This window comes from Variovorax brevis (assembly GCF_030317105.1).
GTDB lineage: Bacteria > Pseudomonadota > Gammaproteobacteria > Burkholderiales > Burkholderiaceae_C > Variovorax > Variovorax brevis.
This window is the reverse complement of record NZ_JASZYG010000021.1, coordinates 1-57,671: the sequence shown is the minus strand read 5'-3', so window position 1 is coordinate 57,671 and position 57,671 is coordinate 1. Positions and strand designations below refer to the sequence as shown.

Here is a 57,671-nt window from a genome sequence, read left to right as displayed (position 1 = left end):
CCCTTCGATGCGCAGGGTGCCGGCATCGACGGTGGTGCTGCCGGTGTAGCTGTTGTTGCCGCTCAACGTGAGCGTGCCTGCGCCCACCTTGACGAGCGAGCCACCGATGGCGCTCACGTCATCGACGTAGGGGCGGTTGAGCAGGTCACGATAGCCCGCGCCCTTGTCCGAGATCACACCGCTGATCGTGCCGTCCTGCCCCAAGGCCCCCACGGTCAGCGATTTCGAGCCGAGAACCACATTGCCTCCGCCGTCGAGCGCTCCGACCGACATGCCGGTGGCGGCGTTGCTGACGAACACCGTCCCGGTGTTGTGGATGGTGGTGCCGGCCATGTCGGCCGTGTCGCCCAGCATGACGAAGCCGCTGTGGTTGTTGACCGTGGCGCTGCCGCCGGAACTCGCGCCGATGAAGCCGACACGCCCGCCGTTGTTGTCGATCACCGCGTTGGCAGCCGTGCTGGTGCCGTCGAAGTAGATGTACGCGCCCGCGCCGCCATTGGTGATGTGCGCCGTGCCCGCACTCGCGCCACCACTGAACTGCGTGCCCGAATTGGTTCCCAGCGTATTGGAGGATTCGTGCGTGGTGATCGTCAGTCCGCCGGCATGGGCCGCACTGCCGTTGAAAAGCAACTCGCTGTTGAAGTACAAGTCGACCGGCCCGGTGCCCAGATTGTTCGCCCCCTCCACGGCCACGTTGGTGCGTCCCTCGTTGACGCCCTGGACGCCGATGCGCGTGCCACCCGTGGACGTGTTGTTGCCGGCCAGGGTCAGCCGCCGCAGCTCGGTGCCGTCGAACAGGCCGCTGTTGAACAGTGTCAGGGGACCGCCGCCGGTGATCGCGCCCGACAGCGTGTTCGATTGCTTGGCATTGACATCGATCGCGCCACCGCCGGCGCCCAGGGTAATGGCCCGCGCACTGGCGAAGTTGTCGGCGCCCAGGCGCAGGGTGCCCCCATTCGCCAGGCTGAGGTTGCCGGAAGACGCGCCGAGTTGCGAATCGGTCGCGACCTGCAGCACGCCGCCCTCGATGGCGGTGTCGCCCGAATACGTGTTGGCCCCCACGAATTGAACGGTGCCGCCTCCGCTCTTGACCAGCCCCGCCGTGCCCGCGATCACGGGCTGAATGACCAGCGTCGTGCCCGCCGCCACGTCGATCACGGGCGTGGAAGGTCCGGCCAGCGTGAGGGTTTCGCCGACCGGGTTGGCCAGCGTGAGAACGCTCGTGCGGTTGCCGCCCTGGTAACTCAAGCCCGCCGCCGTCTGGTCCCCCTCCATCGTGACCGTGTAGTTGTCGATGGCCGACGTTCCAGCCGAAAAGACCGCTGCCGATCCGGGGAGCCAGGTGGAGGTCGCCGCATCGCCTGCGGGCGCCGTGGTCCAGTTGCTGTTGCCGGCGTTCCAGGTTCCGTTGGGCGCCGTGCCGGTGCCTGCCGTCGCGCCCGTGGTGTCCCAATATTGAACCGTCTGCGCGCTCGCCGGCAGTGCCGTGAAAGCGACCAGCGCCAGCGTCAATCCCGCAGCACCCGTGCTGCGCTTGCCGCGAGCACGCGTGATTTCGGAAACGGCGACCCAAGCTCCCAGGACTGGGTTGTAGATGCTGCGATAGGACTTGTTCACGTTGGCTTTCCCTTGCGGATGCACGTCTGGCGCGCGCTGTTTTGGGCTTTGAACCCGGATGGAAGAGTAGTTAAGTATTCACTATCACACAAATTGAAACGCTTGAAACCTCGCGTTTCTGCTATCTCACATCTGTGGCCTTGACAACGGAGGATTCCGTCACGGGTGTGCGAAACGTCTGACGCATAGTGCGAATGGCATCCACTTCAGCCGGAATGGGTCACGAAAGGGACCGGCCCCGAGCGGCGTCTTTGACAGAATCCGTCGCATGGGAACCCTCTACCTCGTGCGACATGGACAGGCATCTTTCGGTGCGGCCGACTACGACAACCTGAGCGAACTCGGCCATCGCCAAAGCGTGCGGCTGGGGGAGTACTGGCGCGAGCGCGGCATGCAGTTCGATGCCGTCATCACCGGCACGCTCAAGCGCCACCGTCAAACATGGGAAGGCATCGCCAGGGGCCTGGGCCTCACGCGCGACGACGTGTTGCCGTGGCCGGGCCTGAACGAATACGACAGCGAGGCGGTCATCGCTGCCATCCACCCCGAAAAGCTGGAGCGGCCAGACACACCGGAGATGTACCGGCACCACTTTCGCCTGCTGCGCGACGGGCTGGGCGCCTGGATGCAAGGCAAGGCTGCGCCTGCCGGGATGCCCAGCTACCTGGAATTCCTGTCAGGGGTGACCACGGCGCTGGACCACGTGCGCGCCAATCACCACGGCGCCAAGGTGCTGGTGGTGTCCAGTGGCGGGCCGATCAGCACGGCCGTGGGCCACGTGCTGGGCACCAGCGCCGAAACGACGATCGAGCTGAACCTGCGGATCCGAAATTCGTCGGTCACCGAGTTCGCTTTCACGCCCAAGCGCCACATGCTCGTGACCTACAACACCTTGCCGCACCTCGACGGGCCGGCCTACGAAGACTGGGTGACCTACTCCTGAGCAGGCGCCGGTGGCACAGGCACGGTGCCTGCGGCCAGCCAGGCAAGGTAGTCGGTGGATCCTGCCGTGATCGGCAACTGGATGATTTCCGGCGTCTCGTAGCTGTGGCGCGCGCGAATGAAGGCCTCCAACGCCGCGAAGCGGGACGAACGCGTCTTGGCCATCAGTACCCATTCAGGCTCGCGGCGCATTTCCCCTTGCCAGCTGTAGAAGCTGCGGACGTGGTGCACCTGCACGCACGCCGCCAGGCGCGCCTCGACAATGGCCGTCGCCAGGTTTTCAGCTTCGTCCTCGGTGCCGGCCGCGGTCATCACGATGCACGGCGTATCGCCGCCGCCGGCCGTCATGGCGCAGGTCTCAACGCTTGCGGGCCACGAGGCTCCACACGAAGAGCAGCACGATGGCACCGACCACCGAGGCAATGAAACCCGCCCCCTGCCCTGCCGCGTACCAGCCCATCGCCTGGCCGAGATAGGTGGCGGCCAACGCACCGACAATGCCCACGATGGTCGTCATGATGAGGCCCATCGAATCGTCCCCCGGCTTGAGCGCACGGGCGACAAGGCCAGCGACGAAGCCGATCAGGATGGTCCAGAGAATGCTCATGTCTTCTTCCCCGCGTGTGAGGTCATGAGGCCGGACGCGCAGCGACCGGGCTGCGGCCATGATAGCGGCGGAGCTTCCCCGCGTCCTACACCGTTGGGCGGTCCGCCGCGCTATACCTGCACAAGCTGAATCACAGGGACGAACGATGCTTGAACACCTTCCCGGCGCGGTGGGCCATGCCTTGCACGAGGTGCGGGCCGGACTGGACCACATCGCCTTCAACACCACCGGGCTGCGCGAGGGCATGGCCTCCATCGTGGTGAGCACGCTGGCCTTTGCCGACCACGCGCCCATCCCCGAGCGCTACACCGCCGATGGCGAAGGCGTGTCGCCGCCCCTTTCATGGGCGAGCCTGCCGCCCGCCACGGAATCGGTCTTGCTGCTGGTGGAAGACGCCGACTCGCCCACGCCGCACCCGCTGGTCCACGCCATCGTGGTCGGGTTGCGGCCGGACGTCAGCGATCTGGCCATTGGCGACATCGACGACGCGGAAGAATCCACGCGCGGCTTTATCGTGGGACGCAATTCGTCGCTGCGCGCCGGTTGGCTGCCGCCCGATCCGCCGCCCGGTCATGGCGTTCATCGCTATGCGTTCCAGGTGTTTGCGCTCAACGCGGCGCCAGGCTTCGACGGCCCGCCCGGCCGCGAGGAAGTGCTGGACATCCTGCGCTCGCACGCCATCGCGAGCGGCCTGCTGATCGGGACCTACGAGCGACCCGACGGATCCATCAAGCAGGGCGCGGAACCAGCGTCGACAGCGGAAGCCGCGACACTTCGCCCAGCATGATCGCCAGTTGCCGCGCCGCCGCGTTGACGAGCGCCTGCCCCTGCTCCGGCGTCGCCGCTGCCGCGTTGCCCACCGCGCCCTCGGCGTTGTAGTCCTGGATGGCCCAGCCCATCTTGGCACTGCGTCCGTTGCCGATCACTGCATAGTCGGCAGCACGCTGGCGCGACGTGGACCCGAAGTCGCGGGCGGCATTCATGTTCACCAATTGCGGCGACAGGGCCAGCATCATGGAGGTCTCGGACTCACCGGCGTGGACATCGAAGCGGTCGAGCGCCATGCCGTCCAGCGGCAGGTTGAACCAGCTCACGCTGTAGACGAGCAGGTCGTGCGCCTCGCGCAGTTCTCGCGCCACGATGTCCATCGCGCCGACGTGGCCGCCGTGCGCGTTGAACAGCACCAGCTTGCGGACGCCGGCGCGCGCGACGCTGGCGCCGATTTCCTTCCACAGGCGGATCAGCGTTTCCGCGGACAGGGTGATCGTGCCGGGAAAGCGCGCGTGCTCCGGGCTGAGGCCGATCTGCTGCGTCGGCAAGAACAGCACCGGCAGGTCCGCGGGCAACAGCGGCAGCGCCGCCTGCACGATGCCGTCCGCCAGCAGCGTGTCCACGCCCAGCGGCAGGTGCGGCCCGTGCTGCTCGGTGGCGCCCAGCGGCAAGACAGCGACGGTCGTCGCAGGATCCAGTGCGGCGAAGTCGCGCGTGCCAAGTTCGGCCCAGAAGCGGCGGGAGGGAGCAGTCATGGCCGGATCTTAGTACCCTGAGTGACTTGCTTCGCCTTGCGGCTCAGCACGATCGCAATGCCGCCGAGGATGGCCACGGAAGCGAGCGCGAGGCGCGGCGTGATCGCTTCGGCCATGAACACCACGCCGCCCAGCGCCGCGATCAGCGGAACCGACAGTTGCACGGTGGCGGCGCGCAGCGCGCTGAGGCCCGGCAGCGCCGCATACCAGATGACATAGCCAATGCCCGAGGTGATGGCCCCGGACGCGATGGCAAGCGCGAGGCCCGACGCATCGGCGTGCGCCTGCGACGCCAGCACCACGCTCACGATCAGGGCGAGCGGCGCGGCGCGCGCAAAGTTGCCGGCCGTGGCGGCGAGCGGATCGGCGACTCCGCGTCCCCGCAGCGAATAGATGCCCCAGGCCACCCCCGCAATGGCCATCAGCGCGGCGCCGAGCGGTGCAGGTGCGGCAACGCCCGGCGACATCAGCCAGGCCAAGCCGCCGACGGCCAGCAAGAAGCCGACCCAACCCCACAACCCGAAGGACTCGCCCGAGCGCAAGCCCGCGCCGAGCATGGTGATTTGCACCGCGCCGAACAGGATCAGCGCGCCGGTGCCAGCCGACAGGCTCAGGTAGGCAAAGGAAAAGAAGGCGACGTAGGCAAACAGCATGAGCGCCGCGAGCCAGTCCACGCGCTTCCGTGCGGCCGGTTGGCGCGCACCGATGCGCACGAACAGCCCCAGCGTGAGCGCCCCGGCCACCAGCCGGACGCTGGCAAAACTCGCGGGATCGATGCCGCCATGCTGCAGCGCGAGCCTGCACAGGATCGAGTTGGCGGCAAAGGCGAGCATCGCCACCGTGGTCAGGGCGATGGTTCGGAGCGCGGGCATTCCCGCGTTATAGGCGCAGTGGGCTTGCGCGCGCTACTGCGCTACTGCGTGCGCGACACGCGCCAGACGGTGTTGCCGACGTCGTCCGCGACCAACAGCGCGCCCGACTTGTCCAGTGTCACGCCGACCGGCCTGCCTTGCGCCTTGCCGTCCGCCGAGAGGAAGCCCGTGAGGAAGTCCACGGGCGGGCCCGACGGACGACCACCGATGAAGGGCACGAACACCACCTTGTAGCCCGACAGGGGACGCCGGTTCCACGAACCGTGCTGGCCCACGAAGGCCCCCGTGGCGAACTCCGGCGGCATGCCGCGCGGATTCGAGAAGGTCATGCCCAGCGGCGCGACGTGCGAGCCGAGCGCGTAGTCCGGCGCAATGGCCTTGGCCACGAGTTCAGGTCGCTGCGGCTGCACGCGCACATCGACGTGGCCGCCGTAGTAGCTCCACGGCCATCCGTAGAAGGCGCCGTCTTTCACCGAGGTCAGGTAGTCCGGCACGAGATCGCTGCCGATTTCGTCGCGCTCGTTCACCACTGTCCACAGCGCCTGCGTGTCGGGCTCCCACCCGAGGCCGTTGGGGTTGCGCAAGCCGCTGGCAAACAGGCGCTTGGCGCCGGTTTGGGGATCGACTTCCCAGATGGCGGCGCGGCCCTCTTCGGCCGCCATTCCGTTTTCGCCGATGTTGCTGTTGGAGCCCACGGTGACGTAGAGCTTGCTGCCGTCCGCACTCGCGATCACGTTCTTGGTCCAGTGGTGATTGATGCCCGCTGGCAGATCCGTCAGCTTGGTCGGCGCCGCACTCGCTGTCGTCTGGCCGGTGGTGTAAGGCAGCTTGAGCAGCGCGTCCGCATTGGCGATGAAAAGGTTGTTGCCCACCAGCGCCATGCCATAGGGCGAACTGAGGTTGGCAAGAAAAACGCTGCGCGTCTCGGCCACGCCATCGCCGTCCGCGTCGCGCAGCAAGGTGATGCGATTGGCGCTGGGCACCTCGGCGCCGGCGCGCTTCATGAGGACGCCCATGGCGACGCCGCGGGCGCGGGCCACGACGCCGGTGCCGCCATCGTGGGAGCCCTCCGGCTTGGGCGGCTTGTTGCTCTCGGCGACGAGCACATCGCCGTTCGGCAGCGTCAGGAGCCAGCGCGGATGGTCCAGATTTCGCGCCAACGCGACGACCTTGAAGCCGGGGGCTGGCGTGGGGACGGCGGTGTCTGTCCAGCCGGTCGCGGCGGCGACCTTGACGGTGGGGATCAATGTCTTGTTGGGTGGCGGGAGTTCGGGTGTGGGGCCGATGCCCGCCTCGGGCGGCAGCTTGGCTGTGTCGCCGCAACCCGCCAGGCACGCTGCCAAGAGCGCGGCCGGAATGAGGGGCCATGCCCTCGCTGTAGACCTTGAAAACTGCTTCATCGCAAACGACTCCTTTGGCCGCGCAAGGCACGGCGATCCAAACCCATGAGATTTGCAAGCCTCGCCCGCCTGATGCGCCGGCGATGTCGGTTTGAGGCGCTTTCCTGCGTCGGCGCACCCGGAAAAGGCGGCGCCGCTACCATCGACGCATGACCGAAGATCTCTTCCGCTCCGATGCCTACCTGCGCGAATGCGAGGCCAGGGTGTTGCGCATCGGCGAAGGCGGCATCGTGCTCGAGCGCACGGTTTTCTATCCGCTCGGGGGCGGGCAGGCGGGCGACAGCGGCGAACTCGTGGCGGCCAGCGGCGTCAGGCTGCTCATCGTGGACACGCGAAAGGCCAAGGACGCGGACGGCAACCCGACCGACGACATCCTTCACGTTCCCGCGTCCGGGCAGGACGAGGCGCTCGCCACGCTCCGTGCGGGCGACACGGTGACGGCGCGCATCGACTGGGAGCGCCGCCACAAGCTGATGCGCTTTCATACAGCGACGCACCTGCTGTGCCACCTGGTGCCGCAACCCGTCAACGGCTGCTCGATCACGCCGGACTATGCGCGCCTGGACTTCCACATGACCGATCCGCTGGACAAGGAAGCGCTCACCGCGGGCCTTGCGCAACTGGTGGCGCAGGCACATCCGTTGGCGGTCGGCGCCATTTCGGATGCAGATCTGGACGCCAACCCTGCCCTTGTGAAAAGCATGAGCGTTCAGCCGCCGCGTGGCACGGGCACCGTGCGCACGATCCGCATCGGCGGCAGCGCCCACATCGACTTCCAGCCCTGCGGCGGGACCCACGTGGCGAACACGCGGGAAATCGGCCCCGTCGTCGTCACCAAAATTGAAAAGAAAAGCGCCACCACCCGCCGCGTCGTGCTGGGCTGGGCGGCTTGAAGCCGGATGCCGCCGGAACTTCGCCAGCGTGCTGATGCTCGGACCCTCCGCATGACCCTTTTTCGCGCGCTGCTCGCCCCGTTTGCCCTGGTGGCCGCCATGTCGGCTGGCGTGCCGGCGGCTGCCCAGTTCGCGCCCGCATCCGCGCAGGCCGTCGTCACGACGCCGCACGTCAAGGCTGAACTGCTGGCCTACGCACCCGAGGGCGTGACGGCCGGCGCGCCCGTCTGGGTGGGTCTGCAGCTGACGCACCAGCCCGAGTGGCACACCTACTGGAAGAACGCCGGCGACTCGGGCTTGCCCACGGAACTGTCGTGGACCTTGCCGAAGGGCCTGTCGGCTGGCGACATCGCCTGGCCGGCGCCCAGGAAGATTCCCATCGGCTCGCTGGCCAACTACGGCTACGAGAACACCGTCTTGCTGCCAGTGCCTTTGCAGGTCGCCAACGACTTCAAGCCGGGGCTTTTTTCTTCGGGTGCCGAGCAGGCCGAGATCAGGCTCAAGGCCTCGTGGCTCGTGTGCCGCAAGGAATGCATTCCGGAAGAAGGCCAGTTTGCGCTGAAGCTGCCGGTGCAGGGCGCCACGGCGAGCCGCCGCGCCGAGTTCGAGGCGGCCTTTGCCGCGCAGCCGGCGCCGCTGGCGGACGGATCGGGCCACATCGAGGTCGCGGGCGACAAGCTGCTGGTGAAGGTCGATGGCCTGCCTGCCAACGCGCACGGCCGCACGCTGGCGTTCTTCCCTGAAACCAACGACGTCATTCACAACGGCGCCGTGTCAGGCAAGGACTGGACGCAGTCCTGGGAAGGCAACACGTGGACGGCCACGGTGCCACTGGCGCAGCAACGCAGCGCCAGTCCCCCAGTGATGCCGGTGGTGCTGGCACTGACGGATGCCCGGCCGGGTGACACGCCGGTCGCGTGGCGTGCCGAAGCGCCGGTCAGCGGCACCTGGCCGGCGGCGACTGCGCCGGCGCCGACGACCGAAATCTCACCTGCGCTGCGGGCCGCATTGGCGGCGAATGCCAACGCCAACGTCAGCCCGGCGCCCGTCAAGGCCAGCGGCACCCTCATCGCCGCGCTGCTCGGCGCACTCCTTGGCGGCCTCCTGCTCAACCTGATGCCCTGCGTCTTCCCGGTGCTGGCGATCAAGGTGCTCGGCTTTGCGCGCCATGCACAGGACCGGCGCGGCCATCGGCGGGCAGCGGTGGCCTATACCGTGGGCGTGATCGTCTCCTTTCTTGCCCTGGGAGGCGCGATGCTGGCGATGCGCGCCGCCGGCTCGCAACTGGGCTGGGGCTTTCAGCTGCAATCACCCGCCGTCGTCGCTGCACTCGCGGCGCTGTTCACGTTGATCGGGCTCAACCTGGCTGGCGTGTTCGAGTTCGGCCGGATGGCGCCGCAGTCGCTGGCGGGCGTCAAGGTGCGGCATCCGCTGGCGAATGACTTTCTGTCAGGGGTTCTCGCGGTGGTGATCGCCTCGCCGTGCACTGCGCCGTTCATGGGCGCCTCGCTCGGCTTTGCCATCGGGCTGCCCGCGGCGGAAGCGCTCTTGCTGTTCGCCACATTGGGATTGGGCCTGGCCTTGCCCTACCTCCTGGCTGGCTTTGTTCCGGCGATCGCCGTGTTGCTCCCGCGGCCGGGCGCGTGGATGAAGACGCTGCAACGCCTGCTGGCCTTTCCGATGTTTGCCACGGTGGCGTGGCTGGTGTGGGTGCTGGGGCAGCAAAGCGGCATCGATGGCGCGGGTGCCTTGCTCGCCTTGCTGGTGTGCCTGGCGGCAGTCGTCTGGTCGCTGACCTTGCGCGGGCGATCGCGCATCTTCATTTCCGCGCTGCTGCTCGCCTGCACCGCGCTGCTGGCGGGCACCATGGGCCGCAACATCGTGAATGTGGCGCAGGCCGTGCCGGCGTCGAACGCCGCCGACCGGTGGCAGCCGTGGTCGACGCAGCGCGTGTCGGAACTCGCGGCGGATGGGCGCCCCGTGTTCATCGACTTCACCGCTGCGTGGTGCGTGACCTGCCAGTACAACAAGAAGACGACCTTGGCCGACGCCGAGGTGCTCGCCCAATTCGACGCCAGGAACGTCGCCCTGCTGCGTGCCGACTGGACGCGGCGCGACCCCGCCATCACTGCGGCGCTGGCCGCGCTGGGGCGCAATGGCGTGCCGGTGTATGTGCTTCAGTCGCCCGGAAAAACCCCGGTGGTACTCACCGAGATCCTGGGCAAGGATGAGGTTCGCGCGGCGCTGGAGGCGCTCTGAAATACCGCTTGACCATGCGTGGCGACGGGTTGTAACCCTGACCTTAAAAATCAGCGCTAAGCTGTCGCCGTTGTTGAGTATTTTTTCGGGAGTTGAGACACACATGTCGACCATTTCTAACTCCGCCGCACGTTCTGCCCGCGCTGCTCGCGAGGCCCGCGCCGCCCTCACCCGTGCATCGCGCCGCGCCATCATGGCCGCCGCCGTGGCGCTCGGTTCGGCGCTGCTGATGGGAACCGGGGGCGCACACGCCGCGCCAGCCGTCGGGCAGAAGGCGCCCGACTTCGTCGCACAAGACACCAAGGGCGCGCAGCACAAGCTGTCGGACTTCGAAGGCAAGTACGTGGTGCTGGAGTGGACCAACCCAGGCTGCCCCTTTGTGCAGAAGCACTACAACAGCGGCAACATGCCCGCCACACAGAAGTCCGCGACGGCCAAGGGCGTGGTGTGGCTTTCCATCAATTCCACCGAGCGCGCCGCCTCCGACTACCTGCCGCCCGCCGACCTGGACAAGTGGATGAAGCAGCGCGCCGCCGCGCCCACCGCGACGCTGATGGACCCCGATGGCGCCATTGGCCAAGCCTATGGCGCACGCACCACGCCGCACATGTTCATCATCGATCCCAAGGGCGTGCTGGTGTACGCCGGCGGCATCGACAGCATTGCGTCGTCCCGGCAGGAAGACATCAAGACGGCGACCAACTACGTCAACCAGGCGCTCAGCGAGGCCTTTGGCGGAAAGCCGATCTCCGCCGCGACCACCCGCGCCTACGGCTGCTCGGTGAAGTACAAGTCGGTCTAGGACGACGCGCACGGGGCCGCACGCCCGGCCTGCACGCCGGCGACAAGCGCACCACAATGTGTGCATGAGCACTGAACTTCTGGAACCCGACATGCGCGCCCTCTTCGCGCGCACGCGCACCATCGCGGTCGTGGGGCTGTCGCCCAAGCCGCATCGCACCAGCCACGCCGTGTCGCAGTACATGCTGGCGCAGGGCTTTCGCATCATTCCGGTCAATCCGAACGCGCGCGAGGTGTTCGGTGAACCGGCGTACGCCACGCTGACCGAGGCCGCCCAGCACGAAAAGATCGACCTGGTCAACGTGTTCCGCCACTCGGAAGATGTGCCGCCCGTCATCGACGAAGCCATCGCCATCGGCGCGCCTGCGGTCTGGTTGCAGCTTGGCATCTGGCACGACGAAGCGGCCGCCAAGGCGCAGGCGGCGGGGCTGGAGGTGGTGCAGGACCGCTGCATCATGGTCGAGCACCGGCGCTTCGGGCGCTGAAGGTGGCGAGTCCGAGGACCGAAAGCATCGCTGCGGTTCCGCCGGCCTCGCCTGCGACAATCGCAGGATGGCCTTTGCTCCCCTGAAGAACGACACCTTCCTGCGCGCCTGCTGGCGGCAGGCCACCGACTACACCCCCGTCTGGCTGATGCGCCAGGCCGGACGCTATCTGCCCGAATACGTGGCGACGCGTGCCAAAGCGGGGAGCTTCATGGGCTTGGCCACCAACGTGGACTACGCCACCGAGGTCACCCTGCAGCCGCTGGAGCGCTTTCCGCTCGACGCGGCGATCCTCTTTTCCGACATCCTCACCGTGCCAGACGCGATGGGGCTGGGCCTCTCGTTCGAGGTGGGCGAAGGCCCTCGCTTTGCCCGCGCGGTGCGCGACGAAGCAGCCGTGGCGGCGCTGGCCGTGCCGGACATGGACAAGCTGCGCTATGTATTCGACGCCGTCGGCTCCATTCGCCGCGCGCTCGACGGCAGGGTGCCCCTCATCGGCTTTTCAGGCAGCCCCTGGACCCTCGCCTGCTACATGGTCGAAGGCGCCGGCTCCAGCGACTACCGCCTGGTCAAGTCGATGCTCTACGGACGGCCCGACCTGATGCACCGCATCCTGGCGGTCAATGCGGACGCCGTTGCAGCCTACCTGAACGCCCAGATCGAAGCCGGCGCGCAGGCCGTCATGATTTTCGACAGCTGGGGCGGCGTGCTGGCCGACGGCGCCTTCCAGGAATTCAGCGTGGCCTACACCGCCCGGGTGCTGGCGCAACTGCGGCGCAACGGCGTTGACGGCACGCCCGTGCCACGCATCGTGTTCACCAAGGGCGGCGGCCTGTGGCTGGACGACATGCGCGCGCTCGATTGCGAGGTGCTGGGACTGGATTGGACCGTCAACCTGGGCCAGGCCCGCGTGCGAGTTGGCGAAGGCGCCCAAGGCAAGGCGTTGCAGGGAAACATCGATCCCAACGTCTTGTTCGCTGCGCCGGAGCAAATCGCTGCCGAGGTCGGCAAAGTTTTGCGGAGTTTCGGAAAACCGCATGCCGATGCTGCAAAAACCGGTCCGACCCACATCTTCAACCTTGGCCACGGCATCAGCCAGTTCACGCCGCCTGACCATGTCGCGGCGCTCGTGGACGCAGTCCATTCACAGTCTCGGGCACTCCGCGCATAGCGACCACTTACAACTTGTTAAAAAGTGTAATGTGAGAACGCCAGTTTGACTTTTGTCAAGGGTGCAGAGGTGAGGAGCGACTGACTTATACACAAACGCGGTGTTGCGCTGCGCAAAATGGTCTGAGCCGATGCGCCCATTGCTCCTAAAGCGATAGCGCTCCTAAGTTGTTGATTTATATAGACTTTAACTTTTGCTTTTTTTGCGGGCATTCCAGCCAGAGCCTTGATTTTCAAGGGTTCGGCGGCCGTCAAGAGGGGATATCAACAAAGTTATCCACACAAACTCTGGACGATCCACAAAGCACAAGCAAATCAATGACTTAGTTCGCTTTTTTCCAAGTCGCTTTAACAAACGCCCCCACGCATCCCCCATGACCTGGCGCCTCGAGATTGCCGTGCAAACCCCTGCCCACAGCGCGCTGGGTGACGTTTTGAGCTATTCCAGCGCCGATCGGCTGGCGCGCGGGACGTTGGTTCGCGTTCCGTTGGGGCGGCGGGAAGTTCTGGGGGTCGTCTGGGGTTCGGACGCCGCCGAGGCCAACGAAGCGAATGCGCCGGACGAAATGGCCCTGAGGCCCGTCGCCGCCGCGCTCGACGCGTTGGCGCCGCTCAGCGATGCTTGGCGTGACCTGATCGCCTTTGCGGCTCGCTACTACCAGCGCGCCATCGGCGAGGTCGCATTGGCAGCGCTGCCGCCGCAATTGCGCGACCTCAGCGCTGTTCAACTCGCGCGGCGCCTGAAGCGCGGGTCCGGAACCCTGAAACCCACGGCTGACGCCGCGCCAGCACCGGCAGACCTGCCCGTCCTGAGCGCCGAACAGCAACTTGCCCTCGCGCGGCTGGAGGCCGAAACCGGGCCCTTCCTGCTCTTTGGCAGCACCGGCAGCGGCAAGACCGAGGTGTACCTGCGAAGCGTCGCTGCACTGCTGGCTCGCCAACCGGACGCGCAGGCGCTGGTGATGGTCCCGGAAATCAACCTCACGCCGCAGCTGGAGGCGCGCTTCAAGGCGCGCTTCGGCGATGCGGCCGTGGTGTCGCTCCACAGCGGAATGACCAACCCGCAACGCTTGGCCAGTTGGCTCGCCGCGCACAGCGGCGCCGCGCGGATCGTGCTGGGCACGCGCATGGCGGTGTTCGCGTCGATGCCGATGCTGCGCCTCATCGTGGTCGATGAAGAGCACGACCCCAGCTACAAGCAGCAGGAGGGCGCCCGCTATTCGGCGCGCGACCTGGCGGTGTGGCGCGGCCGGCGCGAAGGGGCCAAGGTCGTGCTGGGGTCAGCGACACCGTCGCTGGAGAGCTGGTACCTGAGCCGCCCGGCCGAAGGCGTCGATCCAGGCGGTCGCTACGTGCGGCTGGACATGCCGTCCCGCATAGATTCCATCGTCGGCCCGGGCGCCTTGCCGACGGTGCGGCTGGTCGACATGAACCTTCAGCCGCCCAAGACCGTGCTCTCCGGCGCCTTGCTGGACGCCATCGGCCAGCGGATCTCGCGCGGCGAGCAGAGCATGGTGTTTCTGAATCGCCGGGGCTATGCACCCGTGCTGGCTTGCGGCGACTGCGGCTGGAAAAGCGAGTGCCCCTACTGCAGCGCACACCGCGTCTTTCACAAGATCGACCGAACGCTGCGCTGCCACCACTGCGGCCTGGCCGAACGCGTGCCGCGCGCCTGCCCGGCCTGCGGCAACTTGGACATTGCGCCGGTCGGCCGCGGAACGGAGCGCCTCGAAGAGCATCTGGCAGAGCTTTTCGCGCCAGTGAAGCGTCCCGACGGCTCGCCGGTGCGCATCGCGCGCATCGATGCGGACAGCACGCGAAAGCAGGGATCGCTGGAGCAGCAACTCGCCGCCGTGCACGCCGGCGACGTCGATGTGCTGGTCGGCACGCAGATGATCGCCAAGGGCCACGATTTCCGGCGCATCACCTTGGTCGCGGCGGTCAATCCCGACGGCGCGCTTTTCTCAAGCGACTTCCGCGCGCCGGAGCGGTTGTTCAGCCTGCTGATGCAATCGGCCGGTCGTGCCGGCCGCGACGCGGCCTACCTCGCCGCGCAAGGCAGCGGCGCGCAAATGTGGATCCAGACCCACCATCCGCAACATCCTCTGTTCGTCGCGCTGCGACAGCACAACTATCCCGCCTTCGCACAGCAGCAACTGGATGAGCGCCGCGCCTCGGGCATGCCGCCCTTTGCCTATCAGGCATTGATTCGCGCCGACGCGCGTTCGCAGGAGATCGCGCAGGCGTTTCTGGCCGCGATGGCTGCCGAATCCGACGGGGTGGAGGGTGCGGACCGCGTCACGCGGTACCCGCCGGTACCACTGACGATCCAGCGCGTCGCCAATGTCGAGCGCGCGCAAATGCTGGTGGAAAGCGCTTCACGCGCGGCGCTTCAAAAGTTCCTGGCGCAGTGCCAGCCCCTGCTCCACCAACTGCGGCAGGCGCCTGTGGGCAAAGGCCTGATCCGCTGGCTGGTGGATGTAGACCCGCAGGCGATCTGAGCCCGCTGGTCACTCCGTCAGGCGCAGGGCACCACCTTGAACTCGACGCGCCGGTCGAGTGCATCGACGGCGTTGTCGGTGCCCGTACCGATGATGTTCTCGCGGAAGCCCTTGCCCTCGGGCGTGGTGCGTCCCGCGAGGTCTGCGGCTTGCGTCGTCAGTTTCTGCTGGATGGCGTTCGCACGATCGAGCGACAGCTTGTCGTTGAATTCCTGCGTGCCGGTGCGGCTGGTGTGGCCCACGATGCGCATGCACACCTTGGCCGCACTGCTGCCACGGGCCAGTTGGCCCATCCACATCGCATACTGGCCGCTGACTGCTGGGTCGGCCCAGAACTCGGTCGTTCCGGGCGTGAACAGGAACTTCACACCGAGTTCCTTGCTGGCAATGCCGTAGGCAACGATTTTTCCGAAGGTCTGCTCGGCTTCAACCATCTTGTTGAGCTTGACCTGGGCGAGGTAGATGCCGCTGAGCACGCGAAGCTGCTCGCCCGCGGGCAGTGCCGCGGCTGCGGAGTACTGCTTCAGGGCGTCTTCATACTTGCCGGCCGCATACGAGGCCGCCGCTTCCTTGACCATCGGCGCCACCGCAATGCGCTCCATGTAATAGGCGTCGGCGTTCTCGCCCGGTGGCGTCTCCGTGGTACGGACATAGCCTGAAATGACCTTGTCCGTGGGAAGGATGGGGCTGTCCTGCTCGGTGGCGACAGGCGTGCCATCCAGGCCATCGTCTCGCGCCAGGGCCGAGGCTTGCGCCGCGACTTTTCCGCTGCGCATTTCGGTCAATGCGAGCTGGATCTTGACTGGCGCACTCGCATTGCCCACTTGGCGCTTCAATGTGCCCGTCAACAGATAGGTCGCCTTGGAGATGCTGGACGGCTCGAAGGGCAATAGCGCGAAGATCCCGGGCTGGGACCCCAGTTGCTCGGACACCAGCATCTGAACCAACTGCGTTGCCTCGGTTTGCTGGCCGCTTCCGGCGTCGATCATGGGATCCACGACGATGCCGCGCGCTGGAAGGAGCTTGCCCAGGGCGCTCGGTTCTGCCTGTGCAAGCAATGACGCGGTGGCTTGTGCGACGGCCTTGTCAAGCGGATACACGGCGGTGGTGGACGTTGCCTTGGGCGCGGCACAGCCGCTCAAGACCAGTCCCAACGCAAGGCCCGAGCTGGCGAGCATGGATTGCAGCCGTCGTCTCGAAGGCTTCTCATTGATCATTTTTTACACTCCCTTTTTAGAAAACTTGCTTCCCCGGCGCGCAGGCCGCCCAGTGAAGCCGATTGAAGAATCTCTCTGCAGCGCGCTTGAACGCCTGCGCTCTTTGCCGGCGCTACCGGTGCGATGGGGGCCGGCGCGACGGCGACGCCGGCGTCCTGCTGCGCCGGCTTCACGGCCCGCTCACGCTCACGCTCACGCGCCGGCGTCGGCGTCGGCGTCGGCGTGCGATGGGACGCTACGGGCACGGAAGGCGGCTCGTCCTGCCGAGGCACTTCCACCGCCTCACGCACGACGCGTGGCTTGGGTCGCCTTGGCGCAGGCGCTGGTTTTGGGGTCGCTGCCGGATCTGGTTCCGCGACGGGCGCAGGCGCAGGTGCTCTCGTCGGCGTCGGCGTCGGCGTCGGCGTTGGCGTTGGCGTTGGCGTTGGCGTTGGCGTTGGCGTTGGCGCTGGCGCGGTTGGCGTCGGTACTGCCACAGTTGCGGTTGGCGTTTGCGCCGGTTCCGGAGGCGAAACAACAGTCGGTGAGGGCGCCGGACTTGGTGAGGAAGCTGAAATATCCGACGGCGTCGGCAACGCACTTGGCGTCTCCACACTGCCCGGCACGGTCGACCTGGAGCCGGCCGACGGCGTGTCGCCCCCAAACTGCTGAAAGCCGATGGCCGCCAGCCCAAGTGCGACCACGCCCGCGACCAACGCAAGCACCCCGGTCCGACGCGCCTTGGGCTCCTTCAAGACAATCGGCCGCTCCAGGACAAAAGGCGGCGGGGTCTGGCTCTTCGGCGCTTCGGCCACGACCGCCGGCGCGGCTGCAGCCGACGTTGGTGCCTCGACCCACTTCCCGGTCAGGCGTTCCAGGAATTCCGCCGTGCCTTGCGGTCTCGCTTCCGGCCGCAGCGCCAGCGCCGAATCGATCGCCGCCAGGAACGCCGGGGTGTAGCGGCCGCTCGCGAGCGTGAACAGCGGCACGAGGCGATCGTCGGCGAGTCGGTCCACCGACGGCGTGGGCACATGCCCGGCCACCGCGGCGTAGACCATGGCCGCCAAGGCATAAAGATCGGTCCACGGACCGGGCTTCAGCGAGTCGTCCTGCGAATACTGCTCGATGGGCGCAAAGCCCGGATTGAGCAGCGGCCCGGCTTCTTGCGCCACGATTCCGAGTACGCGTCGCCCTCCGCCCAAGTCCATCAGCAAGGGGCCATCGTCGGTCAGGAGGATGTTGTCAGGCGCCAGGTCACCGTGAACGCGACCCGCCGCATGCATCGAGGACAAGACGTCGAGCAGCGGGCGCAGGAGGCGCAACAACTCGTCCTCGTCCGGCGCCCGTCCCAACTCCTCGAAAGCCCGCGCAAGCGTCGATCCATGGACAAATGGCATGGACAGGTACGCCGTGCCATTGCCTTCCCAGGTCAGCAGTCCCCGCACCACCGCGGGATGCTCGAAGCGCGACAGCATGCGCGCCTCGTCGATGAAGCCCCGCAGGCCGACGTCAAAGCTTTCCTGATGGCGCGGCGACTTGGGGACGACGGAGGTCGACAGCGGATCGCGCGCCGCCACGCTCGCGGGGAGATATTCCTTGATCGCGACGTGTTCGAGAAAGTCGTCGTACGCGAAGTAGACCGTGCCCAGTCGCCCCTCGCCGATCACGCCGATGACTTCATAGCCACCCAGGCGCGTGCCTTCGGGCAATGCGGACGCACCCAAGCGGGGGCCGCCAACGGCGTCCTTTTCCGGCGCGACAAGGCGCGACTCTTCTTCAACGCGAACTTCCGTCGCTTGCATGTAACTCCCTGATACCTCGCTCGACTCTAGCAGGGCATGAGTACCAAAGTACCAGGCTTAGTTCACGCAGATGCGATCAATTTCTCACGCTCCATTCGGCCTCGCTTGTACGCAGTGCGTTGAAAATTGAAGTTCGCCCTATAGCGTTTGGAAGACGTTGCGGCTATCGTGTGCAACCACATGAGCACGCCTCCGCGCCGCTTTCTGTTCCGTTTGGCCCTTGTCGCCTGTCTGGGGTTCGGCGCAGCCGCGCAAGCACAGGCTCCCGCACCCGACGCGGCCGCGCAGGCGGCCACCCTGCAGGCCAAATTCCAGTCACTCCAGTCTGCACTGGCGAACAACCCCTTCAAGCGCAAGCTCGCGCTCGAATCCACCGAAACCTCCGGCAAGCTTGCCGGCGACATCTACGCCGTCGTGGAGCACCCGTTCGACCAGGTGAGCGCGGGCCTCAAGACGGCGCCGAGCTGGTGTGAAGTGCTGATGCTGCACCTCAACACCAAGAACTGCCAGGTGCAGGGCGCCGGTGCGAGCCCGATGCTGGCGGTGGCGCTGGGGCGCAAGTTCGACCAGCCGATGTCGGATGCGCAGGTCGTCAAGTTCAACTTCCGTCAGGCCACGGTGTCGCCCGAATACCTGGACGTTCGGCTCGGTGCCGACGAAGGCCCGCTGTCGACGCGCGACTATCGAATCGAACTGACCGCGACGCCCATTCCCAACAACCAGACCTTCATCCACCTGAGCTATTCGTACGCCTACGGGACGGCGGCCCGGCTGGCGATGCAGGCTTATCTCGCCACCATCGGCAGCGACAAGGTGGGATTCACGGCCACCGGACGGGATGGCCAAGGCAAGCCGCAATACATCGGCGGCGTGCGCGGCGTGGTCGAGCGCAACACCATGCGCTACTACCTGGCGATTGATTCATACCTGGACGCGCCGGCGCCGGCCGATCTGGACAAACGCCTGGCCGCCTGGTTCGACGGGACCGAGCAGTACGCACTGCAGTTGCACGAAGTCGATCGCGCGGACTACATCACCATGAAGCACAACGAATTCAAGCGCATGAAGGGCGGCTCCTGAGCCCCTTCAGTGCCGCGCCCCATGACTGCGCGTCAGCGAACGGTCATGGGTTGCTTGGCCATCTGCACGTAGCGCAGTTCGTTGCCGGAGCGTCGGCGGCGCGCCGTTGTTCCTGGCCAGGCAAACAAGCCCAGACCCAATGCGGATGCCGTGAGCGCCAAACCGGCGCCCAGCGCATGGACATGCCACAGCCAACCCATGGTGCAACACCAAAGCAGCCAAAGCGCGACGCGAAAGACAGTCGTCATCGAAATGCTCCCGTTATGTCCGCTACTCTAAGCCAGATTGAAAACAGAAGAACTAGCCAGACGGCGTACGGAGACCTGACCAGGTGTGGGGAACCTCCGTCAGGCGCAAGATTCTGAAAAACTGATTGACGCCACGCCTGCAGATTGCAAGCTATGCGAAGTGATTGCGCACAACGGTTCGGGACCCAAAAGGGAACGCCATGAAAACGCTGAATCGCCTTTCGTTGATCTTGGCCCTCGCCTGCGGCGCCGCGGCAGCATCCCATGCGGCTGAACTCACCCTGGAAGGCAATCGCCTGCTGGTCCAGGGCATGCTGGACGGCAGTGCGGCGCAAACCTTTGTCGAACACCTGAACACCGGGAAGGTGCAAACGGTCGTCTTCGAAGACTCGCTCGGAGGCACGGCGGAAGCGGCCGGCCTCTATGCACAGGCCATTCGCGCCACGGGTGTGAACACGGAAGTCCGCGGCCAGTGCTATGCCGCTTGTGCCTATGCCTTCCTGGCGGGCAAGGACCATCGCTTCGGGCGGGGCCCGCAGGTCAACGTGCTGCTGATTCCCGTGGGCGCGCGGCCCAAGGCGAGCGAACTGACCGATCGCTGGCGCGGCGACGAAGCGCAAAAGACGCTGGCCGAATTCACCACCACGCTCAACAGCAGCAATGCGCCGCAGGCCACGACAGCGAGTGCTGGCTCTGATGAATCACCGCCGGTGGACGCGGGCCCTGTCGCGGTGTCCACGGCCGGCCCCAAGGAAAAATGGCAACCCGAACACGGCGTCGTGTTCATGGCCACACCTACGCTGTTTGGCCGGGTCTACAACACCTATTACTGCGACGGCACGCAGGGCCGCGACGTTTCCCGGTGCGAACTCCTGTCCGACGCCGATCCCCGCAAGCTTGGCGTGCTGACGCAATAGTTGCTCAGCGCAGGCGCGCGGTCTGCTCCACGACCAGCGGAAAGCTGAAGAAGGCCGCCACCGTCGTCCACAGAATGATGCGGGCAATGCGCCCGTTGTCGGCGCCAAAGCGTTCGGCCAGCATCGAGACGTTGCTCGCACTCGGCAGCGCCGCGACCAGCACCAGCGCCACGCAGGCCGGCAGCCCCAGCGGCAAGCCCAGCGCGCGCGCCGACAAGGCCACCCCGAGCACCAGCACGGGATGCGCCAGCAACTTGACCAGGACAACGGGCAGCACGTCCCCCACGCGCGCACGGCCCCGCGCTTCATGCGCGAGCATCGCGGAGCGCGCCAGCACGGCGCCGATGGTGAACAGGGCCGCGGGCGATGCCGCGTCGGCCAGCATGGCAATGGTGCGGTCGATCGGCCCCGGCAGCTTGTATTGCGTCGCGGAAGCGAGCGCGCCGAGCAGGATCGACCACGGCAAGGGGTTGAGGAGCATGCCCGTGAGCGCACGGCGCACCGCTTGCGCCACACCGCCCGAGCCCGCGCTGTCCAGCCGCGAGAGTGCGATGCACACCGAGGACGTCACCACCATGTCGAAGGCGATCGTGATGATGACTGGCCCGGCCGACTGCGCGCCGAGAATGGCCGTGAGCAGGGGCACGCCCATGAACCCCGTGTTGGGAAAGGCCGCCACCAGCGCGCCAAAGGACGCGTCGTTCCACCCGATGCGCGCATTGCGGGTGAACGCAACGACCAAGCCCACCAGCGACAGCGCGCAAAGCCCCCATACCAAGGCCACGCTGCCGTCGAGCAACTGCCCGATGGGGGTGCTCGCCCCAAAGCGGTACAGCATGCATGGCAGTGCGAAATACAGGACGAAGGCGTTGAGGCCGGGAATGGCCTCCAGCGGAAGTATGCGCACACGTGCGGCGGCATACCCGGCGGCAATCAGCGCGAAAAAGGGAACGGTAACAAGAAAGATGGGCAGCACTGGCGGGGAATTGTCGCCGCGTCCTACGGCATCGGGGCAATTGGGAGGGGGACCCCCCGTATGATCACCCGCTTCCCCGCTGTTTCGCCTCGCGCCGCCCCTGTTTTTTTGAATGTCTGCCGGTCTCAATCTTTCGCAACTGGAAGCTGTCAACTACCTCAACGGACCCTGCCTGGTTCTGGCAGGTGCGGGCTCCGGCAAAACGCGCGTCATCACGCACAAGATCGCCCGGCTGATCCAGGCCGGCCTTGAGCCCAAGCGCATCGCGGCCATCACCTTCACGAACAAGGCGGCGGCGGAAATGCGCGAGCGCGCCAAGGGATTGATCGGGCGCGACGCCAAGCACGTGGTGGTGTGCACCTTTCACGCACTGGGCGTGCGCATGATGCGCGAAGACGGGGCGGTGCTCGGCCTGAAGCCCGCATTCAGCATCCTCGACGCAGATGACGTCACCAAGATCCTGAAAGACGCTGGCGGCACGACCGACGCGGCCACTGCGCGCATCTGGCAGTGGACGATCAGCAAGTGGAAGAACATGGGCCTGAATTCCGAACAGGCCGAAGCGCAGGCGGCGGACGACAACGAACGCATCATCGCGCGCATCATGGCGCGCTATGAAGAGCGGCTGACGGCCTACCAGAGCGTGGACTTCGACGACTTGATCGGCATGCCGCTCAAGCTGTTGAAAGACCATGATCAGGTGCGCGCGAAATGGCAGGCCGCGCTCGGCCATGTGCTGGTCGACGAATACCAGGACACCAACGCCACGCAGTACGAAGTGCTCAAGGCCATCGTGGGCACGCGCGGCCACTTCACGGCTGTGGGCGACGACGACCAGTCGATCTACGGCTGGCGCGGCGCCACGCTGGACAACCTGAAAAAGTTGCCCGTCGACTACCCCACCCTCAAGGTCGTCAAGCTCGAGCAGAACTACCGGAGCACCAGCGCCATCCTGCGTGCGGCCAACAACGTGATCGGGCCGAACCCGAAGCTCTTTCCCAAGACACTGTTCAGCGAACTGGGCGAAGGCGAGCCGGTGCGGGTGGTCGATGCGGACACCGAAGTGCATGAAGCCGAGCGCGCCGTGGCGCGCATCGTCAGCCTGCGCGAAACCTCGCAGCACAAGGAATTTCGCGACTTCGCGATCCTCTACCGCGCCAATCACCAGGCGCGCGTGTTCGAACAGGCTTTGCGCAAGGCGCAGGTGCCCTACAAGGTCTCCGGCGGACAGAGCTTCTTCGACCGCGCCGAGATCAAGGACCTGTGCGGCTGGTTTCGCCTGTGGGTCAACAACGACGACGACCCGGCCTTCCTGCGGGCAATCACCACGCCCAAGCGCGGCATCGGCCACACCACGCTGCAAAGCCTGGGCGTGTTCGCCACGCAATACAAGCTGAGCCTCTTTGAAGCGCTCTTCAGCCACTCGCTGCCCAGCGTGATACCCAAGCGCGCGCTCGAGGGCCTGAACGAGTTCGGCCGCTACATCAACTACCTCGAATACAGCGCCAAGCGCACCGAAGGCGCCGAGAACGCGCGCACTTTCCTGAACAACTGGCTCAAGGAAATCGAGTACGAGAAGCACCTGTACGACGGTGAAGAGAGCGAGACGGCCGCTGCCAGCCGCTGGACCAACGTGATGGAGTTCTGCGACTGGATGGCGCAACGCTGCGGCGGCCAGATCGACGACGCATCGGGCGCCAACACCGTCAGCGAAACCAAGAACCTGCTGGAAGTGGCGCAGACGATTTCGCTGCTCTCCACCATCAGCGAACGCGAGCAGGACCAGAACGTCGTCACGCTGTCGACACTGCATGCCTCCAAGGGTCTCGAATGGCCGCACGTGATGCTGATCGGTGCCAACGAAGGCCTGTTGCCCTTCAAGCTCGACGATGACGAGGGCCGCCAGGAAAAGGTGGCCGAGAGCGTCACCGAGCGCCTGCAGGAAGAGCGACGCCTCATGTACGTGGGCATCACGCGGGCTCAGCGAAGCCTGGCCGTGAGCTGGACGCGCAAGCGCAAGAAGGGCCGTGAGATGGTGGCGGCGCAGCCCAGCCGCTTCATCGCCGAGATGGGCCTGGACAAGACCACCGTGAAAGAAGATCCGCGCGAGAAACTCAAGGCACTGCGCGCCGAGTTCGCCAAACGCGCAGCCGACACCGCCGCTGCGGCCGCGGCAGCGCCCACCACCCCATGAAGGCCACGCGGATTTCCCTGGCGCTGGTCATGGCGTGGCTGCTTGCCGTGTCCGCTTGCGCCCAGATCGCGGCGCCCAAGCCGCCCGCCGCCGATTGCCCGGCGAGCGCAAAAGACCTGCCGATGCAGGCGCTCTACGGCACTTGGGACGCGACCTTCGACGGCGTCCCCGGCATTGCAACGGTGGTGCTCGAAAAGCATCCCGACTACGACGGCGTGCGCGGCACCATCCAGCGCGCCGGAAAGCCCCCTGCCCGATTGGCAGGCGATATCGATACCGATGGATTGCTCGCCCTGGACGAATCGCAGGACGGACAAAGCATCGACGCAAGCTGGTCCGGCGACACGACGCCGGGCACTTGCGGGAAGGAATTCAAAGGCACATGGAGAAAAGCCTCCGACGACAGCACGCGTCCCTTCGTGCTTCGCAAGACGGGTCAGTGGAATTGACGTGGCGCGCGCCTGCGCGTGGCGTCGCCCTCTCGACAGGACTGGCCCTTGCGGTTCTTGCCTGCCAGGCGCAGGCGCAAACGACACTCAAGCCCGCCAGTCCATTGGCGGACGACCAGCTGACCTGGCAACAGTGCCAGCGCCTGGCCGACAACAAGGACGCACGCCTGGCATGCTTCGACCGCTGGGCGCAGCAGCAAACGCTGCCAGCTTCGGCAGTGCCACCCGCGCCGCCGGCACTCGCATCGACGCATCCCGACGACAAGCCGGCGCCGCCCGTTGATGCCAGCATCCCGGCCACGCGCGTGGTCTCCGTCGCGACGGACGAGGGCTGCCGCGACCAGCAGTACTCCACCCTTTCAAGATTCTGGGAGCTCGAAGCCGGGACCAATTGCGGCACCTTCGGCCTGCGCGGCTATCGCCCGCTCGACATCTCCTTTGGCGCGGCAACCGAAAAGCCGCAGGTGCCCACCTCGCCGTCGCCGAACCATACGGGTACGCCGGTGGACTACCAGTCCAACGAGATGCGACTGAACCTTTCGCTGCGCACCAAGGTCGCGGAGGGCCTCCTCACGCGCGGCGAGTCGCGCATGGATTCGCTGTGGTTCGGCTATTCGCTGCAGTCGACATGGCAAGTGTTCAACGGCGCGCTGTCGCGCCCGTTCCGTACGACGGACCACGAGCCCGAGATGATGTACGTCTACCCCACCGACATCCAGCTGCCCGGCGGCTGGCGCTGGCGTTATGCGGGTGCGGGCATTGCGCACCAGTCCAACGGGCAGAGCCTGCCGCTGTCGCGCAGCTGGAACCGCGTCTACCTGATGGGCGGCGTCGAACTGGAGGACCGCTTCCACATCACGGCGCGCGTCTGGAAGCGCATCGAAGAGGACCCGGAGAAAGACGACAACCCGGACATCGTCGACTACATCGGCAAGGCCGAAATTGCCGGATGGTGGAACGTTGACGAGAGGAACTCGGTCGGCCTCACCGTGCGCGCCTTCGGCAAGGGCTCTCAGCGGCTCGAATGGCTGCGGGCCCTCGGCCCGGCCAAGAGCAACCTGCGCTTCCACATGCAGCTGTTCAACGGCTACGGCGACACACTGATCGACTACAACCGCAACCGCACGGTGCTGAGCGTCGGCCTGAGCCTTGTGGATTTCTAAACGGCCGCAGGACGCGTGGCGCCTCGCGTGTTGAGGTACACCGAATAAAGCGAAGTCGTGCCGCAGATGAACAGGCGATTGAGCTTGGGGCCGCCGAAGCAGACGTTGGCCACGACCTCGGGCACCTTGATCTTTCCGATGAGGTCCCCTTCAGGGGTGTAGCAGTGCACGCCGTCGAAGGCGCTCGTCCATAGGTTGCCGTGCACGTCGATGCGAAAGCCGTCGAACAGCCCGGCGGTGCACTCGGCAAAGACTTCGCCGCCGCTCACGCTGCGGCCATCGGCGCCCACGCGGAAGCGGCGGATGTGATGCGGGCCGTTGGGCACGTGCGTCTCGCCGGTGTCCGCCACGTACAGCAGGCTTTCGTCCGGTGAAAACGCCAGTCCGTTGGGCTGCACGAATCCGCTGGAAACGCGCGTCACCACGCTCAGGTCGGGCTCGATGCAGTAGACGCACTGGTCGCCGATTTCGTTGGGCGATGCGTCGCCTTCGTAGTCGCTGTCGATGCCGTAGCTCGGGTCGCTGAACCAGATGCTGCCATCGGACTTCACCACCACATCGTTGGGCGAGTTGAATCGCTTGCCCTCGAAGTGCGAAGCCAGCACGGTGCGCTTGCCGTCAAAGCCGACCCGCGACACACAGCGCCCGCGGTGCTCGCACGACACCAGCCGGCCCTCGCGGTCCACCGTGTGGCCGTTGGTGTTCATCGCCGGCTGGCGGAACACCGAAACCGATCCATCGGTTTCGTCCCAGCGCATCATGCGGTCGTTGGGAATGTCGGACCACACCAGGTAGCGCCCCGCCGCAAACCACGCCGGCCCTTCGGCCCAGCGGCAGCCCGTGAAGAGCTTTTCGAGGTGCACATTGCCAAAGGCGTACTTGCGAAAGCGATCGTCGATCACTTCGAAGCTCGGGGTGAGGTCAAGGGCCATCGAAGCGCTCCTTTCAGGTCTTGTTGTTGGATGTCTTGTGTCTATTGCGAATGCCGCTGGCCGCGCCCGTACACCAGCAACATCGCGATGATCACGACGCCATAGGTGACCTGCCTGCCCATCTCCGGAATTTGCATCACCGAGAGGATGGATTGCAACAGCGTGATGAGCATGACACCCACCACAGTGCCCAGGTACGAGCCGCGCCCGCCGAGGATGTTGGTGCCCCCCAGCACCACCGCCGCAATGGCGGGCAGCAGATAGGCGTCGCCCATCGCCTGGTAGGCCTTGGTGGAGTAGCCCGTCAGCAGCACGCCCGCCGCCGCCGAACAGGCGCCGGCAATGGTGAAGCACAGCAGCGTGACCCAGCGCGTGTTGATGCCCGACAGGTAAGCCGCGCGCTCCCGGTTGCCGACCGCGTAGATCGCGCGGCCCAGCGTGCTGCGGTGGAGCATGAACATGGTGAGGCCGCCGATCACGGCCCACACCAGAAGCGCGTTGGGAATGCCGAAGAACGAACGCCCCGTGGCAATGAGGTGCATGGCCGCCGTCGAACGGTCTTGCGGCGCGAAGCCGCCGGTCTGCACCACGATCAGCCCCTGCGCCACCGCGTTGATTCCCAGCGTGAAGATCATCGACGGCACGCGAAGATAAGCCACGCCGATGCCATTGACCGCGCCCAGCACGCATCCGCAGAAGATGCCGAAGGGAATGGCCAGCATCTCGCCAGTCTGCCCCCACCAACCGGCAGCGGCGGCCGACATCACGCCACCCACGGTGACGATCCACGGCACCGACAGGTCGATGCCGCCCAGCAGGATCACCAGCATCGCGCCCGTCGCCACGATGCCGAGGAAGGATGCGATCTGCAATTGCAGCAGCAGGTATTCCGCCGAGAGAAAGTTCTTCGAATAAAGGCTGCCGATGAGCAGCAGCGCGACGGTGCAGGCCGCCGCGGCAATCACCGGCAACTGGCCGGAGCGCTTCAATCGAAGGGCGAGCTCCGTCACTTGAACAGGTCCAGTCGATTGCTGACCTTGAGCAACTGCAGCGCGCCCAGGCTCACGGCCGTGAGAAGAATGACGCCCTGGAACAGTGGCTGCCACAGCGGCTCGAGGTCGAAGACAAAGAGCAGGTCGCCGATGGTGCGCAGCACCAGCGCGCCGAACACCGAGCCGATGGCGCTGCCCGCACCACCTGCCAGCGACGTCCCGCCGATGACCACTGCGGCAATCGAGTTGAGCGTGTACACACCCCCGATGGCCGACGAGGCCTCGCCTGAGTAGGTCACGAAAGTCAGCAGCAGCCCGCCGATGGCCGCGAGCAATCCGGCCAGCGTGTACGTGACGAGCTTGGTGCGCCCGATGTTCACACCCGACATGTAGGCCGCCCCCTCGGCCGAGCCGATGGCCAGTGCCGCGCGACCGATGGCCGAGCGCCGGTAGGGCACCCAGACCAGCAGCACCACCGCCAGCAAGACCACCAGCATCGTCGGCACGCCGCCGGGCAACGCGCCGGTCAGGGCATCCGCGAGGCCGGCGTACACGTCGCCGCCCGGCACTGGCCGCAAGCCCAGCGCGATGCCGAAGTAAATCGTGCCCGTCGCCAGTGTCGTGATGATCGGCTGCAACCTGCCGTAGACGATGATCGCGCCGTTGATCCAGCCGCACAGCGCACCCACGCCCAGCACCACGACCACACCCACCGCCGCCTGCAAGGGCGTGCCCACGACGAGGTGCGAGGCCAGGCAGTTGGCCAGCACGAACACCATGCCCACCGACAGGTCGATGCCCGAGGTCAGCACCGGCAAGGTCTGCGCCATGGCGACGATGGCGAGCAGCACGCCCTTGTTGGTCGCGGTCGTGAGCACAGGAACGGTCCAGCCCGATTGATGCTTGGTGATGTAGAGCGCGAAGATCAGGACGAACATCGCGAACGCGGCGTAGGCACCGCGGTGTTCGCGCAGATGGAAGCGCCAGTCGGACATCAGTGCACCGCCTCCGTCGTGAGATTGAGCGCGCTGGACACCAGCGCGTGCTCGGTCAGTTCGGCGCCGGCCAGCCAGCGCACGATGCGGCCGTCGAAGAACACGGCCACGCGGTCGCAGCAGCCGATGAGTTCTGCATAGTCGGTCGAATAGAGCAGCACCGCCGCGCCCTCGTCCGCGAGGCGGCGCAGCAGCACGTACATCTCCTGCTTGGTGCCGACGTCGATGCCGCGCGTCGGGTCGCTCAGCAGGATGATGCGCGGCGTGTTCATCAGCCACTTGGCGATGACCACCTTCTGCTGGTTGCCGCCCGACAGCGTGCCCACCGCATCGCTCAACTCCGGCGCCTTGATGGAGAGCTTGCGCACCATGTCGCCGGTGGCCTTGTCTTCCTCGGACGCGATGACGACACCGGCGCGGCTCAGGCGCTCCAGCGCGGCAAAGCTCAGGTTGTCGCGCACGGACATGGGCAGCATCAGGCCGTCGGTCTTGCGGTCTTCGGGCACCAAAGCGATGCCGATGTCCTCGCGCTTGGCCATGCGGGGGCTCTTCACGCTGACGGGCTTGCCGTCCAGGCGCACCTCCCCGCTCACGCCGCGCAGCACGCCAAACAGCGCCAGGAAGAATTCGCGCTGGCCTTGGCCGTCGAGCCCGCCGAGGCCGACGATCTCGCCGGGGCGCGCCACCAGTTCGATGTCATGCAGCCGGCCATTCCACGACAGGCCGCGCACGTCGAGCGACGGCGCGGCCGTTTCGGTGGCGGGTCGCGGCGGTGGCTTGGGCGGAAACGCGTGCGCAATGTCGCGCCCGATCATCATCTCCACGGTCTGCGCGTCGGTCCTGGTGCCGGCCTGGAAGGTCGCCACGTGCTGGCCATTGCGGAACACCGAGCAGTCGTCCGCCAGGTCCGCAATCTCCTTCATGCGGTGCGAGATGTAGACGATGGCCAGGCCTTCGCTGCGCAGGCGCTTGAGCAGCGTGTAGACGCGCTCCACGTCGGCGGCGGTGAGGGCGGAAGTGGCTTCGTCGAGGATCAGGATCTTGGGCTCCCGCGCCAGCGCCTTTGCGATCTCGACCATCTGCCGCCGGGAGAGCGACAGGCTCCCCACCGGCGCCAGCGGATGAATGCCTTCGGCGCCCGCCCGCGCGAGTGCCGCCTCGGCGATGCGCCGCTGCGCCTTGCGGTCGATCAGGCCGAACCTGCGCGGCGGATTGGTGATGCAGATGTTGTCCGCCACGCTCAGGTCCGGCATCAGCGACAGCTCCTGGAAGATGCACGCGATGCCGGCCGAGACGGCCTCCTGCGGATGCGCGAAGCGGCGCTCCGTTCCCTCCAGCACGATGCGGCCCTCGTCCGGCTGCACCACGCCGGCCATCATCTTGATGAGCGTCGACTTGCCCGCGCCGTTCTCGCCGAGCAGCGCGTGGATGCGCCCCGGCGCGCAGGCGAACTTCGCGCGCTCCAATGCGCGCACGCCGCCATAGCGCTTGGAGACGTCGACCAGTTGGAGGATGGGATCCAAATCGCGTTGCGTCAGTTGTTCTTCTCGTCCTTCGACATGATGTCGGTGGCCTTGAGGTTTACACCGCAGGGCGGGAAATCATTGGTCGTGAAGAAGTTGTCCGTCAGGTCCGGGAAGTAGTTTTCGCCCGCCTTGAAGTTCGGATGCGTCGCCGTGGGGATCGGCACTGAAATCAACTGCGGCATCACCTTGCCTTGCAGCGCCGCGACGGCCGCCTTCATCGAGATCGCCACCAGGCCCGGCGACTGTCCGAGCGAGGTGCACAGCAACCCGTCCTTGGCGCGCTCGGCGCACAGCTTGCGGAAGCCGTTCTCCGCCTCGCCAGCCACCGGAATCATCTTGTGCTTGGCATCGATCAGCGCGCGCACCGCGCCGGTGGAGCCGCCCTGCACGAACATGCCGTCGAAGTTCTTGTGCACCGCGACCGCATCGGCCACCGCCTTCTGCGCCGTGCCGTCGTCCCAGTTGCCGACCACTTCCACCACCTCGAACTTGTTGCCCGGTGCCTCGACCACCTTGCGGAAGCCCAAGTGCCGATCGCGGTCCACCGAGTTGCCCGGCACGCCGCGCACCTCGATCAGCTTGCCGCTCTTGCTCGGGATGTTCTTGACCAGCCAATCGCCGGAGAGCGTGCCCATCGCCGTCTGGTCCTCGTTGACCATCATCACTTCCGTGCTGTCGAGCACGTTGTCGAAGGGCACCACCACCACGCCCGCCGCATTGGCGCGCTTGATGACGGGCGCGAAGGCCGTCGGGTTCACCGCAATGGTGACGATGGCGTCATAGCCCGAGTTGATGAAGTTGTCGATGGCCGCGATCTGCGCCGCCACGTCCGTGCCGGTCGAGACGATCTTGAACTCCTTGATGTTCTCCTTCATCTCCGGCGTGGCCGCATAGGCCTTGGCCATTTTGATCATCTGGATGCGCCAGGTGTTGCCGACGAAGCCGTTGGCCAGCGCGATGCGGTACGGCCCCTTCTTGGCGGGCCACTGGAAGTACTTGGTGCTGGCGTCCCACGGCTTGAAGCACGAGGGGTTTTCGCCGGGGCCGCTGACCACATTCGGCCCCGCGGCGATGACGGCGGTGGAGGCGACCAGCGCCGCTGCGGCGGCGACAAGGCGAGTGCGAAAGTTCATTGCTGTCTCCTGTTGTTGGATTTGAGGCCCGATGAACGTGACCTGCCAACGGGCCGGAACCGGAACAATGCTGCGCGCGCACCTGCACTGCGCTGGTGAAGGTTGCACGATCATCATACAAATTCACAGTCTTGCGACTGGCTCGGGAATTACCCTCGGCACGCCCCCGAACTGCAAAGAGTTACCTCTTTTCCCCGGAAGCCCTACCATCGCGCACCAAACAAAATCTCGTCGAGGAGCTTCCATGGGCAAGTCGGTTGCAGTGCTGGGCGGGGGGATCGGCGGCTTGACGGCCGCGCATGAACTGCTCGAGCGGGGCTTCGAAGTCACCGTGTACGAGCTCAAGAAGATTCCGGGCGGCAAGTCGCGCACCATTCCTGCCACGGACACCGGCAAGGGCGGTCGGCCCGACCTGCCGGGCGAACACGGCTTTCGCTTCATTCCCGCGTTTTATCGGCACCTGCCCGACTCGATGAAGCGCATCCCATTCGGAAAAGCCACCTGCTACGACAACCTGACGGCGACGAGCCGCATCGAGATTGCGCAGTTCGCCGGCGACCCGGTGATCACGCCTTCGCGCTTTCCACGCTCGCTGACCGACGTGCTGCTGATCCTCAAGGACGCCTTCGACACCAAGATCGGCTTGAAACCCGGCGAGATCGAGTTCTTTGCCGACCGCTTGTGGCAGGTGATGACCTCGTGCGACGAGCGTCGGCTGCACGAGCTTGAGAAGGTGTCGTGGTGGGAATTTGTCGGTGCCGGGAGCCGCTCGCTGGCGTATCAAAAGTTTCTTGCGGAGGGCCTGTCGCGCTCGCTGGTGGCGGCGAATGCACGGGTGGGCAGCGCCCGCACCATCGGGCAGGTGCAGGTTCACCTGTTGTTCGGCGAGTTCGACTTCGCTGCCGGCAGCACCGATCGCGTGCTCGACGGGCCGACCAGTCCGCAACTGCTGGAGCCGTGGATCGCCTGCATCGAGAAATTGGGCGGCACCTACCTGACCCAGCGCCGCGTCCATTCAATCGACTGCGCCAATGGCCGCGTCACCGGCGCGCAGGTGGAAGACCTGAGCTCCGGCACGATCACGCAGGTCGTCGCCGACTACTACGTCTGCGCCATGCCCGTCGAGGTGATGGGCCCGTTGGTGAGCGACGCGATGGTGGCGGCCGATCCGGCGCTGGCCACCATCCGCGAGATCTCGCCGCAGGTGCGGTGGATGAACGGCATCCAGTTCTTCCTGAAAACCGACGTGCCGGTGATTCACGGCCACGTGCTCTACGTGGATTCGCCGTGGGCCATCACGTCGATCTCGGAGGCGCAGTTCTGGAAAGGCATCGACCTGCGCAACTACGGCGACGGCACGGTGAACGGCATCCTGTCGGTCGACATTTCGGATTGGCAAACCGCCGGCAAATTCATCCCGCAGCCCGCGCAAGACCTGGATCCCGACAAGATCGCTGATGAGGTGTGGCAGGAACTGAAGCTGGCCCTCAACCGCGACGGCCATGTGCTCCTGCGCGATGAGGACAAGGTGGGCTGGTTCCTGGACACCGACATCGAAGACCCCAACCCGCTCAGGCCGCACAAGGACATCAACCTCGAGCCCCTGTTCATCAACTCGCCCGACAGCTGGGCCAAGCGGCCGCAGGCCGGCACCGCCATCGAGAACCTGGTACTCGCCTCGGACTACGTGCAGACCAACGCCGACTTGGCCTGCATGGACTCAGCCAACGAGGCCGCGCGCCGCGCCGTCAACGCCATTCTCGACCGCACCGGATCGACCGAGGCGCGCTGCACGATCTGGGACATGGGCATGCCCGAAATGTTCGCGCCCTTCCGGCTGCATGACCAGCAGCGCTGGGACGAAGGCAAGCCTTGGGACGGCGGGCTGTTCAGCGGCGTGCCGGGGAAGGCCGGTTGGGCGGAGTTGTCCGCTGGTATCGCGCAGCACGTACTCGACGTTGACGCGCCGGGCGCCGCACCCACCGGCATCCCGCCCGTCAACGCCGGTGTGATCACGCTCGCCGATGACGCAGGTCATATCGACCAATACCGCAATGCCTCGCACGTCTTCTGGTACACCGAGTGGTGGTACTTCAACTGGGTCGATCCGAAGACGCGCAAGTCAGGGATGGTGACCTTTTCGTGCTTCAACCCGACCGATGTCGACCTGGTGGGCGCGGTCAACCTCAACGCGGCCGTCTTCGGCGAGAGCGGCAACGACGTGACGGTGAAGATGGACTACCACGGCCTCTCGGAATTCTGGGCGTCGTCCGAGCGCGCCGACGTCACGCTGGCCGGCAACACGCTGCGCGCGATCGACGCCAACACCTACGAAATCAAGGCGACGTCCGACGACGGCACCGTTGCGATGTCGCTGGTCTACACGCAAGCCGACGCGCCGCAGATCCTCGCCAGCAACGTGCAGGGCGGCAAGCCGTGGGAGATCAGTTCGTGGCTCGCCTACATGCCGTCGGCCCGCGTGAACGGATGGGTCACGGTCAATGGCGAGCGCATCGACCTGGTCGATGCCACCGGCTACCACGACCACGACTGGGGCATCTGGTTCCTGCCCGGAAACGTGTGGGCCTGGGCGGCGTTCTCCGATCCTTCGCGCGAGATCGCCTTCGACGTCGGCCTGCATGCGGCCTTCCAGAAGTCGGTCGCCTATTTCCGACATGGCGACTTGCGGCTGCGCTTTCCGCAGGACTCCTTCGTCTCGGCCTTCTCGGATTGGGAGCGGTGGAAGATCGTCTTCAAGTACCCGAAGACCGTCACGTTCTCGGCGGTGGACGACACCAAGGAATACAAGGTCGAGATGAGCTGGAAAGTCACCGGCACCGCCACGCTGTGGAAGTATCCGTTGATCGTGTTCGAGCAGGCCGCGCAGTTCCAGGGGCGCCTCTTGAAAAAGTCGGGCGACGACTGGGTTGATGTGGTCGACTTCGATGTGCTCGGCTTCTGCGAATACACGAGCGAGTGGGACGGCACCGGCCCCACCTGAAGGGCCACTACTTGCGCGACATCTGCAGCACGCCGGTCCACTCGGGGCCGGGCGCCTGCGCCAGCAGTTCGTCGCAGCGATTCCGAAAGGCCAGCGCGGCGCCGTCCTGCGGGCACGCCTTCACCGCCGCGTCGAAGCCCGCGCGCGCATCGGCCCACTCGCGCGCATGGAAGGCCTCACAGGCGTTGCGATAGCGCTCCAGCGTGGCAGCCTTGGCGTCGCGAATCGCCGGCGGATCGGCATCGAACACTTCGTGCACCAGCACCGGTTCCGCGCGCCCCACCAGCACCACGCGACCCACGGGACGCGTGAGGCAGGCGCCCGGCCGCGCCAGGCCGCGCACCGTCTCGTCGCCCGCGAGCAGCGGTACACCCAGTTGCTTGGTCAGCCCCTCGATGCGCGCCGCGAGGTTGACCGGATCACCGATCACGCCGCACTTGATGCGGTTCGGCCCGCCGATGGTGCCCAGCATCAGCGCGCCGGTGTTGATGCCAATGCCGATGGACAGCGGCGCCAGCCCGGCGCCCGCACGCTCATCGTTGAAGACCTGCAAGGCGCGCAGCATGCCGATGCCCGCGGCCACCGCGTCGTCAGGCGTGCCGTCGAACAGCGCCATGATCGCGTCGCCGATGTAGCTGTCAACGAAGCCGCGGTTGGCAAGAATCGCCGGCTCCATGCGCCCGATGTACGCGTTGATGAAGTCGATGCTGGCGCGCGGCGTGAGGCTTCCGATCAGCGGTGTGAAGCCCCGGATGTCCGAGAACAGCACCGACAGCGACTTGGACGCGTGGTCGCCCAGCCGCACGTCCTGGATGTTCTGGCGCCCGAGCGAAGCCAGGAACTGGTGCGGCACGAAACGGGCATGCGCATTGGTCAGCGCCACCTGGGCGTCCAGCGAGCGTTCGAGGTCCTGCACCAGCCCGGCGTTCTCGATCGAGATGGCGGCCTGCGTCGCGATGACCTGCAGGAACTCGACGCGGTCCGGCGTGAAGGCGCCAGCCACCAGATCGTTCTCCAGCAGGATGGCGCCGATGAGTTCGCCATGGCGCAGCATGGGTGAGCAGGACACCGAGCGTGGACGCGCCCGCGTGACGTACGGGTCGAGATGAAAGGTCGCGTCCTGCGGCGCGTCGTCGATCACCAGGGCGCGGCGTGTGCGCAGCACCAGGTGCACGGCGGCCTGGAACACGTCGGCCGTGCCGAGCGCGCCATCGGCGAGCACGTCGGCATCGGGGTGGTCGACGTGCGCCCGGGCCAGCACGCGCCAGTCGCCGTCGCCGCGCGCCACCAGCACCGCCTGGCGCGCGCCCGCATTGGCCAGCAGCAGGCTGCACAGTTCGCCCACCACGTCCGGCAGCCGCAGCTTCTCGGACACGGCCTGCGCGGCGCGGGTGATGGCGCGTGCGTCGAGGGCTTCACCCGAGCCGGAACTCGATGTCGTCGATCGGGGCGTCTTTGGTGCGGGCAACACGGCGGCGAGTTCCGGGTGCAGTTCGTCAAGCCGGCGCACCAGCCGCCGTGCGCCCCATCGGTGCCACGCTGCGCGCGCCCCGAGGTGATGCGCGCGGGCGACGATGGCCATGCCGGCATCCGTCGCGCAACCGGCCGCAAGCTGGTGCGCGAGCGCTTCATCGTGCGGGTTCTGCGCGGTGATCGCCGCAGCGATGGCTTGCTCGTAGCGGCGCAGCGCGTCCCCCACCTTGCCGGCGCTGCGGGCGCGCTCGCCTTCCACCAGTTCCCAGCGCGCGAGGAACGTCGTCGGCACGCGTTGGGCCCAGGCGGACAAGCGGCGCTGGTTGGCAGCCACCGTGCGCGACCAGCGCGGACGCGCGCGGCCTTCCCGCGCCACGGCCAGCAGCGCGAGCGATTCATGAAACTGGAAGAAGGGAACGAACAACTGCCCGTCGATGCCTGCACGGTAGGCGCGGCAGCCGGCGGCAGCCGCCAACGCGTCGTCCCAGTTGCCGCCCAGACAGGCCTTGCACGAGCGCCACGCATGCGCATAGGCCACCGACGTGGCGTCGCCGCGTTCCGTCGCGAGTTGCAGCACGCGGCCCTCGTCGATGTCGCCCATCACGACCGGCTCGTCGTCGCGCAGCCATGCGATGGTGTCGCGCACCAGCAGCATCACCAGGCCGACCTTTTGCTGGTTGTGCCGCAGGATTGCCTCGTGGTGGGCGCCACACGCCACCGACAACGCGCGCAAGTCCTGCCCGGCGAACAGCGCGTGCGAGTCCAGGCCGTAGAAGCAGTAGCTGTAGTACTCGAGGTCGCCCGTCTCCAGACCCGCGGCGGCACCCAGGCGGAAGGGCTCCATCGTGTCGGCCAGCGGCTGGCTCCAGGGCAGGATGAACAGGCTGTTCAGGAAGCGCACCTTGGCTTCGAAATCGCGCGCGCCGGTGCGGTCCATCACCGCCAGTGCGAGCCGGCCGAAGGCGAGACCCCCGCTGTAGTCGCCGAGCACCGCGCACATCGCCAGGCCATAGCAAACGTAGGCGAAGGCGGACTGCGGCGTCGTTCCATGCCGGATCGACCGGCGGACCAGTTCGAACACCATCTGCGGAAAGAGCTGCGGCTCGTTGGCATAGGCCGCGGGACTCACGTCGACCAGCACGCGCATCGCGACGCGCATGGCCGGATCGCTCATTTCCGGCAGGTCCACGAGGCTCGCGACGGGTCGGCCGCGCAAGTCCCACTTGGTGCGCAGCAGCCCGGCGACGACGTGGTGCTGGCGTCCCTTGCGCGGCAGCGGGACGCCCAGTGCCGCGAGCACAGGAAGCGCCACGTCCAGCGACTCGCCATAGGCCATCGCGCTCACCAGTAGCCGGATCTTGACGGCTGTCGCGCTGGCCCGCTCCACTTCCGAGCGGGCGTGGCGAACGATCTCGTCGTGCACCGTCTCCAGGGCCGGGCGGTCTGAAAGCAGGAAGGCCGCCTTCAGTGCCTCGAAGGACAGCGCATGCAAGGTGTCGCCGGCCGACTGCCAGCCTTCTTCACCCAGCAGGGCGCGGCCGGCGTCCGCATAGCGCCGCGCGGCGTCCCATGCCATCGAGCCATTCGCCTTTTGCGCCGCGCGCAGAAAGATCGAGGCGATGTCGATGCGCTCCCGCGGCTCGCGCACCTCATCGCCGGCCGCTTCGAAATGCGTGGCGATGTCGAACAGGCGCTCATCGACCTGTGCGGGCGCCAATGCGAGCAGCAGACGGCCGACCCGGTGGTGCGCGCCGGGCCGCCGATCGGCCGGAATCATCCCGTAGGCGGCCTGCTGGACGCGGTCATGCAGAAAGGCATACACGACCTGGCTGGCGCCGGCGGTGTCATCGGCAAGCGTCGTGTACTTGTAGTCGTCGCCGACCGGGACGAGGATGTCGTTGCCCAGCGCTGCGGCCAGGTCGGCACGCGTCTCCTGGGCCGTGCGGCCGGCCACCTGCGCCAGGGTTGCGAGGTCGAAGGTGTGGCCGACCACGGCGGCGAATTCGAGCGCATCGCGCGTCGCCGCGGGCAGCCGTGCGATGCGGGCGATGACCAGGTCCACCACGTTGTCCGTCGTGTGTCGTCTGCGGACCAGCGCCAAGTCCCACTGGAACTCACGCCGCCCGAAATCGAAATGCAGAAGACCATCACGGCTGAGTTCGCGCAGGAACTCGCCCACGAAGAAGGGGTTTCCGCCGGTCTTTGCGGTCACCAGATCGGCCAAGGGCCCGACGGCATCGGCCTGCGCATGCGTCGCCTCGACCAGCAGGCGGGCCACCGCGTGGCGATCGAGGGGCGCCAGCATCAGGCGCACGGGCGGGGCACCCGTGCCCTCTTCCAACTCCTGCAGGAAGAGGCGAAACGGATGCGAGGGCCCGACCTCCGCGTCGCGCATGGCGACCACCACAAGCAGGTGCGTCATGTCCGCATCGGTCAGCAGGGTCTGGAGCAAGGCGAGCGAGGCGCCATCGGCCCACTGCAGATCGTCGATGAAGAGAACGAGCGGATGTTCGGCATTGGCCAGTGCGCGCACGAAGCTGCGAAGCACCAGCGTGAATCGGATCTGCGCTTCCGACAAGCCCAGCGCCAGCACCGGCGGTTGCGGGCCGAGCACAGGGGCGAGTTCCGGCACCAGGTCCAGCAACACCTGCCCGTTCGGCGCGAGCGCATCGCCCAGTTCGGCGCGCCACACGGCCAGCCGATCGTCAGGCTCCGTCAGCAGGCGCCGCGCGATCTGCCCGAAGGCCTGGATGATGGCGACGTAGGGCAGGTCGCGGCGGAACTGGTCGAACTTGCCGTGCACGTGCAATGCCCGCGCGGCGGAAGCCAGGCGGGCGATCTCGCCGACCAGCACGCTCTTGCCGATGCCCGACGGCCCCTCCACCACCACCAGCTGCACGGCACCTGCGCGGCTGCGCGAAAGCGCCTGGTCCAGATCAGCGACTTCCCGCGCGCGTCCGATCAGGCTCTGCGGAATGCGGAACTCATCGCTGGCGTCGTGCTGGCCGATGGGGAACGGCGGCACGCTGTCGCCATCGAGCGTCTCGAGGCAGCGCCGCAGATCCGCGTGCACGCCGGCGGCACTCTGGTAGCGCGCTTCGGCGTCCTTGGCGATGAGCTTGAGGATCAGGTCCGCGAGCACGCGCGGCAACTCGGGCCGGTGCTCGCGCGGCGATGCGGGAATCCTCGCGATGTGCTGGTGCACCAGGTCCAAGGGGTCTTGGCTGCGAAAGGGCAGCACGCCGGTCGCCAGCTCGTACAGTGTGATGCCCAAGGCATAGAGATCGGAGCGCCGGTCGATGCGCCGGTTCATGCGCCCGGTTTGCTCCGGCGCCATGTACGCCAGGGTGCCTTCGAGCTCATTGGGCGCGAGCTCGCGCGCCGTCTCGCGGGCGATGCGCACCGCAAAGCCGAAGTCCGTCAGCCGCACCTGCTGCTCGCCGATGACGATCACATTGGCGGGTTTGATGTCCTTGTGGATCACGCCGCAGGCATGCACCGCCGCCACTGCATCGGCGAGTGCGCAGCCCAGTTGCAGCACGCTGCGCAGCGGCATCCGGGGCGACAGCCTCGACGACATCGCGACGCCGCCGACGTCTTCCAGCACCAGCGCATGGCGCGCGTGCCACTGTTCGACGCCCAGGGCGCGAACAACGGCCGTCGCAGGCAGGGTGGCCGTGATCTCCACCTCGTGGTGCAGCCGTGCGACTTCCAGCGGTGTGGGTTGCGATGCGGTCGGCATCTTGAGGACGACCGACTGGCCATCGCGACTGCGCTGCGCCCGCCATGTCGCGTGCGTCGCGCTGTGGCCCAGCCGTTCGCGCACGCGATAACCGGGCGTGTGAATGGGGATGTTCGAAGGCGCCGCGGCCTGGATGATGGATGCGTCCACCATTCCCTCTGTGAGTTGTTTTGAGGCAGTCGGTGGGGACTGCAGGCCTCATTGAACCATTGGGGCTGCGGGCTGTGCAAGGCGGTAAAGCCTTGGGCGCGGAAAAGACAACGCCCCAGAACCCTGATGGGCGCTGGGGCGCTTTGAAGACTGGTGGCCTGGGGCGGAATCGAACCACCGACACGCGGATTTTCAATCCGCTGCTCTACCAACTGAGCTACCGGGCCATTTCTCTTTGCAGAGATCCCTTTCGGGAGGCTTCCAACTCACCTGAGCGGGTTGGAGCCCACGATTATACAGCGCTTCTACGGCCTCTCGAAAGATCGACGCCCAACTGCTTCAACTTTCTGTACAGGTGGGTTCGCTCGAGTCCGGTTTTCTCGGCAACGCGCGTCATCGAGCCGTTCTCCATCGCGAGATGGAACTCGAAGTAGGCCTTCTCGAAACCATCGCGAGCATCGCGCAGCGGGCGATCGAGATCGAAGCTTTGCGTGGACTGCGGACCGGGGTCGGGCAGCGGCGACAAGGCCGGTGCCGGAATCAATGCGCTCTCTCCGGTTGTCGTGACCACGGCGGCAAAGGTGCTCGTCGTGGGCACCACGCTCGCTGCCGCACGCCGCGCGCTCTCGCGGGCCAAGCCCTGCTCCACCGCCTTGAGCAGCTTCTGCATGGTGATCGGCTTCTCAAGGAAAGCGAAGGCGCCGATGCGGGTGGCGTCCACTGCCGTGTCGATGGTGGCATGGCCACTCATCATGATGACCGGCATGGTCAGGAGGTTGGCGGTGGACCACTCTTTCAGGAGCGTGACACCGTCGGTGTCAGGCATCCAGATATCGAGCAGGACCAAGTCGGGGCGCGCACGCTGTCGTGCCGCGCGCGCCTCTGCGGCGTTTTCCGCCAATTCGACGTTGTGGCCTTCGTCATTCAAAATTTCGAAGAGCAGGTCGCGGATGCCCAGCTCATCGTCGACCACTAGTATGTTTGCCATGAATGCTTCGTTGACGCGCGCTCAGGCGACGGAGGACGTGTGTTCTTCAGAAAATGCGTTGGGAGCGGCAGGCCGTTCGGCCGCCAGCGCAAATGATAACGAGACTTGCGCCCCTACCACAGCCCCGTCGTGCATGCGATTTGAAAGTTCTATGCGTGCCGCGTGCTCATCTGCAATCTTCTTGACTACAGCAAGCCCCAAACCGGTGCCTTTGGCTTTGGTCGTCACGTAGGGCTCGAAGGCGCGCTTGAGGATGTGCTCCGCAAACCCGGCGCCGCTGTCCTGCACCGTGAGGCGCACGCGCTCGCCGGTATCGCTCAGGCGCGTGCGAATGACGACGGCCCCGGGCGGTTGGTCTCCATGGTGGGCGGCCGTGGCCGCCTCGGTCGCGTCTTGGGCGTTTTGCAGCAGGTTGTGGATCACCTGCCGCAATTGTTGGGAATCGCCGCGAATCGGGCGGCAACGCGGGTCAAGTTCGGCGATCACCTCCAGATGCGGCTGATCGTCAGCGTCGTAGAGATGCAGCACGTCCATGACGAGGGCATTGAGATCGACGGGCTTCAGATCCGCCGCAGGCAGCCGTGCGTAGTCGCGGAATTCGTTGACGAGCCGCTTCATGGCGTCGACCTGGTCCACGATGGTCTTGACGGACTTGGTGAGCATGGCCTGCTCGGGCGCGCCCAGCTTGCCCGACAGCTTGATTTCCAGCCGCTCGGCCGACAACTGGATCGGCGTGAGCGGGTTCTTGATTTCGTGCGCCAAGCGGCGCGCTACTTCGCCCCATGCCTGTGCGCGCTGCGCTGAAACGATCTCCGAAATGTCGTCAAACACCAACAGTCGCGCCGGGCCGGGCAGCTCGGCGCCGCGCGCGACGATGTTGACGGCCTCCTGCGTGGCGCCGGTGCCGCCTTCGTGCAACTCGAAAGCATGCTGCCAGTGGTCCAGGCCATGCTGTGCGCGTTCGGCTTCGAAGTCGTCGAACTGCTGCTGCACGTCCCGGCCGAATTCCTCGAGGCCGGGCACGTCGGACAGCTTTTGCCCTTCGTAGGCGGCCAGCGGAACCCGCAGCACGCGCGTCGCGCCGGGATTGGTGGAAAGCACCAGGCCGGCGGAATTGAGCACGATGACGCCGGAGGTCAGGTTGTCCAGGATGGTCTGGAGGTTGGCGCGTGCGGCGTCGAGTTCACCCACCGTCTTTTCAACGGCGCCACGCGCATCGGCCAGTTGCTGGGTCATGACGGCAAAGGATCGCGTCAGTCCGCCGAGTTCGTCCTTGCCGGGGAGCACGGCCGTCGGTCGCAGGTCACCACCCGCGACCTGCCGCACCCCATCCGCGAGCACCAGCAAGGGCCGGGCGAGCTGATTGCCGAAGAGCACGGCGAGCAGCACGGCCCCAAAGACGGCGAGGAACAGGCTCAGCGTCAGTGTGCCGATGTACATGCGCAGCAGGCCTTCACGTGCCAAGGCGCGCTCCTGGTATTCGCGGTTGGCTTCCTGCACCGCCAGCGCGTTGGCGACCACGGCGGGTGGAATGGGCACGGTCACCTGCAGGAATCGCGTTTCGGCACCGAGCTCGAAGCCGGGGCGCCGCACCAGCGTGAGCGCGCGCACCGTGGCCGCCGGCGGGCCGGTGCCGAAAACCGGGGATTCGTCCAGCCCTTCGATATGGGCCACCGAGCGATCGGTGCGCGCCTGTCGCAGTTGCTGTGGCGTCGGCCGGTCTGGACTGAGCTGAAAGCGCGACGACCCCGCGCCGGCGATGAGCTGGCCGTTCCCGTTCCAGAGCACCACATCGCTGGCACCCAGTTGCTCGCGCACGCGCTCCAGCACCAGGCCTGCACTCGCATCGGGCACGTTGTCGAGTTGCGCGCTCGCGGAGCGTGCCTTGACCGACAGGTCTTCCGTGAGGGAATCGAGCGTGGCACGGCCGAGGTTCAGGCCCGCGTCGAGCGCCCCTTCCACCTTCACGTCGAACCAGCTTTCGATGGAGCGCGACACGAACTGGTAGGACACCACGTAGATCAGCAGGCCCGGCACCACGCCCACCAGCGCAAAGATCGCCGCCAGCTTGATGAGCAGCCGGCTGCCGAACTTGCCCTGCCGCAAGCGGCTGATCAACCGGAACGCCACCCAGCCGATGACCAGGAACAGCACCACAGCCACGACGACGTTGATGCCGAACAGCTTGGCGTAGTTGCGCTCGTACAGCGCGCGGTTGTTGGTGGACTGCGCGAGCAGGAACATCAGCACCAGGCCAATCGCCGTGACGGCGGCCGCGCCAACGCCGATGGCCCAGCGCATCGCCTTGGAACGGCGCGCCGCAGGCGACGACGGCGCACGCGCACCGCCGTGCGGCTTGTCAGTCACCTGATTTTCTCCATGGGCAATTTGGCGCTGCGCTCGACCGCAATGTTCCAGTCGGAATGACCGACCACGCCAATCTGGAACGGCCGGGGCAACTGCGAAGTATCGAGCCTGAAGCGAAACACCACAGAGTTCGTGGGATCGTCGGGGATGTCGGCCGCATCGCCCAGGCGCAGGCGGCCAATGCGCTTCACGGCTTCGAGCGCGTCGTCCAGCGAATCGAAGTTCTGGTTGAGCGTGGCGCCGAAGCCCGCGTTGGTGATGGGCACGGGCGACACATTGAGCCGCCAGCGGCGCGTGAGCGGCTGATAAGCCAGGCGCATGTGGCGGGCCACTTGGGCGAGGCGGGCGTCCATCCAGTACCAGCGTTCGCGGTACAGCTCGGCCTCGGCCACGAAATAGATCGCGATGCCCTTGTCGAGCACTTCCTCGACCAGCGGGGGCAAGGCGAACTGGACGGCGGCACTCAGGTAGACGCCATCGTCAACGCGCTCAAGCTTGAGCTGGGTGACTTCTGCCGCCGCGTTCTGGGCATGCGACAGCGGCGCCAGGCAGGCCATGCAGCAACCCACGATCAACAGGACGAGCGCCACCCAAGCCGGGCGGCGAGCCTCAGCGGGGGCTCTTTTCGAGCAATGCGTAGAAGAAACCGTCGTGGTCACCCAAAGCATTGTCCGGGACGCCACGCGCATTCCGCCCGCTTTGCGGCAGCAAATGACCCGGTGAGGGCCGCAATCGGGCATCGGTGTTGTGTGCAAGAAACGCATCGATTTGGTGCGATCCTTCCTCGCGAAACACCGAGCAGGTGCAGTAGAGCAATCGTCCGCCCGGTTTGACGAGGGGCCACAAAGCTGCAAGAAGCATGGACTGCTGGACGGCAAGCTGCGCAATGTCGCTTTCGCGGCGCAACCAGCGCACGTCCGGATGCCGCCGGACGATGCCCGAGGCGGTGCACGGCGCGTCCAGCAGGATGGCGTCGAAGGGCTGTCCATCCCACCAGTCGGCGGGACGGGAAGCGTCGGCAACGGTGACTTTGGCGCTCAGGCCGAGCCGCGACAGTGTGTCGTCGATTCGACGGCTGCGCTGCGCATCCACCTCGAGGGCGGTCACCTCGATGGCGGCGGCACCGGCAAATTCGAGCAGGTGGGCGGTCTTGCCGCCCGGCGCGGCGCAGGCGTCCAGCACGCGCCAAGGTCCGTCGGCGGCGCGCAAGCCATCCAGCAACAAGGGCGCGGCGAGCTGCGCAGCGGCATCCTGCACGGAGAACTCGCCTTCCGCAAAGCCCGGCAGCTGGCGAACGGGCCGAGCGCGCTCCAGCTGAACGCCGCTGGCGGCAACGGCGAACGCGGGCAGTGAGGCGCCGTCGAGCGCATGCAGATAGTTCGCAACCGTCGTCTTTTGCAAATTGACGCGCAGCGTCATCGGCGCCTGCGTGTTGTCGGCCGACAGCACGTTCTGCCAATCGCGAGGGTGGTCGCGCTTGAGCCGCTCGATCCACCAGCGCGGATGGTTCCATTGCGACACCGGCTCTCGCTCCGTGGCGTCGATCAGTTCGTCGCGCTCGCGCAGGAAGCGCCGAAGGCAGGCGTTGATGAAACTGGCCTGGGCGCGCGTGGACGACTGGCGCTTGGCCGCCTCGACGGCCTGGTCGACCAGCGTGAAAGGTTCATAGGGCGCCAGTTCGGGGTCCCATGCCAGCGCAAGGGCGGTGCACAGCAGCGCGTCGGCACCCGGCGGCGGCGTGCGGCGCGCCAGGTGACGACGAAGCGCTTCCGCGCGGCCCAGCCAGCGCAGGACCTGGAAGCCGAGCGCCTGGACACCAGGCCGTAGCGAAGGCTCGACCGCTTCGAACGCGACGGCGCCCGACACGCCCGAACGTACTTGTGCGAGAACGGCGGCGGTCTGCTGCAACTGTCGCCACAGCGGCGGCTGCTCATGCGGCGAGCCGCTGGAGGAATCTGAAGATGTGTCTGCCAAGGTGCGGTTGATGGTAACCCGCCGCCCATGGACCGGCAGTCGCGGGCTCAATGCATCTAGACCAGCGGCGCCGCGCGCCGCAGCCTGAACGCCCATGCAACGATCAATGCAGGAAACTGGCCAATGGCGACGTTGTAATGCGCGACGGCCTGGTTGAACTGGCCGCGGGCGATCTCGGCCATGGCCGAGGGCTCGGGCCATGCAAGCGGCGTGGCCAGTTCGGCTGTCGAATGGTCCGATTCATCCGCGTCGCCCGTCAGCGGCGCCGGGCGCGAAAGCGTACCGGTGGCGTCGAACACGATCACCTTGTCGGGGTACGTGCATTGCCAGGCCATGAGCAGGACGTGAATCGCCGTTCCCAGGGCCGACATGGCGACTGGATCCAGCGGCTTCAAGCGCGTGGCGGCAAGCATCTGGGACATCTGCGCCACCGCGGCGGGCAAGGCCTTGGCGGTCCCGGGTTCCGTCGGGGTGCCGTCCTGTGCCGACGCAATGTTGGCCTGCACGAAATCAACCTGCCGCACGAGTGCGGCGTCGAGCGCAGCGTAGGCCACCAGGCCCGCCGAGCGCAGCCGCATGAGCCGGTTGTGCGCGCCCACGAACCAGAAGAGCAGCACCGCAATGCCGACCCACCAGTAGACGGACTCCGGCACCACGCTCATTGAAATTCTTTCGTGCCTTCGCAGCACGCCACTGGATGCAAAAAGAAAAACGCCCCCCGGCCGCGATGGGTCGGGGGGCGTTTCGGGCCTTGCATGGCCTTGAGTTTACGCGTGGGTCAGACGCGTCATTCGGTCGGAGCGCCTTCGCTGGCGTCGGCCGTGGTGGTCGCGGTCGCGCTTTCGTCGGCCGCCGATTGCATGGCGCCGAGTTCGGCAGCCTCCGCTTCGGCGATCGCGCGGCGCTCGGCCTCGTCCATCAGGTCCTTGGCCTTGCGAGCCTGGTGATAGGCCATGCCGGTGCCTGCGGGGATCAGGCGGCCGACGATGACGTTTTCCTTCAGGCCACGCAGTTCGTCGCGCTTGCCCATGATCGCGGCTTCGGTCAGCACGCGCGTCGTTTCCTGGAACGACGCGGCGGAGATGAACGAGTCCGTCGACAGGGATGCCTTCGTGATACCGAGCAGCAGGTTCGTGTACGTCGCGGGGATCTTGTTGTCCGAACGAAGCGCGTCGTTGGTGTTCAGCATTTCCGAACGCTCGACTTGCTCGCCCACGATGTAGTTCGACTCGCCGGCGCTTTCGACCACGACACGGCGCAGCATCTGGCGAACGATCACCTCGATGTGCTTGTCGTTGATCTTCACGCCTTGCAAGCGGTACACGTCTTGCACTTCGTCCACGATGTAGCGCGCCAGTTCTTCCGAACCCAGCAGGCGCAGGATGTCCTGCGGATCGGCCGGACCGTCGACGACGCTTTCGCCCTTGTTCACCACCTGGCCTTCGTGCACCAGGATGTTCTTTTCCTTCGGCACGAGGTCTTCCCAGACCTTGCCTTCCGGATCGGTGATCTGCAGGCGGATCTTGCCCTTCGTCTCCTTACCGAACGACACGGTACCGGTCATTTCGGCCAGCATGCCCTTGTCCTTCGGCGAACGGGCTTCGAAGAGCTCGGCCACACGCGGCAGACCGCCGGTGATGTCGCGCGTCTTCTGGCCTTCGACCGGGATACGGGCCAGCACTTCGCCGGGACCCACGTCCTGACCGTCGCGGATCTGGATCAGCGCGCCGATCGGGAAGCCGATCGTCACCGAGTGGTCGGTGCCGGGGATCTTCACTTCGTTGCCCGAAGCGTCGATCAGCTTCACTTGCGGACGCACAACCTTGGCAGCGCCGCGGCGCTTCGGGTCGATCACGACCAGCGTCGACAGGCCGGTGACTTCGTCCACCTGCTTGGCAACCGTGAGGCCTTCCTCGACGTTCTCGAAGTGCGCCTTGCCGGCGAACTCGGTAATGATCGGGCGCGTCAGCGGATCCCAGTTGGCCAGCACGTGGCCCGCCTTGATCTGCTGGTCGGCCTTGACCGCCAGGGTCGAGCCGTAGGGCACCTTGTGGCGCTCGCGCTCACGGCCGTGCTCGTCATGGATGACGATCTCGCCCGAACGCGCGATGACGACCAGTTCGCCCTTGCTGTTGGTCACGTAGCGCATCGTGGCGTTGAAGCCGATCACGCCGTTGGACTTGGCTTCCACGCTCGAAGCGATGGCCGCACGCGAAGCCGCACCACCGATGTGGAAGGTACGCATCGTCAGCTGCGTGCCCGGTTCGCCGATCGACTGGGCAGCGATCACACCGACGGCTTCGCCGATGTTGATCAGGCCGCCGCGGCCGAGGTCGCGTCCGTAGCACTTGGCGCAGATACCGAAGCGCGTTTCGCAGGTGAGCGCCGTGCGCACGCGCACTTCGTCCACGCCCTGGGCTTCGAGTTCTTCGATGTTGTCTTCGTCGAACATCTCGCCGGCCTGCAGCAGCACCGAACGGTTTTCCGGGTGCAGCACGTCGTCGGCTGCGGTGCGGCCGAGGATACGGTCGCGCAGCGATTCGATGACTTCACCGCCTTCGACGATGGCGCGCATCGTCGAGCCGTTGTGCGTGCCGCAGTCCTGCTGCGTGACCACCAGGTCTTGCGTCACGTCGACCAGGCGACGGGTCAGGTAACCCGAGTTCGCCGTCTTCAGTGCCGTGTCGGCCAGACCCTTGCGGGCACCGTGGGTGGAGATGAAGTACTCCAGCACGTTCAGGCCTTCGCGGAAGTTCGCGGTGATCGGCGTCTCGATGATGGAGCCGTCCGGCTTGGCCATCAGGCCCCGCATGCCGGCGACCTGGCGGATCTGCGCGGCCGAACCGCGAGCGCCCGAGTCGGCCATCATGTAGATCGAGTTGAACGATTCCTGCTCGACTTCCTTGCCGTGGCGGTCGATGACCTTCTGCTTGGACAGCTTGGACATCATCACGCGCGACACGGCGTCGCCGGCCTTGCCCCAGATGTCGACCACCTTGTTGTAGCGCTCGCCGGACGTCACCAGGCCGGAGACGTACTGCTGCTCGATCTCTTTCACTTCCTTCGACGAAGCTTCGATGATGTCGTGCTTTTCAGCCGGCACCAGCATGTCGTCGATGGCGATTGAGATGCCCGCCTTGGTGGCCAGGCGGAAACCGTTTTGCAGCAGCTTGTCTGCGAAAACGACGGTTTCCTTCAAGCCGCACTTGCGGAACGAGACGTTGATGAGCTTCGAAATTTCTTTCTTCTTCAGCGCCTTGTTGATGTTCGAGAACGGCAGGCCCTTGGGCAGGATCTCGGACAGCAGCGCGCGGCCCACGGTCGTGTCGACGAGCGAGGTCGACGGCGTGAATTCGCCGGTTTCCTTGTTCTTCGAATACTCGGTGATACGCACGGCGATCTTGGCGGTGAGTTCGACCACGTTCGCGTCGAGCGCGCGCTGCACTTCACCGATGTCGGAGAAGATCAGGCCTTCGCCCTTGGCGTTGATGCGGTCGCGGGTCGTGTAGTACAGGCCCAGCACCACGTCTTGCGACGGCACGATCGACGGTTCGCCCGAAGCGGGGAACAGCACGTTGTTGGAGGCCAGCATCAGCGTGCGGGCTTCCATCTGTGCTTCCACCGACAGCGGCACGTGCACAGCCATCTGGTCACCGTCGAAGTCGGCGTTGAAGGCCGCGCAAACGAGCGGGTGCAGCTGGATGGCCTTGCCTTCGATCAGGATCGGCTCGAAAGCCTGGATGCCCAAACGGTGCAGCGTCGGCGCACGATTCAGCATGACCGGGTGTTCCTTGATGACTTCTTCAAGGATGTCCCACACCACCGGCGTGCCCGATTCGACTTCCTTCTTGGCAGCCTTGATCGTGGTCGCGATGCCCATGGCTTCGAGGCGCGAGAAGATGAATGGCTTGAACAGCTCGAGCGCCATCAGCTTCGGCAGGCCGCACTGGTGCAGCTTGAGCGTCGGGCCCACCACGATGACCGAACGGCCCGAGTAGTCCACGCGCTTGCCCAGCAGGTTCTGGCGGAAACGGCCGCTCTTGCCCTTGATCATGTCGGCCAGCGACTTCAGGGCGCGCTTGTTCGCGCCCGTCATGGCCTTGCCACGGCGGCCGTTGTCGAGCAACGAGTCCACGGCCTCTTGCAACATCCGCTTTTCGTTGCGCGCGATGATTTCCGGAGCCTTCAGTTCCAGCAGTCGGCGCAGGCGCGAGTTGCGGTTGATGACGCGACGATAGAGGTCGTTCAGGTCGGAGGTCGCGAAGCGGCCGCCGTCCAGCGGCACCAGCGGACGCAGGTCCGGCGGCAGCACGGGCAGCACGTCGAGCACCATCCAGTTGGGCTTGATGCCCGACTTGCGGAAGGCCTCGAGCACCTTCAGGCGCTTGGAGTTCTTCTTGACCTTGACTTCGGAGCCGGTCAAGTCGCCGCGCAGCTTTTCGATCTCGGTGTCGAGTTCGATGCCTTCCAGCAGGTCCTTGATGCCTTCGGCGCCCATCTTGGCGATGAACTCATCGCCATATTCGCGGCGCTTCGCGTCGAAGTCGTCTTCCGACATGATGCTGAACTTCTTCAGCGGGGTCATGCCGGGGTCGGTGATCACATAGGCTTCGAAGTACAGCACGCGTTCGATGTCGCGCAGCGTCATGTCGAGCACGAGGCCCAGGCGCGACGGCAGCGACTTCAGGAACCAGATGTGCGCGCACGGTGCGGCCAAGTCGATGTGCCCCATGCGTTCGCGGCGAACCTTGGTCTGCGTGACTTCAACGCCGCACTTCTCGCAGATGACACCGCGGTGCTTGAGGCGCTTGTACTTGCCGCACAGGCATTCGTAGTCCTTGATGGGCCCGAAGATCTTGGCGCAGAACAGGCCATCGCGCTCGGGCTTGAAGGTGCGGTAGTTGATCGTCTCGGGCTTCTTCACTTCGCCGAAAGACCACGAACGGATCTTCTCGGGCGATGCCATGCCGATCTTGATGGCATCGAAATGCTCATCCGGTGTGAATTGCTTGAACAGGTCGAGTAGCGATTTCATATGACTCTTTCCTTTTCCCTAATGCTTAGGAGCGTTCCAGCTCGATATCGAGGCCGAGCGAACGGATTTCCTTGACCAGCACGTTGAACGATTCCGGCATGCCGGCTTCGATGGCGTGCTCGCCCTTGACGATGCTCTCGTAGACCTTGGTGCGACCCTGAACGTCGTCGGACTTCACGGTCAGCATTTCCTGCAGGACGTAGGCGGCGCCATAAGCTTCCAGCGCCCACACTTCCATTTCCCCGAAACGCTGTCCGCCGAACTGCGCCTTGCCGCCCAGCGGCTGTTGCGTGACCAGCGAGTACGGGCCGGTCGAACGGGCGTGCATCTTGTCGTCCACCAAGTGGTGCAGCTTCAGGAAGTGCATGTAGCCGACAGTGACCGGACGCTCGAATTGCTCGCCGGTACGACCGTCGAACAGGTGCGCTTGCGTGCGGGTTTCGGTCAGGCCCTTGAGCTTGGCGATGTCGTCCGGGAAGGCGAGCTTCAGCATCGCGCGGATTTCGTCTTCCGACGCACCGTCGAACACCGGCGTTGCGAAGGGCACGCCGCTGGACAGGTTGTGCGCCATCTCGACGATTTCGTCGTCGTTGAACTGCGTGATGTCTTCCTTGCGGCCCGTCGAGTTGTAGAACTCCTCGAAGAACTTGCGCAACTCGGCCACCTTGGCCTCTTGCTGCAGCAGGTCGCCGATGCGCTGGCCGATGCCCTTGCCGGCCCAGCCCAGATGCACTTCGAGAACCTGGCCCACGTTCATCCGCGAAGGAACGCCCAGCGGGTTCAGGCAGATGTCGCACGGCGTGCCGTCGGCCATGTGCGGCATGTCTTCGACCGGAACGATCTTGGACACGACGCCCTTGTTGCCGTGACGGCCGGCCATCTTGTCGCCAGGCTGCAGGCGGCGCTTGACGGCCAGGTACACCTTGACCATCTTGAGCACGCCCGCGGGCAGCTCGTCGCCTTGCGTGAGCTTCTTGCGCTTTTCTTCGAACGCGAGGTCGAAGCTGTGCCGCGTCTGCTCCAGCGAGTTCTTGATCGATTCGAGTTGCGAAGCGACTTCGTCTTCCGCCGGGCGGATGTCGAACCAGTGGAACTTCTCGACCGAATCAAGGTACGCCTTGTCGATCTTCGTGCCCTTGGCCAGCTTGTTCGGGCCGCCGTTGGCAGCACGACCATTCAGCAGCTTGGCGATACGGTCGAACGCGTCGGCTTCGACGATGCGAAGCTGGTCGTTCAGGTCAAGGCGGAAGCGCTTGAGTTCGTCGTCGATGATCTGCTGGGCGCGCTTGTCGCGCGTGATGCCTTCGCGGGTGAACACCTGCACGTCGATCACGGTGCCTTGCGAGCCCTGGTCCACGCGCAGCGAGGTGTCCTTCACGTCGGAAGCCTTCTCGCCGAAGATGGCGCGAAGCAGCTTTTCTTCCGGCGTCAGCGTGGTTTCGCCCTTCGGCGTGACCTTGCCCACCAGCGTGTCGCCGGGTTGCACTTCGGCGCCGACGTAGATGATGCCGGACTCGTCCAGGCGGTTGAGCTGTTGCTCGGCCAGGTTCGGGATGTCGCGCGTGATTTCTTCAGCGCCCAGCTTCGTGTCACGGGCCATCACCACCAGTTCCTCGATGTGGATCGAGGTGTAGCGGTCGTCGGCCACCACGCGTTCGGAGATCAGGATCGAGTCTTCGAAGTTGTAGCCATTCCACGGCATGAAGCCGATGAGCATGTTCTGGCCCAAGGCGAGTTCGCCCAGGTCGGTCGATGCGCCGTCGGCCACCACGTCACCCTTGGCGATCTTGTCGCCGCGCTTGACGATCGGACGCTGGTGGATGTTGGTGTTCTGGTTCGAACGCTGATACTTGATCAGGTTGTAGATGTCCACGCCCACTTCGCCGGCTTGCGCTTCGGCGTCGTTCACGCGCACCACGATGCGGGTCGCGTCGACATAGTCGACCACGCCGCCGCGCGTTGCGGTGACCACCGTGCCGGAGTCGACAGCCGAGACGCGTTCGATGCCGGTACCGACAAACGGCTTTTCGGGACGCAGCACAGGCACGGCCTGGCGCTGCATGTTGGCGCCCATCAACGCGCGGTTCGCGTCGTCGTGCTCCAGGAAGGGCACGAGCGAAGCGGCCACCGACACGATCTGCGCGGGTGACACGTCCATGTACTGGATGCGTTCTGCACCGACCAGGATCGACTCGCCCTTTTCGCGGGCGGAAACCAGGTCGCCGGTCAGCTTGCCGTCCTTGTCCAGGACCGCGTTGGCCTGGGCGATGACGTACTTGCCTTCTTCGATGGCCGACAGGTAGTCGATGTCCATCGTGACCTTGCTGTCGACCACGCGCCGATACGGCGTCTCGATGAAGCCGTATTCGTTCAGGCGGGCGTACAGGGCCAGCGAGTTGATCAGGCCGATGTTCGGGCCTTCAGGCGTTTCGATCGGGCACACACGGCCGTAGTGGGTCACGTGCACGTCGCGCACTTCGAAGCCAGCGCGTTCGCGAGTCAAACCGCCCGGGCCAAGGGCCGACACGCGGCGCTTGTGGGTGATTTCGGACAGCGGGTTCGTCTGGTCCATGAACTGCGACAGCTGCGACGCACCGAAGAACTCCTTGAGCGCCGCGGAAATCGGCTTGGAGTTGATCAGGTCGTGCGGCATCAGCGGCTCTTGCTCGGCCTGGCCCAGACGTTCCTTCACGGCCTTCTCGATGCGGGCGAGGCCGGTGCGGTACTGGTTCTCGGCCAGTTCGCCGACGCAACGCACGCGGCGATTGCCCAGGTGGTCGATGTCGTCGACTTCGCCGCGGCCATTGCGCAGGTCAACCAGGATCTTGACCACGGCCAGGATGTCCTCGTTGGTCAGCACCATGGGGCCGGTCGATTCGTCGCGGCCAACCTTGGCGTTGAACTTCATGCGGCCGACGCGCGACAGGTCGTACGTGTCCGGGTTGTAGAACAGGCGCTGGAACAGTGCTTGAACAGCGTCTTCCGTCGGCGGCTCGCCGGGGCGCATCATGCGGTAGATGGCGACGCGCGCTGCGAACTCATCGACGGTTTCGTCGATGCGCAGGGTCTGCGAAATGTACGGACCCTGGTCGAGTTCGTTGGTGTAGATCGCCTGGATGTCCTGCACGCCGGCGGTACGCAGCTTCTTGAGCAGCGCTTCGGTCAGCTCGTCGTTGGCCTTGGCCAGGATTTCGCCCGAGTCAGGATCGACGATGTTGCGGGCCAGCACGCGGCCGACCAGGAAGTCTTCGGGAACGCTGATGTGCGTCGTGGCCGACTGTTCGAGTTCGCGGGTGTGGCGCGCGGTGACGCGCTTGTCCTTGGCGACCACGACCTTGCCGGACTTGTCGGTGATGTCGAAACGTGCGACTTCACCACGCAGGCGCTCGGAGACGAACTCCATCTGCGCGCCGCTGTCCATCAGGCGGAAGTTGTCGTTGACGAAGAAGTTCGCCAGGATCGATTCCGGGTTCAGGCCGATGGCCTTCAGCAGGATCGTGACCGGCATCTTGCGGCGACGGTCCACGCGGAAGTACAGCATGTCCTTGGGGTCGAACTCGAAGTCGAGCCACGAGCCGCGGTAAGGAATCACGCGGGCGGAGAACAGCAGCTTGCCCGAGCTGTGGGTCTTGCCCTTGTCGTGTTCGAAGAACACGCCCGGCGAGCGGTGCAGCTGCGAAACGATCACGCGTTCCGTGCCGTTGATGATGAAGGAACCCTTTTCGGTCATCAGGGGCACTTCGCCCATGTAGACCTCTTGTTCCTTCACTTCCTTGACCACCTTGGACTGCGACGTCGACGACTCGCGGTCATAGATGATGAGCTGCACCTTGGCACGCACGGCCGAGGCGAAGGTCAGGCCACGGGTCTGGCACTCACGCACGTCGAAAGCGGGCTTCGCGAGGTTGTACTCGAGGAACTTCATCTCGACAAAACCATTGTGCGAGACGATGGGGAAGGCGGCGTCGAACGCGGCTTGGAGGCCTTCTACGGTACGTTTTTGCGGGGCGATGCCAGCTTGCAGGAACGCGGTGTACGCGTCTTTCTGCATCTGCAGCAGGTAGGGGATTTCAACAACACTGTCGCGGCTGCCGAAACTTTTTCGGATGCGCTTGCGTTCGGTGTAACTGTACGTGGACGTTTGGGCCATGAGAGCTCCGGGCTTGAGATCTTCAGCGACTAGTCATCAACGCTTGCGCGCTGCTTGGCGGCTGGCCACTACCAGCCGATGGCGGACGGTGATGCGTTGCACATCACCCGAACCAAGGGGTCTTCTGCAGTCGGGGTCAGAAGACACTCAAAAATCGTCTCGGGATCGTTTCGCCGAGTCGGCTTTTGGGTGCGCTCTGAAAGCGGCAAAGGCTGGAGGGCTTTTTTCAAGCACCTCCAGCCCTCAAGGGGAAATGAATTACTTCAGTTCGACCTTGGCGCCGGCATCTTCCAGCTTCTTCTTGGCAGCTTCAGCGTCAGCCTTCGACAGGCCTTCCTTGACGGCCTTGGGAGCGGCTTCCACCAGGTCCTTGGCTTCCTTGAGGCCCAGGCCGGTGATTTCGCGGACAGCCTTAATGGCCGAAACCTTGTTCGCGCCAGCGTCCATGAGCATGACGTTGAATTCGGTCTTCTCTTCGACGACAGCGGCAGCGGCGCCACCACCAGCGGCGGGAGCCGACATTGCAGCGGCGCTCACGCCGAACTTCTCTTCGATGGCCTTGACCAGGTCGTTGAGTTCCAGGACCGTCATGCTGTCCAGCGCGGTCAAAAATGCGTCTTTATCGAATGCCATTTGGGATTCCTAACAATTGGGTTGATTTCTTAAAACTCAAGCTCAAGCGGCTTGAGCTTCTGCGGCCGGAGCCGCGTCTGCGGGTGCTTCGCCGCCGCCACGCTTTTCCGCCAGGGCTGCGAGAACGCGTGCCGTGCGGGAAATGGGGGACTGCATCAAGCCCAGCAATTGCGCCAGCAGCACTTCCTTGGAAGGGATGTTGGCCAGTTGCTTCACGCCTTCGACGTCCAGGGCCTTGCCACCGAAAGCGCCACCGCGGATGACCAACTTGGTGTTGGTCTTCGCGAAATCGGCCACCACCTTCGCGGCGGCCACAGCGTCTTCAGAGAAGCCATAGATCAGCGGACCGGTCATCTGGTCGCCGACGACTTCAAATGCGCTACCAGCGACAGCACGGCGTGCCAGCGTGTTCTTCAACACGCTGAGGTTCACACCTTTGCTGCGCGCTTCGCTGCGCAGTTTGGTCATATCGGCCACCGTGATGCCACGGTATTCCGCCATCACGAGCGTTTGAGCTTTTGCGGCGAGGCTGGTCACTTCGGAAATGACCGCTTCTTTCTCACTGCGATTCAGACTCAAGGTCTACTCCTTTAAATCGCCCTTCGGCAAAAACTGCCTCGGAGCGCACTTCATGCAGCGACCAACTGTTTGGAACCCTATAAATTCCTTGCAGTGGGGTCGCCATCTGCGCTGACCGTCTTTCGACAATTAAGTGCAGCGAACTGCACGCCAGCGGTCTTGGATGGCCCGTCGCGCGTTGCTTGCCGCGACGACCCACCACATCACCGCCCCGCTCTTTCGAGTGGTGCGGTGCATTCTTTGCATCAGGCCTGCGTGATCGACTGGGTGTCGACGCGAACGCCAACGCCCATCGTCGAGGACACAGCCACCTTGCGCAGGTACACACCCTTGCTCGATGCCGGCTTGGCCTTGACCAGCGCGTCGATGAGCGCAGCCAGGTTGCCTTGCAGCTTCTCGGTGTCGAACGAGCGACGGCCGATCGTGCCGTGGATGATGCCGGCCTTGTCGACGCGGAACTGGACCTGGCCAGCCTTGGCGTTCTTGACAGCGGTAGCAACGTCCGGGGTCACGGTGCCAACCTTGGGGTTGGGCATCAAACCGCGAGGGCCGAGGATCTGGCCGAGCGTACCGACGACACGCATGGCGTCCGGCGCGGCGATGACCACGTCGAAAGGCATGTCGCCAGCCTTGACCATGGCAGCCAGGTCGTCCATGCCGACGATGTCGGCACCGGCGGCCTTGGCTTCTTCAGCCTTGGCGCCCTGGGCGAACACAGCCACGCGCTTGGTCTTGCCGGTGCCGTTGGGCATCACGACAGCGCCACGCACCACCTGGTCCGACTTCTTGGCGTCGATGCCGAGTTGCACGGCCACGTCGATCGATTCGTCGAACTTGGCGGTAGCGGCTTCCTTGACGATGCCGATGGCATCGACCAGCGGATACAGCTTGGTCGTCTCGACCTTGCCAGCCAGTGCTTTTTGCTTCTTGGTGATCTTGGCCATTTACACGCCCTCCACATTCACGCCCATCGAGCGGGCCGTACCGGCGATGGTGCGAACTGCTGCGTCCATGTCGGCCGCGGTCAGGTCCTTCATCTTGGTCTTGGCGATTTCTTCGAGCTGAGCGCGCGTGATCTTGCCAACCTTGTCGGTGTGCGGACGGGCCGAGCCCTTGTCCAGCTTGATGGCCTTCTTGATCAGGACGCCGGCCGGCGGCGACTTGATGATGAAGGTGAAGCTCTTGTCGGCGAAAGCGGTGATGACCACCGGCAGTGCCAGACCCGGCTCGTAGCTCTGCGTTTGCGCGTTGAACGCCTTGCAGAACTCCATGATGTTCAGACCGCGTTGGCCCAGTGCGGGACCGATCGGCGGTGAGGGGTTGGCCTTACCAGCTGGCACTTGCAGCTTGATGAAGCCGACGATTTTTTTCGCCATGCTTTACTCCTTGCGGGTGATATCGCCACGCACTGTGTCGTGGCTCCCCGGGGTTGGGGGCTCTGGAGATACCGTCTTGCGCCGAGCCCGGAAAGAGCGCAAGACCCAAATCTTTGGCTGTCGCCTCAGGTCTTTTCGACTTGGGCGAATTCGAGTTCCACAGGGGTGGCGCGGCCGAAAATCATGACGGACACGCGAACCTTGCTCTTCTCGTAGTTGACTTCCTCGACGGTGCCGTTGAAGTCGGTGAAGGGGCCTTCCTTGACGCGCACGAATTCGCCCACGACGAACTCCACCTTGTGGCGGGGCTTCTCGGTGCCCTGCTGCATCTGGCTGACGATGTCCTCAACCTCTTTCTGCGAGATCGGGGCCGGACGGTTCTTGGCGCCGCCGACGAAGCCCGTCACCTTGTTGGTGTGCTTCACCAGGTGCCAGCTTTCGTCGTCCATGATCATTTCGACCAGGACGTAGCCGGGGAAGAAACGACGCTCGGTCGTACGCTTCTGGCCGTTCTTGATTTCGACCACTTCTTCGGTCGGCACCAGGATGCGGCCGAACTTGTCCTGCATGCCCGCGCGGTTGATGCGCTCGAGAATGTTGCGCTCCACAGCCTTTTCCATGCCGGAATAGGCGTGTACCACGTACCAGCGAAGGTCGGGGTTGGCGGCGGGCGCCAGAATCGGCGATGTCGTTTCAACAGCGTCGGTCATTATTTTCTCCAGCCCAAAATGAGGTCAAAAAACACCCATTCCAGCGTCTTGTCGGTGAGCCAGAGGAAGATGGACATGATGACAACGAAGCCAAACACGTAGGCCGTCATCTGCATGGCTTCCTTGCGGGTGGGCCACACAACCTTCTTGACTTCGCGCCACGAGTCACGGCCGAAGGCCACCAGCTGGCGGCCATGCTCGGAGCTGGCGAATGCGCCAACCGCGGCAGCCAGACCGACGAGCAGCGCGATCCACTGCACGACCGCACCCTGGCGGGACAGCAGATAGAACGCCACGATGGCGCCCACCGCGAGCACGACTGCACCGGCCAGCTTGGCCTTGTCTGCGGTGGTGCTGACGGTTTCGATTTGAGTTGTAGCCATCTTGGGCAAATATTCCTGCGGCTTTTCAGCCTTGATTCAATGCGCCTTCTTCAGACGCCGAAGCCCGTCACGCGTGACGGGCTCGTTTTTTGGGACCACCTTCAGGTGGCAGGGGCAGTAGGAATCGAACCTACAACCTTCGGTTTTGGAGACCGACGCTCTGCCAATTGAGCTATACCCCTTCGATCCCTCTAACTTATTCGAGGACCTTGGCCACGACGCCCGAACCCACGGTACGGCCGCCTTCGCGGATAGCGAAACGCAGGCCTTCTTCCATGGCGATCGGGTTGATCAGCTTCACGGTGATGCTGACGTTGTCGCCCGGCATGACCATTTCCTTGTCCTTGGGCAACTCGATCGCGCCGGTCACGTCCGTCGTGCGGAAGTAGAACTGCGGACGGTAGTTGTTGAAGAACGGCGTGTGACGGCCGCCT

Annotated in this window: 44 protein-coding genes and 2 tRNA genes (1 of these 46 running past the window's edge); 14 read left to right on the top strand and 32 right to left on the bottom strand. The window is 65.5% G+C overall.

The window, feature by feature from the left end:
- Nucleotides 1-1,617: the 5' portion of an autotransporter outer membrane beta-barrel domain-containing protein gene (locus QTI66_RS33830; protein ID WP_286564755.1), read on the bottom strand. 3,237 nt of this gene lie to the left of the window's left edge; 1,617 of the gene's 4,854 nt are visible here — the first part of the coding sequence; it begins with the start codon at nt 1,615-1,617; its stop codon lies beyond the left edge, outside the window.
- Nucleotides 1,618-1,885: 268 nt separating this feature from the next.
- Between QTI66_RS33830 and QTI66_RS33825 the strand changes: the two genes are divergently transcribed.
- Nucleotides 1,886-2,560 (top strand): histidine phosphatase family protein, encoded by a 675-nt coding sequence (locus QTI66_RS33825; RefSeq protein WP_286564754.1) that lies wholly within the window; start codon nt 1,886-1,888, stop codon nt 2,558-2,560.
- Here QTI66_RS33825 and cutA read toward each other — a convergent pair.
- Together cutA and QTI66_RS33815 are read right to left on the bottom strand one after the other, a co-directional pair.
- Nucleotides 2,551-2,907, bottom strand: coding sequence for a divalent-cation tolerance protein CutA (gene cutA / locus QTI66_RS33820; RefSeq protein ID WP_286564753.1), 357 nt, complete (start codon nt 2,905-2,907; stop codon nt 2,551-2,553). The genes QTI66_RS33825 and cutA overlap by 10 nt on opposite strands.
- Nucleotides 2,908-2,917: 10 nt before the next feature.
- Nucleotides 2,918-3,166, bottom strand: a complete 249-nt coding sequence (locus QTI66_RS33815; RefSeq protein WP_286564752.1) for a GlsB/YeaQ/YmgE family stress response membrane protein — start codon at nt 3,164-3,166, stop codon at nt 2,918-2,920.
- Between the two features lie 145 nt (nt 3,167-3,311).
- On the opposite strand from QTI66_RS33815, the gene QTI66_RS33810 reads away from it, so the two are divergent.
- Nucleotides 3,312-3,953: a YbhB/YbcL family Raf kinase inhibitor-like protein gene (locus QTI66_RS33810; RefSeq protein ID WP_286564751.1), complete on the top strand. Its 642-nt coding sequence runs from the start codon at nt 3,312-3,314 to the stop codon at nt 3,951-3,953.
- Here the strand turns inward: QTI66_RS33810 and QTI66_RS33805 are convergent.
- From QTI66_RS33805 to QTI66_RS33795, 3 genes are read right to left on the bottom strand one after another with little or no spacing between them, the layout of a single operon-like run.
- Nucleotides 3,895-4,692, bottom strand: a complete 798-nt coding sequence (locus tag QTI66_RS33805; protein WP_286564750.1) for a creatininase family protein — start codon at nt 4,690-4,692, stop codon at nt 3,895-3,897. The two genes, QTI66_RS33810 and QTI66_RS33805, sit on opposite strands and share 59 nt — an antisense overlap.
- Complete coding sequence (locus QTI66_RS33800; RefSeq protein ID WP_286564749.1) at nt 4,689-5,564, bottom strand: DMT family transporter; 876 nt, start codon at nt 5,562-5,564, stop codon at nt 4,689-4,691. The genes QTI66_RS33805 and QTI66_RS33800 overlap by 4 nt, the downstream gene beginning before the upstream one ends.
- Nucleotides 5,565-5,605: 41 nt before the next feature.
- Entirely contained in the window at nt 5,606-6,964 is a 1,359-nt protein-coding gene (locus QTI66_RS33795; RefSeq protein WP_286564748.1) for a PQQ-dependent sugar dehydrogenase, read from the bottom strand.
- Nucleotides 6,965-7,113: 149 nt separating this feature from the next.
- Between QTI66_RS33795 and QTI66_RS33790 the strand changes: the two genes are divergently transcribed.
- From QTI66_RS33790 to priA, 6 genes are all read left to right on the top strand, one after another.
- Nucleotides 7,114-7,857 carry an alanyl-tRNA editing protein gene (locus QTI66_RS33790; protein ID WP_286564747.1) on the top strand — a complete coding sequence of 248 codons (744 nt, stop codon included), beginning with the start codon at nt 7,114-7,116 and terminating at the stop codon, nt 7,855-7,857.
- A gap of 51 nt (nt 7,858-7,908) precedes the next feature.
- The gene (locus QTI66_RS33785) at nt 7,909-10,116 is read left to right on the top strand and encodes a protein-disulfide reductase DsbD family protein (protein ID WP_444815082.1); all 2,208 of its coding nucleotides are present in this window, start codon (nt 7,909-7,911) and stop codon (nt 10,114-10,116) included.
- Between the two features lie 103 nt (nt 10,117-10,219).
- A complete protein-coding gene (locus tag QTI66_RS33780; RefSeq protein WP_286564746.1) occupies nt 10,220-10,918 on the top strand; it encodes a thioredoxin family protein in 699 nt (232 codons plus the stop codon).
- A gap of 64 nt (nt 10,919-10,982) precedes the next feature.
- Nucleotides 10,983-11,402, top strand: coding sequence for a CoA-binding protein (locus QTI66_RS33775; RefSeq protein ID WP_286564745.1), 420 nt, complete (start codon nt 10,983-10,985; stop codon nt 11,400-11,402).
- A 67-nt stretch (nt 11,403-11,469) separates the two neighbouring features.
- Nucleotides 11,470-12,573, top strand: coding sequence for a uroporphyrinogen decarboxylase (hemE, locus tag QTI66_RS33770; RefSeq protein WP_286564744.1), 1,104 nt, complete (start codon nt 11,470-11,472; stop codon nt 12,571-12,573).
- Between the two features lie 373 nt (nt 12,574-12,946).
- Complete coding sequence (gene priA / locus QTI66_RS33765; protein ID WP_286564743.1) at nt 12,947-15,073, top strand: replication restart helicase PriA; 2,127 nt, start codon at nt 12,947-12,949, stop codon at nt 15,071-15,073.
- A gap of 17 nt (nt 15,074-15,090) precedes the next feature.
- Here the strand turns inward: priA and QTI66_RS33760 are convergent, their stop codons facing one another.
- The gene (locus QTI66_RS33760) at nt 15,091-16,290 is read right to left on the bottom strand and encodes an OmpA family protein (RefSeq protein ID WP_286564742.1); all 1,200 of its coding nucleotides are present in this window, start codon (nt 16,288-16,290) and stop codon (nt 15,091-15,093) included.
- The gene (locus QTI66_RS33755; RefSeq protein ID WP_286564741.1) at nt 16,287-18,071 is read right to left on the bottom strand and encodes a serine/threonine protein kinase; all 1,785 of its coding nucleotides are present in this window, start codon (nt 18,069-18,071) and stop codon (nt 16,287-16,289) included. Before QTI66_RS33755 ends, QTI66_RS33760 begins: the two co-directional genes overlap by 4 nt.
- 180 nt (nt 18,072-18,251) lie before the next feature.
- Between QTI66_RS33755 and QTI66_RS33750 the strand changes: the two genes are divergently transcribed.
- On the top strand, nt 18,252-19,151 hold the full coding sequence (locus QTI66_RS33750) for a hypothetical protein (protein ID WP_286564740.1): 900 nt from the start codon (nt 18,252-18,254) through the stop codon (nt 19,149-19,151).
- A gap of 32 nt (nt 19,152-19,183) precedes the next feature.
- Here the strand turns inward: QTI66_RS33750 and QTI66_RS33745 are convergent, their stop codons facing one another.
- Complete coding sequence (locus QTI66_RS33745; protein ID WP_286564739.1) at nt 19,184-19,399, bottom strand: hypothetical protein; 216 nt, start codon at nt 19,397-19,399, stop codon at nt 19,184-19,186.
- A 200-nt stretch (nt 19,400-19,599) separates the two neighbouring features.
- Between QTI66_RS33745 and QTI66_RS33740 the strand changes: the two genes are divergently transcribed.
- Nucleotides 19,600-20,316 (top strand): hypothetical protein, encoded by a 717-nt coding sequence (locus QTI66_RS33740; RefSeq protein WP_286564738.1) that lies wholly within the window; start codon nt 19,600-19,602, stop codon nt 20,314-20,316.
- Nucleotides 20,317-20,320: 4 nt separating this feature from the next.
- Here the strand turns inward: QTI66_RS33740 and QTI66_RS33735 are convergent, their stop codons facing one another.
- Nucleotides 20,321-21,292 (bottom strand): AEC family transporter, encoded by a 972-nt coding sequence (locus QTI66_RS33735; protein WP_286564737.1) that lies wholly within the window; start codon nt 21,290-21,292, stop codon nt 20,321-20,323.
- Nucleotides 21,293-21,404: 112 nt separating this feature from the next.
- Here QTI66_RS33735 and QTI66_RS33730 point away from each other — a divergent pair, with 112 nt between their 5' ends.
- From QTI66_RS33730 to QTI66_RS33720, 3 genes are read left to right on the top strand one after another with little or no spacing between them, the layout of a single operon-like run.
- Entirely contained in the window at nt 21,405-23,486 is a 2,082-nt protein-coding gene (locus tag QTI66_RS33730) for an ATP-dependent helicase (protein ID WP_286564736.1), read from the top strand.
- Nucleotides 23,483-23,935, top strand: a complete 453-nt coding sequence (locus QTI66_RS33725; RefSeq protein ID WP_286564735.1) for a hypothetical protein — start codon at nt 23,483-23,485, stop codon at nt 23,933-23,935. Before QTI66_RS33730 ends, QTI66_RS33725 begins: the two co-directional genes overlap by 4 nt.
- Nucleotides 23,926-25,098, top strand: a complete 1,173-nt coding sequence (locus tag QTI66_RS33720) for a phospholipase A (RefSeq protein WP_286564734.1) — start codon at nt 23,926-23,928, stop codon at nt 25,096-25,098. The genes QTI66_RS33725 and QTI66_RS33720 overlap by 10 nt, the downstream gene beginning before the upstream one ends.
- On the opposite strand, the gene QTI66_RS33715 is transcribed toward QTI66_RS33720, so the two are convergent.
- Genes QTI66_RS33715 through QTI66_RS33695 form a run of 5 tightly spaced genes read right to left on the bottom strand, consistent with a single transcriptional unit; the run spans nt 25,095 to nt 30,676 of the window.
- A complete protein-coding gene (locus QTI66_RS33715; RefSeq protein ID WP_286564733.1) occupies nt 25,095-26,030 on the bottom strand; it encodes an SMP-30/gluconolactonase/LRE family protein in 936 nt (311 codons plus the stop codon). The two genes, QTI66_RS33720 and QTI66_RS33715, sit on opposite strands and share 4 nt — an antisense overlap.
- Before the next feature lie 41 nt (nt 26,031-26,071).
- On the bottom strand, nt 26,072-27,040 hold the full coding sequence (locus tag QTI66_RS33710) for an ABC transporter permease (RefSeq protein WP_286564732.1): 969 nt from the start codon (nt 27,038-27,040) through the stop codon (nt 26,072-26,074).
- Entirely contained in the window at nt 27,037-28,017 is a 981-nt protein-coding gene (locus QTI66_RS33705) for an ABC transporter permease (RefSeq protein WP_286564731.1), read from the bottom strand. Before QTI66_RS33705 ends, QTI66_RS33710 begins: the two co-directional genes overlap by 4 nt.
- Nucleotides 28,017-29,555 (bottom strand): sugar ABC transporter ATP-binding protein, encoded by a 1,539-nt coding sequence (locus tag QTI66_RS33700; protein WP_444815084.1) that lies wholly within the window; start codon nt 29,553-29,555, stop codon nt 28,017-28,019. The genes QTI66_RS33705 and QTI66_RS33700 overlap by 1 nt, the downstream gene beginning before the upstream one ends.
- On the bottom strand, nt 29,552-30,676 hold the full coding sequence (locus QTI66_RS33695; RefSeq protein ID WP_286564729.1) for a sugar ABC transporter substrate-binding protein: 1,125 nt from the start codon (nt 30,674-30,676) through the stop codon (nt 29,552-29,554). Before QTI66_RS33695 ends, QTI66_RS33700 begins: the two co-directional genes overlap by 4 nt.
- A 244-nt stretch (nt 30,677-30,920) precedes the next feature.
- Here QTI66_RS33695 and QTI66_RS33690 point away from each other — a divergent pair, with 244 nt between their 5' ends.
- Complete coding sequence (locus QTI66_RS33690; protein WP_286564728.1) at nt 30,921-33,677, top strand: FAD-dependent oxidoreductase; 2,757 nt, start codon at nt 30,921-30,923, stop codon at nt 33,675-33,677.
- Between the two features lie 7 nt (nt 33,678-33,684).
- On the opposite strand, the gene QTI66_RS33685 is transcribed toward QTI66_RS33690, so the two are convergent.
- The 17 genes from QTI66_RS33685 to QTI66_RS33605 form a co-directional block, all read right to left on the bottom strand.
- Nucleotides 33,685-39,045: an AAA family ATPase gene (locus QTI66_RS33685; RefSeq protein ID WP_286564727.1), complete on the bottom strand. Its 5,361-nt coding sequence runs from the start codon at nt 39,043-39,045 to the stop codon at nt 33,685-33,687.
- Nucleotides 39,046-39,193: 148 nt separating this feature from the next.
- Nucleotides 39,194-39,269 (bottom strand) — tRNA-Phe (locus QTI66_RS33680).
- Nucleotides 39,270-39,334: 65 nt separating this feature from the next.
- A complete protein-coding gene (locus QTI66_RS33675; RefSeq protein ID WP_286564726.1) occupies nt 39,335-40,030 on the bottom strand; it encodes a response regulator in 696 nt (231 codons plus the stop codon).
- Between the two features lie 21 nt (nt 40,031-40,051).
- Nucleotides 40,052-42,331, bottom strand: a complete 2,280-nt coding sequence (locus tag QTI66_RS33670; protein ID WP_444815083.1) for a sensor histidine kinase — start codon at nt 42,329-42,331, stop codon at nt 40,052-40,054.
- Nucleotides 42,332-42,393: 62 nt separating this feature from the next.
- Nucleotides 42,394-42,954, bottom strand: coding sequence for a DUF4390 domain-containing protein (locus QTI66_RS33665; RefSeq protein WP_286564769.1), 561 nt, complete (start codon nt 42,952-42,954; stop codon nt 42,394-42,396).
- A gap of 52 nt (nt 42,955-43,006) precedes the next feature.
- Nucleotides 43,007-44,371 (bottom strand): 16S rRNA (cytosine(967)-C(5))-methyltransferase RsmB, encoded by a 1,365-nt coding sequence (gene rsmB, locus QTI66_RS33660; protein ID WP_286564724.1) that lies wholly within the window; start codon nt 44,369-44,371, stop codon nt 43,007-43,009.
- Between the two features lie 56 nt (nt 44,372-44,427).
- Nucleotides 44,428-45,033 carry a LemA family protein gene (locus QTI66_RS33655; RefSeq protein ID WP_286564723.1) on the bottom strand — a complete coding sequence of 202 codons (606 nt, stop codon included), beginning with the start codon at nt 45,031-45,033 and terminating at the stop codon, nt 44,428-44,430.
- Between the two features lie 125 nt (nt 45,034-45,158).
- On the bottom strand, nt 45,159-49,406 hold the full coding sequence (gene rpoC, locus QTI66_RS33650; protein WP_286564722.1) for a DNA-directed RNA polymerase subunit beta': 4,248 nt from the start codon (nt 49,404-49,406) through the stop codon (nt 45,159-45,161).
- 25 nt (nt 49,407-49,431) lie between these two features.
- Entirely contained in the window at nt 49,432-53,556 is a 4,125-nt protein-coding gene (gene rpoB, locus QTI66_RS33645; protein WP_286564721.1) for a DNA-directed RNA polymerase subunit beta, read from the bottom strand.
- Between the two features lie 258 nt (nt 53,557-53,814).
- Nucleotides 53,815-54,189 carry a 50S ribosomal protein L7/L12 gene (gene rplL, locus QTI66_RS33640; protein ID WP_262076740.1) on the bottom strand — a complete coding sequence of 125 codons (375 nt, stop codon included), beginning with the start codon at nt 54,187-54,189 and terminating at the stop codon, nt 53,815-53,817.
- A gap of 42 nt (nt 54,190-54,231) precedes the next feature.
- Nucleotides 54,232-54,768 (bottom strand): 50S ribosomal protein L10, encoded by a 537-nt coding sequence (gene rplJ / locus QTI66_RS33635; protein WP_286564720.1) that lies wholly within the window; start codon nt 54,766-54,768, stop codon nt 54,232-54,234.
- Between the two features lie 245 nt (nt 54,769-55,013).
- Nucleotides 55,014-55,712 (bottom strand): 50S ribosomal protein L1, encoded by a 699-nt coding sequence (gene rplA / locus QTI66_RS33630; protein ID WP_286564719.1) that lies wholly within the window; start codon nt 55,710-55,712, stop codon nt 55,014-55,016.
- On the bottom strand, nt 55,713-56,144 hold the full coding sequence (gene rplK, locus QTI66_RS33625; protein ID WP_019658337.1) for a 50S ribosomal protein L11: 432 nt from the start codon (nt 56,142-56,144) through the stop codon (nt 55,713-55,715).
- A 125-nt stretch (nt 56,145-56,269) separates the two neighbouring features.
- Nucleotides 56,270-56,854 carry a transcription termination/antitermination protein NusG gene (gene nusG, locus QTI66_RS33620; RefSeq protein ID WP_286564718.1) on the bottom strand — a complete coding sequence of 195 codons (585 nt, stop codon included), beginning with the start codon at nt 56,852-56,854 and terminating at the stop codon, nt 56,270-56,272.
- Nucleotides 56,854-57,237 (bottom strand): preprotein translocase subunit SecE, encoded by a 384-nt coding sequence (secE, locus tag QTI66_RS33615; RefSeq protein ID WP_286564717.1) that lies wholly within the window; start codon nt 57,235-57,237, stop codon nt 56,854-56,856. Before secE ends, nusG begins: the two co-directional genes overlap by 1 nt.
- 106 nt (nt 57,238-57,343) lie before the next feature.
- Nucleotides 57,344-57,419: transfer RNA gene (locus QTI66_RS33610), tRNA-Trp, on the bottom strand.
- Between the two features lie 14 nt (nt 57,420-57,433).
- The coding region (locus QTI66_RS33605; RefSeq protein ID WP_506555398.1) for an EF-Tu C-terminal domain-related protein at nt 57,434-57,671 on the bottom strand (238 nt) is incomplete at its 5' end.

Excerpts from the sequence above, each read along its gene's own strand:
- QTI66_RS33825 (WP_286564754.1), top strand. The coding sequence starts at position 1,886 with ATGGGAACCCTCTACCTCGTGCGACATGGACAGGCATCTTTCGGTGCG.
- cutA (WP_286564753.1), bottom strand. The coding sequence starts at position 2,907 with ATGACGGCCGGCGGCGGCGATACGCCGTGCATCGTGATGACCGCGGCC.
- QTI66_RS33815 (WP_286564752.1), bottom strand. The coding sequence starts at position 3,166 with ATGAGCATTCTCTGGACCATCCTGATCGGCTTCGTCGCTGGCCTTGTC.
- QTI66_RS33810 (WP_286564751.1), top strand. The coding sequence starts at position 3,312 with ATGCTTGAACACCTTCCCGGCGCGGTGGGCCATGCCTTGCACGAGGTG.
- QTI66_RS33805 (WP_286564750.1), bottom strand. The coding sequence starts at position 4,692 with ATGACTGCTCCCTCCCGCCGCTTCTGGGCCGAACTTGGCACGCGCGAC.
- QTI66_RS33800 (WP_286564749.1), bottom strand. The coding sequence starts at position 5,564 with ATGCCCGCGCTCCGAACCATCGCCCTGACCACGGTGGCGATGCTCGCC.
- QTI66_RS33795 (WP_286564748.1), bottom strand. The coding sequence starts at position 6,964 with ATGAAGCAGTTTTCAAGGTCTACAGCGAGGGCATGGCCCCTCATTCCG.
- QTI66_RS33790 (WP_286564747.1), top strand. The coding sequence starts at position 7,114 with ATGACCGAAGATCTCTTCCGCTCCGATGCCTACCTGCGCGAATGCGAG.
- QTI66_RS33785 (WP_444815082.1), top strand. The coding sequence starts at position 7,909 with ATGACCCTTTTTCGCGCGCTGCTCGCCCCGTTTGCCCTGGTGGCCGCC.
- QTI66_RS33780 (WP_286564746.1), top strand. The coding sequence starts at position 10,220 with ATGTCGACCATTTCTAACTCCGCCGCACGTTCTGCCCGCGCTGCTCGC.
- QTI66_RS33775 (WP_286564745.1), top strand. The coding sequence starts at position 10,983 with ATGAGCACTGAACTTCTGGAACCCGACATGCGCGCCCTCTTCGCGCGC.
- hemE (WP_286564744.1), top strand. The coding sequence starts at position 11,470 with ATGGCCTTTGCTCCCCTGAAGAACGACACCTTCCTGCGCGCCTGCTGG.
- priA (WP_286564743.1), top strand. The coding sequence starts at position 12,947 with ATGACCTGGCGCCTCGAGATTGCCGTGCAAACCCCTGCCCACAGCGCG.
- QTI66_RS33760 (WP_286564742.1), bottom strand. The coding sequence starts at position 16,290 with ATGATCAATGAGAAGCCTTCGAGACGACGGCTGCAATCCATGCTCGCC.
- QTI66_RS33755 (WP_286564741.1), bottom strand. The coding sequence starts at position 18,071 with ATGCAAGCGACGGAAGTTCGCGTTGAAGAAGAGTCGCGCCTTGTCGCG.
- QTI66_RS33750 (WP_286564740.1), top strand. The coding sequence starts at position 18,252 with ATGAGCACGCCTCCGCGCCGCTTTCTGTTCCGTTTGGCCCTTGTCGCC.
- QTI66_RS33745 (WP_286564739.1), bottom strand. The coding sequence starts at position 19,399 with ATGACGACTGTCTTTCGCGTCGCGCTTTGGCTGCTTTGGTGTTGCACC.
- QTI66_RS33740 (WP_286564738.1), top strand. The coding sequence starts at position 19,600 with ATGAAAACGCTGAATCGCCTTTCGTTGATCTTGGCCCTCGCCTGCGGC.
- QTI66_RS33730 (WP_286564736.1), top strand. The coding sequence starts at position 21,405 with ATGTCTGCCGGTCTCAATCTTTCGCAACTGGAAGCTGTCAACTACCTC.
- QTI66_RS33725 (WP_286564735.1), top strand. The coding sequence starts at position 23,483 with ATGAAGGCCACGCGGATTTCCCTGGCGCTGGTCATGGCGTGGCTGCTT.
- QTI66_RS33715 (WP_286564733.1), bottom strand. The coding sequence starts at position 26,030 with ATGGCCCTTGACCTCACCCCGAGCTTCGAAGTGATCGACGATCGCTTT.
- QTI66_RS33705 (WP_286564731.1), bottom strand. The coding sequence starts at position 28,017 with ATGTCCGACTGGCGCTTCCATCTGCGCGAACACCGCGGTGCCTACGCC.
- QTI66_RS33695 (WP_286564729.1), bottom strand. The coding sequence starts at position 30,676 with ATGAACTTTCGCACTCGCCTTGTCGCCGCCGCAGCGGCGCTGGTCGCC.
- QTI66_RS33690 (WP_286564728.1), top strand. The coding sequence starts at position 30,921 with ATGGGCAAGTCGGTTGCAGTGCTGGGCGGGGGGATCGGCGGCTTGACG.
- QTI66_RS33685 (WP_286564727.1), bottom strand. The coding sequence starts at position 39,045 with ATGGTGGACGCATCCATCATCCAGGCCGCGGCGCCTTCGAACATCCCC.
- QTI66_RS33675 (WP_286564726.1), bottom strand. The coding sequence starts at position 40,030 with ATGGCAAACATACTAGTGGTCGACGATGAGCTGGGCATCCGCGACCTG.
- QTI66_RS33670 (WP_444815083.1), bottom strand. The coding sequence starts at position 42,331 with ATGCGCTGGGCCATCGGCGTTGGCGCGGCCGCCGTCACGGCGATTGGC.
- QTI66_RS33665 (WP_286564769.1), bottom strand. The coding sequence starts at position 42,954 with ATGGCCTGCCTGGCGCCGCTGTCGCATGCCCAGAACGCGGCGGCAGAA.
- QTI66_RS33655 (WP_286564723.1), bottom strand. The coding sequence starts at position 45,033 with ATGAGCGTGGTGCCGGAGTCCGTCTACTGGTGGGTCGGCATTGCGGTG.
- rpoC (WP_286564722.1), bottom strand. The coding sequence starts at position 49,406 with ATGAAATCGCTACTCGACCTGTTCAAGCAATTCACACCGGATGAGCAT.
- rpoB (WP_286564721.1), bottom strand. The coding sequence starts at position 53,556 with ATGGCCCAAACGTCCACGTACAGTTACACCGAACGCAAGCGCATCCGA.
- rplL (WP_262076740.1), bottom strand. The coding sequence starts at position 54,189 with ATGGCATTCGATAAAGACGCATTTTTGACCGCGCTGGACAGCATGACG.
- rplA (WP_286564719.1), bottom strand. The coding sequence starts at position 55,712 with ATGGCCAAGATCACCAAGAAGCAAAAAGCACTGGCTGGCAAGGTCGAG.
- rplK (WP_019658337.1), bottom strand. The coding sequence starts at position 56,144 with ATGGCGAAAAAAATCGTCGGCTTCATCAAGCTGCAAGTGCCAGCTGGT.
- nusG (WP_286564718.1), bottom strand. The coding sequence starts at position 56,854 with ATGACCGACGCTGTTGAAACGACATCGCCGATTCTGGCGCCCGCCGCC.
- secE (WP_286564717.1), bottom strand. The coding sequence starts at position 57,237 with ATGGCTACAACTCAAATCGAAACCGTCAGCACCACCGCAGACAAGGCC.